We start from the raw sequence: 43757 nt of genomic DNA, 5'->3' as shown, positions 1-43757 counted from the left end.
GAGGGCTGAGGCCGTGCCCGTGGAAAGCGAAGTATTCTGCCGGAGCGAAAGGCAGGGCTTAACATTAATAAATGTAAGCGAGAGTTTCACAATACTGAATTAAAGAAATCAACAGTCTATATAAATTGTGATTATAACAACAACATTTTAGAAAAGGTCCTTATTCTGAAGCGATTCCCATTAATGCTTTTAATTCCTGTTCGTTTTCAATTAAATCCTTTAGCGTATATGCTTCCAGTACTTTAAAAAAGGCGTGTAATGCCTTGTTCAGTACATGCTTTAATGTACAGGCAGGGGTGATGACACAGTGATCTGCCCCCCTATTAAAGCACTCTAATAAATTAAAATCATTTTCAAGCCTGCGTATTAACAATCCGATATTTACCTCTTCAGGAGCTTTCGCTAATCGAATTCCTCCGTTTCTACCTCTTATTGTTTCTAGTAACTCAAGCTTATTTAATTCAAAAACAATCTTCCCTAAATGATTTGGCGAAATATTGTAGACCTCAGAAATTTCCTTGATACTAGCTAATTCCCCATCTTTTTTTAACCCAGTAAAAATTAACACACGTAATGCGTAATCTGTATATTTTTTTAGTTGCATTGGAATTCTCCTCATTAAGCCTTTCACAATATTGTAACATGTGATTGCGTTTTCCCTATTGAAACAGTGTTAATATTATTTATAAGATAAAGATGTATTCAAAATACATGTTTAAAATACTAAAGGAGTGTATTGTTATGTCAACTACAACAGCTACTGGTTTAGACCAAAAAACAAGAGATATTATTAAATCAACTGTTCCTGTATTACAAGAACACGGAACAGCGATTACAACAAGATTCTATCAAACAATGTTTAAAAAACATCCAGAACTAAAAAATATATTTAATCAAACAAACCAAAGAAAAGGCGATCAACCAAAAGCCCTTGCAAATACGGTACTTGCTGCAGCAATGCATATTGATCAATTAGAAAGCATCTTACCAGTTGTGAAGCAAATTGCTGAAAAGCACCGAAGCTTAAATATTAAACCTGAGCACTACCCAATTGTTGGTGAAAATTTATTATTTGCAATTAAAGATGTCTTAGGTGATGCAGCGACAGATGAGATTATTGATGCATGGGCAAAAGCATACGGAGAGATTGCAAATGTATTTATTACAGTAGAGAAAGAAATGTATAAAGAAGTTCAAGATAGTCCTGGTGGATGGGTTGACTACCGTGACTTTAAAGTAGTTAAAAAGGAAAAAGAAAGCGATGTAATTACATCCTTCTATCTAAAACCTGTTGATGAAAAAGTATTCCCTAGCTACAGACCCGGGCAATACATTACGATTAAAGCAGAAATAGATAGTCAAGAATATAATCATCTTCGTCAATACAGTCTATCCCAGGCACCTGGAGAAGAGTACTATCGTATCAGTGTAAAAAGAGAGGACGCTATAGGAGCAGGTCCAGCAGGTGTTGTATCTACCTTCTTACATGAGCAAGTTGAAGAGGGAAGTATTCTTCCTATTAGTGCACCAGGTGGAGACTTTGTATTAGACCAAGAAGATAATCGGCCTCTTATTTTAATCAGTGGTGGTGTTGGTCTAACACCTATGATGAGTATGTTAGAGACAACAATTAAAGTACAGCCAAACCGTGAAGTTATCTATATTCAAGCTGCTAGATCTGGTAAATTCCACGCGATGAAAGATAGAGTAACTGAAATTGTGGAAGGAAATAAACAAGTAAAAAGCTATACCGTATACGACACACCTGCCGAGGGAGAAACATGTGATAAGGAAGGGTATGTTGATTATGAATGGTTAACTAGCATTCTTCCAACAAACGACGCTGCCTTCTATTTCTGTGGACCTAAAGGATTTATGCGTGCCCAATATAAGAACTTAAGAGAATTTGGTGTTGCCGATACAGATATACACTTTGAAATATTTGGCCCAGCAGACGATATTAAATCATAAGAAAAGCGCAGGCTCCTGTTAAGAGAAGTCTAGCTACAGCTTTATCCGCTCGTACTAAACAGTAATAAAAAATCTGAATGATGGGGAAATACACCCTTCATTCAGATTTTTTTATTACCATTAGCGATACAGTGTATTTCTAAAGCTTCCTACCACTTCAAACTTACGATACAGCTGTGACGGGGTAACGTATCGTCTTTTTATTGGATTTGTATCTCTTCCATATAGGTCAAAATTTTGATTATTACCAAAGTAATACGCCTGCCAAATATACTTGGAGCAATAGTTATTTTCAATACTATCTAAATCTCGGTCAAACGTATATTTCTCCACCCTATCAATATGAAGCATTGCCCACTTAGCTGCATTCTTTGCTTTATCAGCATCAGGGAAGCGCAATATTGTTAATTTCTCTAGCGGTTTGTGTCGGCTTAGATAGATCGGCATACTATCAGAATGACCGATATTCCCCCACCTGTTCACATGATAAATTCGGTAATTCATACCTATAATTGCTTCATGTCCAACAAGAAAGGAAGAATAAGCAACTTTATGTGAATATAGCAAATCACCTGGAACTATTTGAATAGATGTATTCGGATAAAGATGTATTGGGTCATCCGTGGTATGCATCATGTCTTCCCCTTTAACGTATTGTTACTATCATAATAAAGAAAAACTCTAGCTATCGCCACTAATTGACGAAAGCTAAAGCTACTAGAATTGACCTCTATGGTTTCTATTTTTATCTATTATTAAAGCGTAGTTAATATAAATGCTTTGCCAGATTCCCTACGTAATCATTTAAAATAGCTTATTCTTCTAGTGTAGAGGTATCCCCTGTTGGTAATCCAAGTTCCCACGATTTTAGGAGCCTACGCATGATTTTACCGCTCCGTGTTTTAGGGATACTATCTTTCACTTCTATTTCCCTCGGTGCTGCATGAGCACTTAAACCTGTTTTAACAAATACACGTATCTCCTCTAACAATTCTGGTGTTTCTGTATACTTATCATTCAATGTAATAAAAGCCTTAATAATCTCACCGCGTTCTGGATGAGGCTTACCAATAACACCAGCTTCAGCTACAGCAGGGTGTTCAATTAACTTACTTTCCACTTCAAACGGGCCAACACGCTCCCCGGATGTATTAATAACATCATCTAGGCGGCCTTGAAACCAAAAGTACCCATCCTCATCCCGGTAAGCACTATCCCCAGAAACATACCAACCATTAATAAAATAGCTTTCATATTTACTAGGATTGTTCCAAATTTGTCGCATCATCGCTGGCCATCCTTCTTTTATCGCCAAATTCCCCATTTGGTTAGGTGGTAATTCGTTGCCTTCATTATCAACAATTGCGGCTTCGATACCTGGAATGGGTTTGCCCATTGAACCAGGTCGTATTTCAAGTGCAGGCAGATTTACAATTAGTTGTGCACCTGTTTCTGTCATCCACCACGTATCATGTATCCGTAAATTAAATGCTGCCAGTCCCCAAGTTATTACCTCAGGATTAAGCGGCTCTCCCACACTCATAAGATGTCTTAGTGCGGTTAAATCATAACTCCTTAGTTTTTCCTCTCCGTGACTTACTAGCATTCTCAAGGCGGTAGGGGCAGTATACCACACAGACACTTGGTATTTTTCCAATGTATGATACCAATCATCAGGTGTAAATCTACCCCCACGAATGACATTTGTAACACCGTGTAACCACGGAGCAAAGATACCGTAACTTGTTCCTGTTACCCATCCTGGATCAGCTGTACACCAATAGACATCATCTTCTTTTAAATCAAGCACCCATTCACCAGTAGCATAATGCTGAATCATTGCATTATGGACATGATATACTCCTTTAGGCTTACCAGTTGACCCAGATGTATAATGAAGAAGCATTCCATCTTCTAAATCCACCCACACCATGTCAAACTGGTCTGACGCACCGTCCACTTCCTCTTTATAATCTATATAATTCCCTTGATCATCCGGTACTTCACCAACAATAATAACCTTCTCTAGATGTGGTAGTTCCTCTTGTGGTACTCTGGCTATTAATTCCTTCGTTGTTATTAGAACCTTTGCTTCACTATCCTGCAAGCGGTCACGCACTGCTTGCTCCATAAATGCTTCAAAAAGCGGACCTGCAACTGCGCCGATCTTTAATATTCCAAAAAATGCCGCATAAAATTCTGGACTTCTTGGCATGAAAAGAAAGACACGATCCCCTTTCTCTATCCCATATTTCTTTAAGACATTCGCAAATTTATTACTTTCTTTACTAAGTTCACTAAAGGTTTTTTTTGCCTCTCGTTCTGGTGCCGAATAGATTAGCGCAATTTTATCCTTTGTTTTAGAGTCCTCAGCATGGCGGTCTAACGCCTCGTACGCCATATTTACTTTTCCAGTATCATTCCAAGTGAAGTGTTTGTTCACATCTTCCCATCTAAATGTCTCACGTGTTCCCTCATAATCCTTCAAATTAAAGTTTCCATTTTTAGAAGCTATCGCTTGCATATCCATTATAATCACCTCTCCCATCATCTGTAATCGATTACAATTCTAATTAGAATAAATAGTTATAATATTAAGTGACTTAAACTTATTTTAGAACATTCTGTGACATTTTTAAAGTCTTTTAACAAAAAAATAAACCTATGCCTCTATACCAACTAGATAACATAGATTTATTATATTCATTTTAAGACTTTAGTACCTTGGCTTCTTTTCGCTTTTCATATTCGGAAATAACATAGGCACATGTTGCATCACCTGATGTATTCAATGATGTCCGAAGCATATCCAATATACGGTCTACACCAATAATAAGTGCAATTCCTTCTACTGGTAATCCAACTGCTTGTAATACCATTGCTAGCATGACTAAGCCTACTCCTGGAACACCTGCAGTTCCAATGCTTGCTAGTGTTGCCGTTAGGATAATTAACAGAATATCACTAACTCCTAACGTTTCAGCATAAATCTGTGCAATGAAAACAGTAGCAACTGCTTGCATGATTGCAGTTCCGTCCATATTTATTGTCGCTCCTAAAGGTTGTACAAAACTACTAATCTCCTTTTTTACCCCTAACTTTTCTTGCGCTATTTTCATAGCAAGTGGTAAAGTAGCATTCGAACTGGAAGTACTAAAGGCTACAGACATTGCTGGAAAGAATTCCTTATAAAATTTTACTGGGCTACCTTTACCTATGAACTTAATCATTAAACTATATGTTATTGCACCATGGAGAATTAGCCCAAGAACGATCGTAACCATATACATAAACATCGAACCGATTGCATTCAAACCCGCACCACCAATAGCACTTGCAATTAATGCAAAGGCACCATATGGGGCAGTTTTCATAATCATATTAATTAGCCACATCAATAAATCATTAGCTTGTTCAAATAAGTTTAATATCCCCTTTGTTTTTTCTCCTAAAGTTGCTAGCCCCATACCAATAAAAACAGCAAAAGCAATAATCTGTAACATATCAGCCGATGCCATTGATTCAATTGGGTTTCTTGGGATAATATTAATAATTGTATCCATGATCGGTGGAGCAGACTGTGATTCATACTCTATATTACCCGTATCAAATACGCCGGCTTGTCCTGGTTGAATAAGGAAACCTAATCCAACACCGATACATAAAGCAATAGCTGTTGTTACAAGGAAAAAGGAAATAGCTTTAATACCAATACTCCCTAATTTTTTAGGATCACCGATACCAGCTGTTCCTAATACAATTGAAACAAACACAATTGGCACAACCAACATCATAATAAGGTTAAGAAAGATTTGTCCGATGGGATTAAGGACATACATATTTATAGTAGAAAAAATATCTGTTGGAGCATAGCTTAAACCAATACCTACAATTACTCCAAGTATTAGTGCAATAATTATTTTTTTTGTTAGACTCATATGTTAATTCCTTTCTCGATGTATATTTAACTTTCTATGATGGCGATTAGATTATTTGTCATTAAGAGATTAAAAATGAAAAAAAGGAAGGCAGTTTTTACGAAAAAATACAGGAGAGTGACCCCGGCAGGATTCGAACCTGCGACACATGGTTTAGGAAACCAATGCTCTATCCCCTGAGCTACGAGGCCATAATTTGGAATAGCATATATTATTATACTAAAAAATAAAAGAAAAATAAAGATTAAACGATTTCCATTGGAAAAACCTTCCTGTAAGTTATACTTTTGGGAAAGTACCAAGTTTATCGCTTCTATGTTAAAATTAGAAAATGTGAATTTAGTTTAAATTGGAGGATGAACCATGACAAGTGTCCCTTTTATTGCGATAGAAGGACCGATTGGAGTAGGAAAAACATCTCTCGCGAAGAAACTTTCTAGTCAATTAGACTTTCAGTTATTAAAGGAAATTGTAGAGGAAAACCCATTTTTAGGCAAGTTCTACGATAATATTGAAGCCTGGAGTTTTCAAACGGAAATGTTCTTTCTATGCAATCGAATAAAGCAATTAGAAGATATAAAAGTAGATTATTTAAACCAAAATAAAGCAGTTATTGCTGATTATCATATATTAAAAAACATGATTTTTGCAAAACGTACATTACAAAGTGACAAATTTGAAAAATATGAGAAGGTATATCATATTCTAACCGCAGATATGCCTACACCAAATATAATGATCTATTTAACTGCAAGTCTAGACACCATACAAAAACGGATTAAAATGAGAAATCGTGATATTGAGAAGAATATTAAGCCTTCATATCTTGCACAGCTTATTACAGACTACGAAGACTATATGAGTGAGTTTGAAATGATGCATCCGAATATACCTGTTATTCGAATAAATGGTGATGAAACAGACTTCGTGCAATATCAAGAGGATTTGCACCAAATCACTACAATTGTTGATAACCATCTAAAAACATTTGCAGGAGAATGAAAAAAGGAGTATTAAAATAAATATGAACCTTAGAGAAAAGTACCAAATCCCTAATGATAGTGTAATTACAATTGCTGGTACGGTCGGCGTTGGAAAGTCTACCATGACAAAAGCACTAGCAAATGCTTTAAAGTTTAAAACCTCATTTGAAAAGGTAGATACGAACCCATATTTAGAGAAATTTTATCGTGACTTTGAACGGTGGAGTTTTCATTTACAAATATATTTCCTTGCAGAGCGTTTTAAAGAGCAGAAAAAAATATTTGAGTATGGTGGTGGCTTTATTCAAGATCGATCAATCTATGAAGATACTGGAATCTTTGCAAAGATGCATTTCGAAAATGGAAATATGTCTAAAACCGATTATGAAACATATACAAATTTATTCGAGTCGATGGTAATGACACCGTATTTCCCACATCCCGACTTACTCATTTACTTAGAAGGTTCACTCGATGACATTTTAAGAAGAGTAAAGGAACGTGGTCGAGAAATGGAGAAAAGTACTCCAATCTCTTATTGGGAAGAAATGCATGCTCGTTATGAAAATTGGATTAATAACTTCAATTCTTGCCCAATCCTTCGTGTAAACATTTCAGACTATGACCTAATGGAAAAGGAAAATTCCGTAGAGCCCATATTAGAAAAAGTTGGACATTTTATTGGGCAAACAAGAAACCATAGATCTAGAATAACAGTAAAATAAAGAGGTGATTCCCTTTTTAAGGGATATCCTCTTTTATTTTGGGCGCATTTAGAAAACAGCGTTATTGTCCATTCCCCAATTCCTCTGAGCGTTCCTTTGCTCCTTTCACACATTCCATTACAATACGCCTGAAATGGTTATTTTCCAATATACTAATTCCAGCTTCTGTCGTACCATTTGGACTGGTAATTTTTTGACGTAACGTCTCTGGATCTTCACCCGATAATCTAAGCATATTTCCAGCACCAATTACCGTCTGTGTAATTAGTTCCCTTGCTACAGAGCTGCTTAAACCAGCCTCTATAGCAGCTTTTTCTAATGCCTCGACCAAATAATAAATATACGCTGGCCCACTTCCTGAGATAGCTGTAATCGCATGCATATCATCTTCTTTAACAATCGTTGTCATACCTATTGTCTGAAATAACTGTTTCGCCTGTATCATATGTTGTTCAATTGCGTATTTCCCTTTTGTCAATGCTGTCGCAGCATACCCAATCGACGCAGAGGTATTTGGCATCGCTCTTATAACAGGAATTGGTAGTCCTATTAAATCTGTAATCTTATCAGTAGATTTCCCCGCAAGAATGGAAATAATCAATTGATTTTCCTTAAAGAGGGCTTTGATCGGTAAGATTGATTTTTCTAGATCATTTGGTTTCATTGCTAATATAATAATATCTGCTTTTGAAATAAGTTCCTCTTTATGACGGCTACAAATTACCTGGTATCTTTCTTGTAGGTAGGAAAGCCTTTCTTCATTTTCTCTATTCGTTACAAATAGTTGATTGTTACTTACTACTTTGCCTTTGATAATACCAGAAATAATTGCCTCTGCAGCTGACCCTGCACCCAAAAATAAAATACTTTTATTAATCAAATCCATCCCCTCCTTCACATAAAAAAACAACCTGTCCTTATAAGTAAGACTAAATGAGTTTTCGCGACACCACCTAATTTATCCCAACACGATAGATTATCTGTGGTTAGTGTTTAGCTAGCTATTCTTAGGTAGGTTCATATATCCGTTGTTTGATGGAATGTTCATCTTTATTTTCGTTTTTGTTAGGTAAGAGTGGATAAAATACTCTCAACTGCATAGTTTTTTTAAAACTATATGCTGTTGCTATATATTTGTCAAGTAGAGGGAAAGCTAAATAGGTCACCCATCATTAATATTTGATATAATCTTTATGTAAGAGAATTAAAGGAAAGGGTCAACTCTAATGAATACAAAACAATTAGAACAACTTAAAGAAATACGAAGTGAATTTACAAGATTTATGCTAACGTATAAGTTCGGAATGGATGAAATGGATACCAAGTTAAAAATACTCAAAGAGGAGTTTCAGCTTATCCATGACTATAATCCAATTGAGCATATCAAATCACGTATAAAGTCACCAGAAAGTATTCTAAATAAATTGCATAGGAAAGAGTTATCCATATCATTTGATTCCATTAGAGAAAATATTAAAGATATAGTTGGAATTCGAATTGTTTGTTCGTATATATCTGATACTTATATGTTAAGTGAAATGATCCAAAAGCAAAAAGACGTTACGCTAATAGAAATGAAGGATTATATAAAAAATCCAAAGCCAAACGGGTATAAGAGTTTACATCTTATCGTATCGGTGCCTGTTTTCATGTCAGATCGTGAAGAGGAAGTTTATGTAGAAATACAAATCCGTACCGTTGCAATGGACTTTTGGGCAAGTTTGGAACACAAGATTTTTTATAAATATAATAAATCCATTCCAGAAAAACTAACAAAGGAATTAACACAAGCTGCAGCAGTTGCAAATGAATTAGATGAAAGAATGGAACAACTCCAAAATGAGGTTAATCATATAAAGAAGGATTCAAATGGTGACGATATAAATTATCTTGAAATCAATGAGGAAAAAATCCACTTACCTAGTAATTTTTTAGACTTATTTATAAAAAGAAATTAGTATATTATAAAACACCGCTACAATTGTAACGGTGTTTTTATATCTCCAATATTTGTGCGCAATGTTTAAATGGAGGAGGTAGAGGGATTCGAACCCCCGCGCGGTTTGACCCGCCTGTCGGTTTTCAAGACCGATCCCTTCAGCCAGACTTGGGTATACCTCCGTAACGACAAGAATTAATATATCATAATGCATTATTCATGTCAACTTTTTTCGACATTTTTTTTACAAAGGAGAGGTTCAGATCACCTCTCCCCTGGTAATGTGAATTATTTGCTGTTTGTATAAACTGCGAGGTAACATCGAACTTAAAAAAATATCTTGCTTGTACTCTCAAGATCAATAAAGAATTATGAATGCCAATACTCAACGGAGCTATCAAGATTGAAATAGAGCAAAATCCTCTTGAAATGAACTTGATAAGCTCTCTCAAGATTAAAATTGAGCAAAATTCTCTTCAAATGAACTTGATAAGCCTTCTCAAGATTGAAATAGAGCAAAATCCTCTTGAAATGAACTTGATAAGCTCTCTCAAGATTAAAATAGAGCAAAATCCTCTTGAAATGAACTTGATAAGTCTTCTCAAGATTGAAATAGAGCAAAATTCTCTTCAAATGAACTTGATAAGCTCTCTCAAGATTAAAATAGAGCAAAACCCTCATGAAATGAACTTGATAAGCCTTCTCAAGATTGAAATAGAGCAAAATTCTCTTCAAATGAACTTGATAAGCTCTATCAAGATTAAAATTGAGCAAAATTCTCTTCAAATGAACTTGATAAGCCTTCTCAAGATTAAAATAGAGCAAAATCCTCTTGAAATGAACTTGATAAGCCTTCTCAAGATTGAAATAGAGCAAAATCCTCTTGAAATGAACTTGATAAGCTCTCTCAAGATTAAAATAGAGCAAAATCCTCTTGAAATGAACTTGATAAGTCTTCTCAAGATTGAAATAGAGCAAAATTCTCTTCAAATGAACTTGATAAGCTCTCTCAAGAAAATTCCCCAAATTATTGTTACCTCACAGTTTATATCAAATGCGAAAATAGCTCAGTTATTTAATTACTTCGATTCCACCCATATAGGCACGTAATATTTCGGGAACGACTACAGAACCATCTGCTTGTTGGTAGTTTTCTAAAATAGCTGTAACCGTTCTTCCTACTGCAAGGCCAGAACCATTTAATGTATGAACATATTCTGGTTTACCATTTGCCTCTCTTCGGAAACGAATACCTGCACGTCTTGCTTGGAAGTCTTCAAAGTTTGAACAAGAAGAAATTTCACGGTATGTGTTTTGATTTGGAATCCACACTTCAATGTCATACTTCTTCGCTGCAGTAAATCCTAAGTCGCCAGTACACATACTCATAACACGGTAAGGCAATCCTAATAATTGCAATACCTTTTCAGCATGCCCTGTTAATGTTTCTAATGTTTCATAAGAATCCTCAGGTTTTGCAAAATGTACAAGCTCTACTTTATTAAATTGATGTTGGCGAATTAATCCTCTCGTATCTCGTCCGGCAGAACCTGCTTCAGAACGAAAGCTACCGCTATATGCAACATATTTTTTCGGGAGATCATTGATGTTTAAAATTTCATCACGATGATAGTTGGTAACAGGTACCTCAGCAGTTGGTATCATAAAATAATCCCATCCATCTATTTTAAAGGCATCCTCTTCAAATTTTGGCAATTGGCCAGTACCAGTCATGCTTGTACGATTTACTAAATATGGTGGTAGCATTTCTACATAACCATGTTCGTCAGCATGAAGATCCATCATAAAGCTTATAAGCGCTCTTTCAAGTCTTGCACCTAACCCTTTATAGAATACAAATCTACTGCCAGTAACCTTTGCTGCACGCTCAAAATCCAAAATATCTAGATTCGTCCCAATATCCCAGTGAGCCTGTGCTTCAAAGTCAAATGTTGGAATATCTCCCCACTTACGAATTTCAACGTTATCGTCTTCATTCTCACCTACTGGAACACTTTCATGTGGAATGTTAGGGATAGAGAACATTACTTGGTCGAGATTTTCCTCAATTTCCTTTAATTCTTTATCTAGTGCTGCAATTTCATCCCCAACTGCACGCATCTCTTTAATAGCAGGTTCGGCATCTTTTTTCTCTCGTTTTAAAACAGAAATCTGTTTCGTTGCTTCATTTCTTTTTGCCTTCAATTTTTCTGTTTGGGCAATCAATTGCCTGCGCTTTTCATCTAGCTCACCAAAGTGATCTAATTCAGATAGATCTTCTCCTCTATGATTTAGTTTTTCCTTCACTTCATCAAAATGATTCCGCAAATATTTCATATCTAACATGAGTAATTCCTCCTTTTTAATATAAAAAACTCCCGTCCCATAAAATAGGGACGAGAGTGTAATTCCCGCGTTGCCACCCTTATTGAAGAGCAAGCTCTTCCGGCTTCTAATTTATTAACGGTAATTAACCGGGTTTACTTACTATAATAACGTTCGGTAAACCAGTTCAAGGATGGATTCACAGCAATCTAACATCGATTCACACCTGCCATCGACTCTCTTTGGGTTAGAGATACTGTTACTATTTCCTATCAATACTTTTAATGTACTGTTATCATAAGCAATTTAATCAAAGGATGCAAGTATTTCTTAACATATTAGCTAAATAGCCCTTTAATCCAGTCAACGGCTGTAGTGAATACATTTGCAAAGAAGTCACCGATTGCTCCAAGTGTTAACATAAACCAATTTGCCTTTTCCACCGTATCTTCAGCAATAAGATCGATGCTATTATTGCTAGGTATGATATAACCATAATCATCTCCACCTTCATAAACAAGTGTAGCTGTGCCAATTATGTCACCTTGTTTAACTGGGGCGATTAACTCTCCATCCTCATTTAGTCTATCTTCATCAATTTGATATTCTAAGTGATATGAATCAGCTTCTTCTGCTAAGATTGGTACGGTTATTCCCTCACTTAGTGAAATGTTAACACTATCCTCTTTTCCTTTTGCGACTGGAAGAGTAGCTTGGTCTTCAAGTTGATAACCCTTTTGGAAAAGCTCCGTTGTTTGAAATTTATTAAAACCATAGTCCATTAATTTGGCTGTTTCTTCAAATCGTAATCCCTTTTCTGCATATTCCCCTGCTTTCATTACGACAGAAATCAATCTTTTACCATTTTGCGTTGCTGTTCCAGTAAATGTATTCTCAGCTAATTCCGTATAACCCGTTTTTAGCCCATCAATTCCTTCATAATAGTATTGCTCTAAATTAACACTGTCATGAGGTAACATCCAGTTTAAATTCTCAGTTACTTCTCCTTCTGCCTCTACAGATAATTGACTGGAAATCTCCAATGCATGTGGATAGTCTTTAATTAAATGATAGGCAAGTAAAGCCATTGATCTTGCAGAGAGTAAATTTACTCCTTCTGGGTCTGTCCCTTCTGGATAATTGTCACCTAAATGGACATTATCCAAGCCGCTTGAATTAACGAATTCAGCTTCTGGTAACCCTAGTTCTTCTGCCTTTTGATTCATTAACTTAACAAACTCACCTTCAGAACCAGCTATAAGTTCAGCTAATGCAATTGTTGTAGCATTATCCGAGATAATTGCCATTCTTTCGTATAATTCCCGAACAGTATACTCTCTATCTTGCCTTAACCCAATACCTGAGAATCCATTATTTGGAGCTGAAATTTCGTAAGCATAATCACTAATTTTGGTCGTCGTCTCCCACGTGATTTGTCCACTATCAATTGCTTCCAATACAAGGTATTCCGTCATAACCTTCGTCATACTTGCTGGAGGTAAGGCTACATCTGCATCTTTTGCATATAAAATTTTTCCTGTTTCAAAATCTACTAATATAGCGGTTTCCGCCTCTAATTCTAAATCAGCAGCTTGAATCATACTTGGTTGTATACTAATTGTCAGTAACATTACTACTATAGCTAAAAGCAATGTCTTCGTAGTTTTTCGCTTCAATCTTTTTACCTCCAAAATTGGTCTCTATCTATATATTATCATTATTTTTTAATTAAGCACCAAATCATTTTAACATAGAAATGGACAAAGTGGAACTTCCGTTAATGTGGAATTTGCTTGTTCACATGAAAATATTCATCAAATACGCAAAAAATAGATGGAGCTGACCCCATCTATCTTTATTGCTTATTGAATAGAATAGTTCGGTGCTTCTTTCGTAATTTGCACGTCATGTGGGTGGCTTTCACGTAGTCCTGCTCCTGTTATTCGTACAAACTGCGCATCTTCACGTAAATGATTGATAGTAAAAGCGCCACAGTAACCCATCCCTGAACGTAATCCTCCAATTAGTTGGTGAATCGTGTCAGAAAGAGAACCTTTATAAGGAACTCGTCCCTCGATACCCTCTGGAACAAGCTTTTTATTGTCTTGCTCAGATTGGAAATAACGATCTTTAGAACCTGCTTTCATAGCCCCAACTGAACCCATTCCACGATATACCTTATATTTACGGCCTTGATAAATCTCCGTTTCTCCAGGGCTTTCCGTTGTTCCTGCAAACATACTACCCAACATAACAGCATGTGCACCAGCCGATAGAGCTTTTACTATATCGCCAGAGTATTTTATGCCGCCATCTGCAATAATCGGCACGCCATATTCTTCTGCGGCAACTGCACAATCATGTATCGCAGTAATTTGGGGTACCCCAACCCCTGCTACAACACGTGTTGTACAAATCGATCCTGGCCCAATACCAACTTTTACTACTGTTGCACCAGCTTCAATTAATGCCCTTGTACCTTCAGCAGTCGCTACATTACCTGCTATAATGTCTAAATTAGGGAATGTATCACGTATCGCTTTTAGTTGTGTAAGTACACCCTTCGAATGGCCATGTGCCGTATCAATTACAACAGCATCAACACCCGCTTCGATTAATTTTTCAATTCGTACTATTGCATCCTTCGTAACTCCGACTGCAGCTGCTACCAATAGTCTTCCTTGTTTATCCTTTGCAGCATTTGGAAATTCAATTACCTTTTCAATATCCTTAATGGTAATTAATCCTTTAAGTGTATTATTGTTGTCTACTAATGGTAACTTTTCAATCTTATATTTCTGCAATAATTTCTCTGCCTCTTCTAAAGTCGTTCCCACTGGTGCAGTAATTAAATTTTCACTTGTCATTACTTCAGAAATCGTTATTGAATAATCCTGGATAAAACGTAAATCACGATTCGTTAATATACCAACCAACTTTTGATCGTCAATTGTATTTACAATTGGTACACCAGAAATTCGGAACTTTGCCATCAAATGTTCCGCATCATACACTTGATGTTCTGGAGTAAGGTAAAAGGGATTTGTAATAACCCCGCTCTCTGAACGCTTTACGCGATCTACCTGTTCAGCCTGCTCTTCAATTGTCATGTTTTTATGAATAACACCAAATCCACCTTGACGAGCCATCGCAATTGCCATTTCTGCTTCTGTCACTGTATCCATACCAGCACTTATAAATGGTGTCTTCAATTTTAAATTAGGTGATAATTCCGAGCTCAACCTGACATCCTTTGGCAATACCTCTGATTCTGCGGGTAGTAATAAAACATCATCAAATGTTAAACCTTCCTTTGCAAACTTATCTTTACGCAATGTTACTCCTCCTTTATTAAATCCAGCTCCAGCACCCAGCAACTAGCGAGACTTCCTTCACCTTCGTACGATAACAGTTCGACATAGTCGAACTTCCTTTAATCTGGTTTTAAGGAAGGCCGACTAAAATCAGGCATAAGCCAACGTCGGCATACCCCATAAAGGGGCATGTTTCCTTTATCTCCTACGTAGGAGTCGCTAAACGGGCGCTTACGCTTTTTAATATGTATGTTATTCGTCAAAAAAGATTAAACTACTAGGTAAATCTATTTTTATATACCATACGCTAACAATCCTTGTTTTTCAATTAAAAATAAAAAAGTTAATAGATTCTGAATTATTGGTGGGGGATATATGAGTAAATCAAATGAATTTTATACCTACTTAATATCGCAACAAACGGCACATAAATATTTATATCATTGTTATAAACAGATGAAGGATATTGATGCTGAAACAAAGAGTTATGAAAATAGTAATAAATTTATGTATTACTTAGATCATGGAATCCGCTTTTATGAAAGTGGGAAATCAACGGATTTATTCGCAAAACCTGTTTTATTTTTTTATGGCATGACACATTTACTTAAGGCTTTTCTTTTAACAAAGCGTCCCGATTATCCGGAATCAACTATCCTTTTATCACATGGAGTAACAGCAAGAAAGCGGAAAAAGAGAAATTATACTTTTTTAGATGATGAAGTAAAAATTCAACAAAATGGACTTTTTCCTTATTTTTCTGAGCATCTCTTTTCAAAAAAGACTTTTCCCTTTGAAAAGATTACCATGGAAGACTTACTTTCTCTTATTCCTGAAATTGACACGATCTTTTCCTTTCATCAAAAGAAGAAGATGGTTCCTGTTGGTTCTAGTGAATCTAGAATGTTACATTTCCCGAGCTATATTCTTGATAGTCATCATCTCACAGGGAACGCTTTCGTGAAAAAAATTGAACCATATCTACCTCCTATAAAGGACCTAGACGAGGACAAATTAAGTCTTCATCTTCAATTAGAGGAATCATTCGTACCTAAAACGGATCCATTCTTCTTACATTTGGAATCCAAAAATATCTACTTTCCAATTAAACGTCAGCACTTTTTAGCCTTATCAGAAATAATGGTTCACTACCTAATTTTATATAATTTAAGTATGGTATGTCGGTATGAAGCAGAGTGGTGGGGGGATTTATTGGTTTCAAAACCTGACATCGACTTCCCATTAATCGTCAAATTTTTAAACATCACTGCAGAGAAAATTCCAATGATGATTCAAAAGGAATTACACCATAAATTAAATGAAGAAATCGGCTAACATGCCGATTTACTTCAATATTAGCTCATTAATATATACATCTTGCTCATTTTGTAATGCAATGATTTCTCCACTACCATCCATTCGTACAATTGGTCGTGTTAATTCACTTGGCTCGATAAATACTATTTCACCAGTCTTGCCATTAGATAGTTTTACCTTTGTACCGATTGAAAAATTGGTTAGGCTACTTATAAACTTTGATACAATTTGTGAATCAAACTTTGTAAATTGGACTTTCTTCATTTCTTCAATCACCTTAAACGGCGATAGCCCTTTCTTGTATACCCTTTCACTCGTCATTGCATGATATGTATCGCTAATCCCTATTATTCGTGCATACGGATGAATTTTTTTCATTGTAATACCGAGTGGATAACCACTACCATCTATACGTTCATGATGCTGCAATACAGCTAATTTTACCGCTTGGGTAATGGTTGGGATATTTTCTATTAATCGATAAGAATATGTAGGATGCTTTCTAACTTCATTTAATTCATACGATGCTAGTGGCCCTGTTTTATAAACTATTTCAGAATTTATTTTGGCCATTCCAACATCACTTAATAGTCCAGCAATCCCAATTTGAAGCCATTCACCCTTTTCATAACCTAACTTTCTACCTAAGTAGGAGGAAAGAATGCTAACTGCAATACTATGACAATAAATATAATCATTTTTCGTCGTATATTGATGCAGTGTATATACCGCTTTATCAATATCATCTGTTCTTTCTAGCAATGGAATAATAAGCTTCCTTAGATTGGCCATATCAATTGGTATACCACTTTTCCATGTAGAAAATAATTGCTTATATCCTTTTACAACCTGATAAAACTGTTCTTCAAATGTTTGCTTTCTTTCTGCTGCTTTTATTTTTTTCAACTGTTCCTTTTTAGCATCTACTTTCTTCGGCTCATAGGTATCACCATTACTAAGATGAGCTGAAACATCTACAGACTCTATTAAGAACCTCTCTAAAAACTCAATATGTATATCATCTAAGACTGTTTTTCTTGTAATGATAGGTTTATTTGATTTGCCCAATACTTCCTTTAATAACACATTTCCTGGTACGAGTTGTGATGGTTTTACTCTCAACTGAAATCCCCCCGAATTTACGAATGAAAGCTTCTTTTTTATAAAAAGGAAGGTGACTACTTATTAAGCGTCACCTAACCTCTTGATTATTCTTCATTATTATTTTCATCTATGATAGGTTCAATTGCTTTACCATCTTCTGCCACTTCTTCTTCTACTTCTTCTTCCTTATCAACCTTAGCAACTGTCGCTACTTGTTCCTCTTCGTGTAAACGAATCAAACGGACACCCATTGTACTACGTCCTGTTTCAGATATATCAGCAACAGGAATACGGATTAATACACCAGCAATTGTGATAAGCATCAGATCTTCTTCTCCACTTACAGCTTTCACAGCAACAACATGTCCAGTTTTTTCATTTAGCTTACAAGTGAATACACCTTTACCACCGCGATTTATTCGGCGATATTCAGCTTCTGGTGTTTGTTTTCCATATCCATAATTGGTAACATGGAGAATTCTTGATCCTTCTTCAATAATTTCCATGGAAACAACAACATCATCACCTCTTAATGAGATACCTTTTACACCTGCAGCAGTTCTTCCCATTGCACGAATTTGCGTTTCTTCAAAACGAATGAGGTAACCGTTTCTAGTTGCAATCATAATATCTTTTGTTCCATCGGTTTCCTTAACTGAAATGAGTTCATCATCTTCTCGAAGACCTAATGCAATTAATCCACCTTTACGGATATTCGCAAATTTCGATAGAGATGTACGCTTCGTTATTCCGTGTTTTGTTGTAAAGAATAAAAATGCATCTTCTTTATATTCATGAACGGAAATAACAGCATTAACCCATTCTCCCTTTTCAACCTGAAGCATATTGATTATCGGAATTCCCTTTGCTGTTCTTGAGAATTCAGGAATCTCATATCCCTTTGCTTTATAGACCTTTCCTTTATTTGTAAAGAAAAGGATCGTATCATGGGTTGAGGTAGATAATAAATGTTCAACGAAATCATCCTCATTCGTACCCATTCCTTGAATTCCACGACCACCGCGTTTTTGTGTGCGATATGTTGATGCAGGCAAACGTTTAATATAGCCTTGATGTGTAAGGGTGATAACAATTTCCTCTTCAGGAATTAAATCTTCATCCTCAAAAAATCCTGCTCCACCAGCTACAATCTCCGTACGACGTTCGTCACCGAATCTTTCTTTAATTTCAGTAAGCTCTTCACGAATAATTTCTAATACTTTCTCTTCATCCGCTAAAATAGCTTTTAATTCGCCAATAAGTTGCATGAGTTCGTTATACTCATTTTCAATTTTCTCACGTTCTAAGCCTGTCAACCTTTGTAATCGCATATCCAAAATAGCTTGTGCTTGTTTTTCAGAAAGGTTAAACTTTTCCATTAACCCATTACGAGCTATATCCGTTGTTTTCGAATTACGAATTAAGGAAATTACCGCATCTAAGTTATCTAAAGCAATGCGTAAACCTTCTAAAATATGTGCACGTGCTTCGGCTTTTCTAAGTTCAAAAGCAGTACGACGTCTAATAACCACTTTTTGATGTTCTAAATAATGCTCTAAACACTCTTTAATTGATAAAACCTTTGGCTGTCCATCAACAAGTGCTAACATATTAACACCGAAAGTAGTTTGTAGGGAGGTGTGCTTGTATAAATTGTTTAAAATGACATTCGCGTTTGCGTCCCGTCTGATCTCCATGACGACACGCATTCCCTCGCGATCTGACTCATCCCGTAAGTCGGTAATTCCCTCAATTCTTTTATCCCGAACAAGTTCTGCTATTTTCTCTACCAATCTAGCCTTATTCACTTGATAAGGTAACTCCGTAACGATAATGGTTGATTTCCCATTTGCGTGTTCTTCAATATTTACCTTCGCTCGAATCGTAATAGAGCCTCTACCTGTTTCAAATGCCTTTCTAATCCCGCTTTTCCCTATAATTATTCCCGCAGTAGGAAAATCGGGCCCATAAATATGTTTTTCCATAAGCTCATTAATTGTAATCTCTGGATCCTTACTCAAAGCTAGAATAGCATCAACTGTCTCACCCAAATTATGTGGAGGTATATTTGTAGCCATTCCAACTGCAATCCCAGAGGTTCCATTTACAAGAAGGTTAGGAAACCTTGCAGGGAAAACAACAGGTTCTCGTTCAGAACCATCATAGTTATCCCTATAGTCAATCGTATCTTTGTTAATATCACGTACTAGTTCCATTGATATTTTTGACATTCTAGCTTCCGTATAACGCATCGCAGCAGCTTGGTCCCCATCAACAGACCCGAAGTTTCCATGACCATCTACAAGCATATAACGATAACTGAAGTCTTGGGCCATACGTACCATTGTTTCATATACCGCTGAATCACCGTGTGGATGGTACTTACCAATAACTTCACCAACAATACGTGCTGATTTTTTATGTGCTTTATCCGAGTGCATCCCTAGATCGTTCATCGCATACAAAATTCTTCGGTGCACTGGTTTCATACCGTCACGTACATCTGGTAAAGCTCTTGATACAATAACACTCATTGAATAGTCAAGAAAAGATGTACGCATTTCATTACTTATATTAACTTCTTGAACATCCTTACGTTTTTCATCCGCCATACTATTTACCTCCAATCAGGAAAGCTGATCTTGCACGCTTTCCTTATCCACCTCTAACAAACCTTTTCACTTTATATTAAATATCTAGGTTTTTAACGTACTGTGCGTTTTCCTCGATATAGTTTCTTCTTGGCTCTACTTTATCTCCCATTAGCATATCAAAGACCTGGTCAGCTTCTACCGCATCATTTAATTCTACTTGCAGCAATGTACGCTCTTCAGGGTTCATCGTTGTTTCCCATAATTGCTCCGCATCCATTTCACCTAGACCTTTGTAACGCTGGATTGCAGGTTTAGGCGTTGGTGCGATCTCAGCTAAAACCTTCTCTAACTCTTTCTCGTTATAAACATATTGTATCGTCTTCCCCTGTTTCACTTGGAATAATGGTGGTTGTGCAATATAAATATAACCATGTTCAATTAATGGACGCATATAACGGAAGAAAAATGTTAATAGTAATGTACGGATATGTGCTCCGTCAACATCTGCATCTGTCATAATGACTACCTTATGATATCGTGCTTTTGATATATCAAACTCTCCACCAATTCCTGTACCAAGTGCAGTAATCATGGACCTGATTTCATCATTAGACAAGATTCGGTCAAGTCTAGCCTTCTCTACATTCAGGATTTTTCCACGTAATGGGAGAATTGCTTGAAAGTGACGATCTCGTCCTGCCTTCGCAGAACCACCTGCAGAGTTACCCTCAACGATATATAATTCACTAATCGATGCATCTTTAGAAGAACAGTCAGCAAGTTTCCCAGGTAAACTGGATACTTCTAAAGCACTCTTTCTTCTTGTGAGCTCTCGTGCCTTCTTTGCAGCTACTCTTGCCCTAGACGCCATTAACCCTTTATCTACAACTGTTCTTGCAACGGATGGATTTTCATATAAGAATTTAGAAAATGATTCCGTAAATACAGAATCTGTAACTGTACGTACTTCACTATTTCCAAGTTTTGTTTTCGTTTGACCTTCAAATTGTGGGTCGGGGTGCTTAATAGATATAATAGCAGTTATACCTTCACGCACGTCATCACCAGTAAGATTCGGATCGCTTTCTTTAAATAGACTGTTTTTACGCGCATAATCATTAATAACACGTGTTAAACCCGTTCGAAAGCCAACTTCATGTGTACCACCTTCATACGTATGAATATTATTCGCAAACGAGTAAATATTACATGCATATCCATCATTATATTGGAGTGATACTTCAACAGAGATTCCCTGGTCCTCACCCTCTGAATAAAAGGCCTCATGTATCGATTCTTTCGTTTTGTTAATGTATTCCACATAGGATTTAATTCCACCTTCATAGTGGAATGTAGCAGATTTGTTCTCATCCTCAGAGCGTTTATCTTCAAGAGAAATACGCAATCCTTTATTTAGGAATGCAAGTTCTCGTACACGTTGTATTAAAGTATCAAAGTTAAACTCAACTGTTTCTACAAATATCTCTGGATCTGGTACGAAGTGAGTAACTGTTCCAGTTATTTCAGTTTCGCCAATAACCTTAATATCCTCTGTTGGTTTACCTTGTTTATATCCTTGGAAATGGACCTTACCATCACGATGGACGTAAACCTCTAAATTGCTAGATAAAGCATTTACAACCGAAGCCCCTACACCATGAAGTCCACCAGAGACCTTATAACCTCCACCGCCGAATTTCCCCCCTGCATGGAGAACTGTCATAATAACCTCAAGGGCTGGACGACCTGTTTTCTTTTGAATATCAACTGGAATTCCGCGACCATTATCTTTTACGGTTATACTATTGTCTTTTTCAATAATAATTTCAATATGATCACAGTAACCTGCTAATGCTTCATCAATACTATTATCAACAATTTCCCAGACGAGATGGTGTAATCCTCGCTCACTCGTTGACCCAATATACATTCCTGGTCTTTTACGTACAGCTTCTAGTCCTTCAAGAACTTGAATTTGATCTGCATCATACGCTTGTTCTGTTGATACTTTTTCTTCCATTGACATCTAACTCACACTCATTTCTATAAAAACTAAAATCTGCATTTTTATTCTCATTTAGCTAAATAATTGCTTTATTATGGAGTAATATCATCAGAATAATCCTCTAAATTACTAATCGTAGAAATCATACTTGCACGTTTCTTTAGTGTTGGAACGGAAACAGTCGTATAATATACTTTATCTTTCGTTATCATAACGGATTTCGCTTGTGACTTTGGCCCAATTACTTTCTTCTCCTTATTCCAGGCAGTCATCATTTCTTCCATAACACTAGATGAAGAGATGATATGATAATCGATTATGGCAATAACATCATTTGAATGAATAACATTTCCGTTTCCAATATGCATAAACATTTATCTAATGTTCCTTCCTCAAGGCAAGTATAAGTTTAACCACCAATACTTCCATTAATGACCCGAAATAGTTCTGCGTTTTTCAATGTTTCATGATGAATTCCATCTACACTTGTAGTCGAAACAAAAGTTTGGACCTTTCCTTGAATTGTATTTAGTAAATGAGATTGTCTATAATCATCCAATTCACTTAGTACGTCATCAAGAAGTAGAATAGGATACTCGCCAATCTCCTTATTAATTAATTCTATTTCTGCAAGTTTTAAAGATAGGGCTGTTGTTCGTTGTTGGCCCTGGGAACCATACGTTTGTACATCCTTCTGATTAACATAGAATAGAAGATCATCTCTATGAGGGCCAATTAGCGTTGAACCACGTTCTATCTCTTTTTCTTGTATTTCACCGAATTTAGTTACATAAATACTATTTATTTTCTCCTTATTGTCCTCTTCTGATACTTCAATTGTAGCACGATAGGTAATTTCTAGTTTTTCCAACTTCCTACTAATGCTATGGTGAATAGGAACTGCCCATTTTTTTAGTAAATCTAAGAAAACAAACCGCTTCTCTAAAATGACCGCAGCATGTTGGCTAAGTTGGGTAGTAAGTACCTCAAGCATTGTTCTATCATTACTTCTCCTACGTTGCATTTCCTTTAGTAGGTGATTTCTTTGCTTTAATATTTTTTGATATTGTGCTAGATGGAATATATAGGTTGGCTGAATTTGTCCAAGCTCCATATCAATAAATCTTCTTCTAATTTGTGGTGGGCCTTTGACGAGCGTTAAATCCTCTGGCGCAAACATGACAACATTTATTGCCCCAATGTAATCACTTAAACGTCTTTGTTCCAGTCGATTCAATTTCGCCTTCTTTCCTTTGGTAGATATGATGATTTCAAGGGGAATCTTTTGATTTTGTTTTTTTACTCTACCTTCTATTTTAGCATATTCTTTGTCCCATTGGATAAGTTCTTTTTCATGAGAAGTACGATGTGATTTGGTAAAGGCTAAAACATATATTGCTTCCATCAAATTCGTTTTACCTTGGGCGTTCTCTCCTATGATGACATTAATTTTATCATCAAAGGTAATGTTTAATTTGCCGTAGTTCCGGTAGTTTCTTAAATCCAATTGTTCAATATGCATGCAAATTAATCCTCTTTTTTCACAATATACGAACCGATATCCTCTATCTCTACTACATCATTCTGATATAGTTTTCTTCCACGACGGTGGTCGACTTCTCCGTTTACAATCACACCTTGTTCCTGAATATATGATTTAACCATTCCACCGGACTCTAAAATATTTAGTAATTTAATAAATTGTCCTAATGTAATATAATCTGTTTTTATTTTAATTTCTTCATGCATCGTATCACCAAGATTCTTTTATTTTATAGTATTTTTTGAACATCCTCTTAAAAACCCTATATACCTATTTTACTAAAGTTTTTCCATTAATGAAAGGAATCACCCTAGAATTTAATAAAAACCGCTTATTTTGCCTTTATTTCATTTAAAACGATAAAAAACCCTTACCATATTGATAAGAGCCTTTTAATATATTTAGTATTGCATTGCTGTCTAACGTAAGCACCCAGCGACTAGTGAGACTTCTCTCACCAATTAATAGGTTCGAACTGGAAGAATTAACTGTAAAATAGAATCATCATCGGCTGGTCGCATAATAAATGGACGCATTGCTCCAGTAAATGAGATCGTCACATCATCGTATTCTATCGCCTTTAATGCATCAATCATATATTTAGAGCTAAAAGATATTTTTAATTCTTCTCCTTCAAACATTTGAACGGAGAGATCCTCCGTAACATTTCCAACTTCAGGTGAATTACTTGTAATTTCAATTAAACCATTTCCCTGTGTTGTTAAACGAACAACATTATTTCTTTCTTCTCTTGCAAGGAGAGAAGCACGATCAATCGTACTTAAAAGTTCCTTTGTTTTTACTTGAATCGTTGTTTTACTTTGTTCAGGAATTAATCTGGATGTTTCCGGATAGTTTCCTTCAAGTAAACGTGATAAGAAGTTAAGATGCTTTGTTCGAAATAAAACCTGGTTGTTCGTTACACTGATTTCTACTGTTTCCTCAGAGTCATCTAAGATTTTATTAAGTTCGTTTAAACTTTTACCTGGAACGATAACATTTTTAAAATTAATATTCGTATTTGAAATTGGAACAGTTCTTGATGCTAATCGATGACTGTCTGTTGCAATTAAACTTAGAACACTATTTTCTAAACTCATATTAACCCCAGTCAGTATTGGTCTGGTTTCCATAGCAGATACAGCAAAAACAGTTTGTTTGATCATATTTTTTAATAGGTCAATGGGCATTTCAAAACTATTGTCGGTTTGAACTTTAGGTAATTGTGGATATTCCTCAGCATCTTGACCATTTAAATTAAATTCAGCTTTTCCAGAACGAATGGTAACTTTTAAATTAGAATCAGCTTCAATCTCTACTGTTTGTTCAGGTAATTTACGAACAATATCAGGGAAATATTTTGCATGTAATACAATACTTCCTACTTCAATTTGCTCAACATTCACGTTGTTATTTTCCTCAGCAGGAATATAAGACTCAATAGAAATATCAGAGTCACTACCTGTTAATGTAATTCCATGCTGTTTTGCTTCTATTTTTATCCCCGTTAAGATTGGAATAACCGTTCTGGATGAAATTGCCTTCATTACATTTTGGACACTAGCGATTAATTGATTACGTTGAATAATAAATTTCATGAAAAAATCCTCCTAATGGAAGTTCTATTTATATATTATTTTTTATAAAAATATAGTAATAACAGTAATAAGGACTGTGATTATGTGGATAAATCGATTTTTCGTATTTAATTTATACTTTTCAACATGTGGATAAGATGTTTATGGTTTGTTCCCCGTATTAACATTATTAACATGTGTATATCTTTAAGCTATAGTGATTTTATTCTTTCTATTAGATCTTCAATGTCTCGATTAAACTCTGGATCAGATTCTAATAAGCGGGATATTTTCTCATGAGCATGGATAACGGTTGTATGGTCCCGGCCTCCAAATTCTTCCCCAATTTTAGGCAGTGAAAAGTCGGTTAATTCACGAGAAAGATACATAGCTATTTGTCTCGGAAATGCAATAGATTTTGTACGTTTCTTTGCAACAAAATCCTCAAGACGGATGCTATAATGCTCTCCTATAATTTCTTGAATCCCCTTGATTGTAATAACCTTTGGTTTGCTACTAGGAATAATGTCCTTTAAGGCATCTGCAGCTAGTGGAGCATCTATATCTTTGTTTACAAGTGAAGAATAGGCCACAACCCGAATCAGTGCACCTTCTAGTTCTCGTATATTCGTATCAATTTGATTGGCAATATAAAGCATGACTTCATTTGGTATATTTAATCCTTCTGCTTTGGCTTTCTTATTTAATATTGCAATCCTTGTTTCTAAGTCAGGTGGTGTAATATCCGTAATTAAACCCCATTCAAATCGGGACCGTAGTCTATCTTCTAATGTTGGAATTTCTTTAGGTGGTCGGTCACTTGAAATGATGATCTGCTTATTTTCCTCATGCAATGTATTGAATGTATGGAAAAATTCCTCCTGGGTTGATTCTTTTCCAGCAATGAATTGAATATCATCTATTAATAGAACGTCAACATTACGGTATTTATTTCTGAAATTTGTTGTTTTATTATCCATAATTGCGTTTATAAATTCATTTGTGAACTTTTCAGATGTAATATAAACGACTTTAGCGTTAGGTTTGTTTTCCAGTACATAATGTCCCACTGCATGCATTAAATGGGTTTTTCCAAGTCCAACTCCACCATAAATAAATAGTGGATTATATGCTTTTGCTGGTGCTTCAGCTACAGCAAGAGAAGCTGCATGTGCAAATCGATTTCCTGCCCCAATAACAAAAGTATCAAAGGTATATTTAGCGTTTAGCATCGTTTTTGGAAATTCATTATTATCCTTTATTACTTTTGGCTTTGGTGCTGTACTAATTTCTTCAACCTCTGGAGCTATATCTGGAATAATAAATTTAGTATTTAGTCTTGAACCAGTGATTTCACCAATAATATCGGAAATTAAATCTGTGTATTGCGTTTCAAGCCAATCCCTAGCAAATTCGTTTGGTGCTGATATAACGAGTGTATTCTTTTCAAGCGCTTCTGCTTTTGTATTTTTTAGCCATGTTTCAAAGCTAGGTTTACTAACTTTTTCTTCGATCTTTTCTAGTGTTGCAATCCACAGCTCATGTATATTTTCCAATTTGGGTTTCACTCCTTTCAAAAAGTAACAGAAAAAGCCTTCTGTAATTCCTAGAGTTAAACAGGAAGGCATTAAGTCTATACATTAATTGCAGGTATATTTTTTTAGAGGAAAGATTTATTAGTAGTTTTTCTTGTGGATAGTCAAAGCTATGATAAAATTTGCTTTTATTGGGTTATAAGTGTTATCCACAATCTTGTTGAAAAAGTTATAAATAGACATGTGAACAACTATCCACAGTTTGTCCACAATCTGTGGAAAAGTATTAAATAGATTCACTTTCCCACAAGTGAAAACATTACTATAATACCAAATAAAAATAGATAAATCAATGGGTTTTGAACACTTATCCACAATTTCTACTGGTTGTATATAAAAAGTATCCACACCACTATATTTTGTGGTTTTCTTGTCGATAACGCATGTGGATAGTAGAATTATGTCGAAAAAAATATAAACAGGATATGTGGATAAGAAATTGAGTGGCATATTTAGAAGGAAAATAATTGTTGTAAGTATTTGGTTGTTTTTAAGGGCTGTTCCTTTTTATTAAATAGAAGTTGTAACGTGAAATAAATGATCCGAGTATTTTTTAGTATGTCTTTAATAATGGAGGATCAATGTTTGGTTATCGAAAAGTAAATTCTCCTTTTTCTATTGCAATTTCCGCTAATGTTTTGTTTAATAGGTATGTTAATGATTTTTGTTTCTAGTGAGGTTGACAAATAACATGAAAATTACTTATAATAACAAAGACTGTCTAACAGATATGTTATAAGTAATTTATTTTAGATATTGATTTTTCCCTTAGGGAGGTGCAAGATACAATGAAAAGAACATTCCAACCAAATAATCGTAAACGTAAAAAAGTACACGGATTCCGTACGCGAATGAGTACTAAAAATGGACGTAAAGTTTTAGCTCGTCGTCGTAAAAAAGGAAGAAAAGTATTATCTGCCTAGGCCACTGAATAGTCAGTGGTCTTTTTCTCATTTATTTTCTGCATTGAAATAGGGAAGAATATTGTTATACATAATAATAAGGACAAGTATGCAAGTTAGTAGTTAGGTGATGAAAATGAAAAAGAGATTTCGTATTAAAAAGAATGAAGAATTTCAGCATGTGTTTAAAAAGGGGAAATCTTTTGCTAATCGCCAGCTTGTAATTTACTATTTATTACAACCTGAACAGGATCATTTTCGTATTGGTCTTTCAGTAGGGAAGAAAATAGGAAACGCTGTAACTAGAAATCGTATCAAGAGGTATCTTCGCCAGGCTTTTCAGGAATTAGAGGGAAGTATTAAATTCCAATGTGATATCGTTATCATCGCAAGAAACCCAACAAAAGATATGGAATACGGGGAAATAAAGAAAAGTCTAACACATCTTTTATATAAAGAGAAACTATTAAAAAAAGAGAAATAATTAGTTTAGGATAGAAACCTGAGAGTATATAGGATAAAATATTTTTAGGTGAAAAATTAAAATTGTAGTTGCTTAAGTTTAAGGAGGAAAAAAGTTGCGTAAGAAGTATGTATTGCTTCTGGCATTAGTTGGATTGGTCGTCTTCCTATCAGGTTGTACAGAGATAGATCAACCAATTACGTCAGATAGTGAAGGAATATGGAATCAAATATTTGTTTATCCGCTTTCATGGGTAATTACGAAAATCGCAGAAATATTTAATAATAGTTATGGACTTTCTATTATTATTGTAACGATTTTTGTACGTCTGATCATTATGCCTTTAAACATAAAGCAAATAAAAAGTTCGAGAGCAATGCAAGAGGTTCAGCCATTGCTTAAAGAAGTTCAACAGAAATACAGTTCTAAAGATGCTAATACACAACAGAAATTACAACAAGAAACAATGAAAATTATGCAAGAACATAATGTGAATCCACTTGCAGGGTGTTTGCCGATTTTTGTACAAATGCCAGTCTTTATTGCGATGTACCACTCAATTGTACGAACAGAGGAAATTGCTAATTATAGCTTCTTATGGTTCGAATTAGGTTCACCGGATTATGTTTTACCGATATTAACAGCTGGATTTACGTTCTTACAACAAAAACTTATGATGTCAACAAATACATCAATGAATTCAAATCCACAAATGGCAATGCAAATGAAGATGATGCTTTACATGATGCCAATTATGATTGGTGTAATGGCCTTCTTCTTCCCAGCAGCATTAGCATTATATTGGGTAACAGGTAATATCTTTATGGTTGTTCAAACGCTTTTAATTAACAAACCAATGATGAGTAATAAAGATAATGGAGGCGTCAAAAAGTGAAGGAAATAACTGCTAGCGGCCAAACGGTTGAACAAGCGGTTAGGTCTGCACTAGGTCAGTTAAACATCACGAAGGACCAAGCCGAAATATCTATTATTGATGAAGGAAAAAAAGGATTGTTAGGTGTTTTTGGTTCAAAGCCAGCGGTGGTAAAGGTCACCATCCTAAAGGATCCAATTAAAGAAGCCGAAAAATTTATTAAAGAAGTAACAGGTAATATGAATGTAAGGCTTGAACTTAATACTGTGGTTGAAGGAAATCATGTAACCTTTGATTTAACTGGAGAAGATATTGCACTTTTAATAGGTAAACGTGGACAAACATTAAATGCATTGCAATATTTGGTTCAACTTGTCATAAACAGAAGTAGCAACCAATACTATACAGTGACACTTGATGCAGAGGGCTATCGTGATCGTAGAAAAGAAACGCTTGAGGCTTTAGCTATTAAGATGGCGAATAAAGCAATAAAAACAAATCGAAAAGTTGTACTAGATCCTATGCCTGCCTTTGAACGTAAGATTATTCATAATGCGTTACAAAGAAAAGGCGAAGTATCAACGTATTCTGATGGAGAAGAACCACATCGGCATATTGTGATTAAACCATAAGTAAACCCTGGATAGATTTCCAGGGTTTTTTTTATGGGTAAAATACGCCAAGTAACACATATTAAAGTTGATTCCTTAAACACTGAAAGGAGAAATGCAACATGGCTAATAAAAGTAGCAAAGGTAAACAATCTATAGCAAATAGAACCTATCAATACTCTGATTACTATACAAATGACCAAACATCTAAAGGTTTGGCTGAAACACATGAACAAGTATCAGATACGTATATGGAAGGTACAGTTGATCAGGAAGTAAATTCGACAAATAACGAACATCATAAGGGAAATATCCCAAGAAATAGCAGTAATTAAAGTAGGCAATATGGCAACAATCTTTTAGAAGAGAGATTAAAGATGTCAAAAATCAATTTAAAAATAATAGTTGCTAAGTAAAGGACTTGCATTCGCAGGTCCTTTTTAGTTTGCGAAGATTAATCCATATCCAATAGATTCCAACGGTATCACTGTTGATAATTTCTTAAAACAAGTTATAATAAAATGTCCACATGTTGATAACTTATTTTGAGAAGAAGCTAAAGAAATCTTTGTGGATAATTTTATTTTTGTGTTAAAGTATGTTATCCTAGTTTGTTAGAGACAAGAATATTAAAATAAAACGGTTATATTGATATAGATACAATTGTTGGAGGTGAAGCAGATGATGGAGACAGATACAATTGCTGCAATATCAACCCCTATTGGTGAAGGAGCAATTGCAATAGTAAGGTTAAGTGGTAAAGAAGCAATATCTATTACATCAGAGGTTTTTAAAGGGAAAGATTTGCAAAATGTTGATTCACATACCATAAATTATGGGAAGATTATCGATCGCCAGACAGATGAAGTAGCGGATGAAGTAATGGTTTCTGTCATGCGTGCACCTAAAACATTTACTCGAGAAGATGTTGTAGAGATAAATTGCCATGGTGGGATGGTTGCTGTAAATCGCGTGTTAGAAATCCTGTTGAGCAGGGGAGCACGACTTGCTGAACCAGGTGAATTTACAAAACGTGCATTTTTAAATGGAAGAATTGATTTATCACAAGCAGAAGCAGTAATGGATTTGATTCGTGCCAAAACAGATAAGGCAATGAATGTTGCCTTAAAACAAATGGATGGTAGATTATCAGCGTTAATCCGCAGTTTGAGACAAAGGTTATTAGAAACGGTTGCCCATGTTGAGGTAAATATTGATTATCCAGAATATGATGATGTAGAAGAAATGTCACATGATATGATGCGGGAGAGTACAAAGGTTGTTCATGCAGAAATTGAAGAACTTTTAACCGTAGCAAAACAAGGGAAAATTCTACGAGAAGGATTATCTACTGCTATTATCGGAAGACCTAACGTTGGGAAATCTTCATTAATGAATACCTTGGTACAGGAAAATAAAGCAATTGTTACGGAAATACCAGGGACAACACGGGATATTATAGAAGAATACGTGAATGTAAGGGGAGTACCATTACGCCTAGTGGATACTGCCGGAATTCGTGAGACAGAAGATATTGTAGAGCGAATTGGTGTAGAACGATCAAGACAAGTATTAAAGGATTCAGATCTAATTCTATTTGTATTGAATTATAATGAAGAACTAACAGAAGAGGATCTTAAACTTTTTGAAGCAGTAAGAGGTCTCGAATATATCGTTATTATTAATAAAATGGATTTAGAACAGAAGCTAGATTTGGCGAAAGTTGACAAGATTTCTGATGGGAAACCAATTGTAACAACTTCTATGCTGAAGGAAGAGGGAGTAGATACACTGGAGAAAGCGATTGCTGATACGTTCTTTTCTGGTGATATTGATACAGGTGATTTAACGTATGTCTCGAATGTAAGACATATTCAGTTATTAAAGAAGGCAAAGCAAGCACTTGAAGATGCGATGGAAGGTATTGAGCTTGGAATGCCATTGGATATTATTCAAATTGATGTCACACGTACGTGGGAATTCTTAGGGGAAATAATAGGGGATACAGCAAGTGATAGTTTAATTGATCAGTTATTCTCACAGTTTTGCCTAGGTAAATAGGAACGACTAACAAAATAATTTGGGAAATTTATTATATAGAAAGGATGAAATAAATGACTTATAATGCCGGTAATTATGATGTAATTGTCGTTGGTGCGGGGCATGCAGGTGTTGAGGCTGCCACTGCTGCAGCGAGAATGGGAGCAAAAACAGTAATGCTTACATTAAACTTAGATATGATTGCCTTTATGCCTTGTAATCCATCAATCGGTGGTCCTGCAAAAGGAATCGTTGTTCGTGAAATTGATGCACTAGGTGGGGTCATGGGGAAGGTTATTGATAAAACATACATTCAAATGCGAATGTTGAATACAGGTAAGGGTCCTGCAGTGCAAGCATTAAGAGCCCAAGCGGATAAAGCTCTTTATAGTAGAGAAATGAAAAATTTAATTGAAAATGAAGAAAATCTAACGATCCGCCAAGGAATGGTTGAAAAATTAATCGTAGAAGATGGCGTATGTAAGGGTGTCATTACAGAGACAAATGCTGCTTACCACGCGGAGGCAGTAGTAATTACTACAGGTACCTATATGCGTAGTAAGGTCTTAATGGGGGATTTAGAGTACGAAAGTGGTCCCAATAACCAGCGTCCATCACTAAAACTATCAGAGCATTTAGAAGAGCTTGGCCTAGAATTAGTAAGGTTTAAAACGGGGACACCTCCAAGAGTAAATAGTCATACAATTGATTACTCCAAGACTGAAATTCAACCAGGTGATGAAAAAACGCAAGGTTTCTCGTATGAAACAACAGCGTTTATAACAGATCAAATTCCTTGCTGGTTAACGTATACGAATGAATTTACGCATAAAGTAATTAATGAAAATTTAGGTTTGTCTGCAATGTATTCTGGTGCAAAACGTGGTACAGGTCCACGCTATTGTCCATCAATTGAAGATAAAATCGTTCGTTTTAATGATAAACCTCGCCATCAAATTTTCCTTGAACCAGAAGGAAGAGATACAGAGGAAGTTTATGTTCAGGGTTTGTCAACCTCGTTACCTGAGTCGATTCAGCATAAGATGATTAAATCAATTCCAGGTCTAGAAAATGCAGAAATTATGCGTCCAGGTTATGCTATTGAGTATGACGCTGTTGTACCTACTCAATTATGGCCAACATTGGAAACCAAAGTAATTTCTAATTTGTTTACAGCTGGCCAAATTAATGGTACTTCCGGTTATGAGGAAGCAGCTGGTCAAGGAATAATGGCTGGTATTAATGCTGCTAGAAAAGTGTTTGGTCAAGATGCTGTTATTCTCGATAGGTCTCAAGGTTATATTGGTGTGTTAATTGATGACTTAGTAACAAAGGGTACGAATGAACCATATCGTCTGTTAACCTCTCGTGCGGAATATCGCTTGCTTTTAAGGCATGATAACGCTGATTTACGTTTAACAGAGTTAGGCTATAACATTGGTTTAATCTCTGAAGAGCGTTACGGGCGTTTTATCATGAAAAAGCAACGTGTAGAAGAGGAAAAGAAACGGTTAAATAAGATTATTATTAAACCGAGTGAAACAATTAATCAATTATTAGAAGAAGCAGATGCGGCTCCTTTAAAAGAAGCAGTTAAAGCGTACGATTTGCTTAAACGCCCTGAGATTAATTATGATCTTATTGAACAAATGATAGAGGTAAATGAAATGCTATCAGATGACGTTAAAGATCAAGTTGGTATTCAAATTAAGTATGAAGGGTATATTAAAAAGGCAAAAGAACAAGTTGAACGCATGTTGAAAATGGAGGACAAAAAGGTACCCGAAGATATTGATTATGATGCGATAAGTGGTTTAGCTACGGAAGCAAGACAAAAACTTAAAAAGGTTCGACCATTATCATTAGGTCAGGCATCAAGAATATCAGGTGTCAACCCTGCAGATATCTCCATTTTACTTGTATATATTGAACATGGGCAAATTGCGAAAGTGGCCAATTAGTTTCTAAACTAATTGGCAGTTTTTTTAAAAGAATAGGCTGTCTTCTAAAAGAATGTTGCTTTTTTCAATTATTGAAACGTAACTACAAGTTAATATATACTGTGGACTAAGTGAAGGATTTTACTAAATCATATCATTCCGGAAAGACACTTTCATTGAGTCATCGTGTCTTTCTTCCACTAATCAATGCTTTCTAATCAAGTAAATAATATAGTTTAGCACTATTATGATTGTTGATTGGAGTAGAGGGAAGTCAACTCCTCGAAAATAAAGGGAAATTTTCTTTGTGTGATGTTATGCTGACGAGGCTGATTCCGTACCTAAGGTGCTCCGTACTGCTCGAAGTGGAATCGGGTACAGCACTTTGCTCAACCGTTTATAGAAATAACAACAAACAATAAGAGAAGCGCTAAAAATTTAAAGTTTAAAGTTAAAATGTTAGGAGATACAGTATCTATGAACCCTGAACAATTTAAAAATGCTTTACTCGAAAAGGGAATTGAATTAGACAATAAGCAATTAGAACAATTTAGCACGTACTATAAGTTACTTGTTCAATGGAATGAAAAAATAAATTTGACAGCAATAACAAATCAAGAAGATGTCTATTTAAAACATTTCTATGATTCGATTACTGCTGCTTTTTATTATGATTTTTCTGAAGAACGAACGATTTGTGATGTAGGGGCAGGGGCTGGTTTTCCAAGTATTCCACTAAAAATCTGTTTTCCAAATGTAAAGGTAACAATTGTCGACTCTCTGCAAAAGCGAATTGGCTTTTTAAACCATTTGGCAAATGAACTAGATTTAGTAAATGTTTCCTTCTATCATGACCGAGCAGAGAACTTCGGTAAGAACAAAGATTTTCGAGAAACATTTGATCTTGTAACCGCAAGAGCTGTGGCACGAATGTCCGTACTTAGTGAGTTATGCCTACCTTTAGCTAAAAAGGATGGTGTTTTTATTGCTATGAAGGGTGCTCAAGCAGGGGACGAATTAGAAAAAGCCAAACAAGGAATAAAGCTATTTGGCGGGGAAGTAGAAGGTATTCATTCTTTTACTTTACCAAAGGAAGAAAGCGAACGGACTATTATCATTATTCATAAAAAGAAAAAATCACCTCTTAAGTATCCTAGAAAAGCGGGCGTGCCAAACAAAACCCCAATTGAATAGCGCGCATCATGGCTTCTTTTTGTATCACAAACGATAAATCTAGTAAATATATTAATACTTTTCTGCGTTTAACTATGGTAAAATATATTTAGGATAAATACACATAATAGATAGGTTGCGCCCTTATAGGGTAGCTTACTTATCGAGAATAGCAATCAATTAATCTGAAACACTCACAAATTGTTTCACGTGAAACAATTTCTTACATAGAAACTATTTATAGAATTTAAAGGTGGTGTCAAATAGTGGTGCATCCTTTTAATCGTATTTTTGGTTTTGGAGATAAGGTTACGTCATCTGAAACAGAAACAGAAGAAGAAGTGCCTTATAACCCGGATGAAGTCGTTCAACTTCCTGTAAAAAGTATTGTTCCCAATCGCTATCAGCCAAGAACAATCTTCAATAATGAAAAAATAAAAGAGTTGGCGCAAACCATTCACACACATGGGATGATCCAACCTATTATTGTAAGGCGAATGGAAGAAGATCACTATGAAATTATTGCAGGGGAACGTCGCTGGAGAGCGGTACAAACGCTTGAATGGGAGAATATTTCTGCTATTATTCGAGAAATGTCAGATACTGAAACGGCATCGGTAGCATTAATAGAAAACCTTCAGCGTGAGGAACTTACTGTGATTGAAGAGGCATATGCCTACTCAAAATTATTAGAAATGCATTCTCTTACACAAGAGGCGCTAGCCCAAAGATTAGGGAAAAATCAATCTACTATTGCAAATAAATTACGTCTGCTGAAGCTTCCAGAAGAAGTGCATGAAGCCTTATTGAACAAATCAATTACGGAACGTCATGCAAGGTCATTAATTAAATTGAAGGATCCGGAGAAGCAAATCCAGATGTTACAATTGATTGTAGAACATGATTTAAATGTCAAACAGACAGAAGAAAGAATCGAAAAAGTACTTGAGCCGAAAGAGAACAAAAAGAAACGTGCAAAATTTAAAGGAATCAATAAAGATATACGTATTGCGATGAATACGATACGTCAGTCGCTCAGTATGGTAACAAAAACAGGTGTTGATGTAGAATCCGATGAGAAGGAATATGATGATTACTACCAAATTACCGTTAAAATACCAAAAAAGAAATGATACGATCACATACATTGAGTACCCATCTTAAGCGTAAGATGGGTATTTTTTAAAGGTAAATAGCAATCTATTCCTTTCATATGACAAATAGATAAAATATGCTAAATATATAGTAGTTTTATTGAAAAAAATGATAGAATAGAATGTATATAGTTTTAGGAAGGTGTCAACATGGGAAAAATAATGTCCATCGCAAACCAAAAAGGTGGCGTCGGGAAAACAACATCATCAGTGAATTTAAGTGCCTGTCTTGCATATATGGGGAATAAGGTACTGGTTGTAGATACTGACCCACAAGGTAATGCAACGAGTGGAGTTGGGGTAAATAAAGCTGATGTTAGCAAATGCGTATACAATGTTTTAGTTGATGACCTACCAGCTGAGGAAGTAGTAATATCAACAAATGTAAATAATTTGGATATTATTCCTGCTACTATTCAATTAGCTGGAGCAGAAATTGAACTTGTTCCAATTATTTCTAGAGAGATTCGTTTAAAAAAGGCTTTAGAAAGCCTAAAGGATTCTTATGATTATATTGTTATTGATTGTCCTCCTTCATTAGGGTTATTAACGTTAAATGCATTAACTGCCTCAGACGCAGTGATTATACCAGTTCAATGTGAATATTATGCCCTTGAAGGATTAAGTCAATTACTCAATACTGTCAGGCTTGTGCAAAAGCATTTGAATAAGAACTTAATGATTGAAGGTGTGTTACTGACAATGCTTGATGCACGGACGAATTTAGGTATTCAAGTAATTGAAGAAGTTAAAAAATATTTTCAAGATAAAGTCTATCAAACAATTATTCCAAGAAATGTAAGACTCGGGGAAGCGCCAAGTCATGGTCAACCAATCATAACATATGATCCAAGATCAAAAGGAGCAGAGGTTTATCTTGAATTAGCGAAGGAAGTGATGGCTAGTGGCGAGAGGGTTGGGTAAAGGTATTAATGCCTTTTTTCCAGAAATAGAAAAAGAAGACAAAGATTCTATCCAAGAAATTGCTATCACACAATGTAGACCAAATCCATACCAACCTAGGAAGACGTTTCATGCGGATGCCATAGAAGAGTTGAAGGAATCTATCTTACAATATGGTATTCTTCAACCACTTATTGCTCGGAAAAGTATTAAAGGGTATGAAATCGTCGTTGGTGAGAGACGTTTTCGAGCAGCTAAAGAGGCTGGTCTTAAAAAGATTCCAGTCATTGTTAAAGAGTTATCTGATGAAAAGATGATGGAACTGGCATTGTTGGAAAATCTACAACGTGAAGATTTGACTCCAATTGAAGAAGCGCAAGCATATGCAAATTTAATGCATGAACTTAGGGTAACACAAGAGGAATTATCTAGTCGTTTAGGAAAGAGTCGATCACATATTGCTAATATGGTCCGGTTACTATCCTTACCAGATTATATCATTGCATCTATTAATAATGGTGAGTTATCCATGGGCCATGGCCGAACATTACTCGGTTTAAAAGATAAAGAAAAGTTAAGGCCATTAGTTAATAAAATTAGGAAAGAAAAGCTAAATGTAAGACAGGTAGAAAAATTAATTCATATTTTAAATCAAAAACCAGAAAACAAGAAAGAAAAGCCGAAAAAAGATATGTTTCTCAGTGATAGGGAATCCATACTTAGGGACCGCTTAGGAACGGCAGTTACGATACAACGTGGGAAACGTAAAGGGAAAATCGAAATTGAATTTTACACGGATGATGATTTAGAACGAATTATAGAGATGCTGGAAGAATAACGTGTAGAGACTGACATCTAAGTGTTGTCAGTCTTTTTTTGTGTATTATATCTAATTAATAGTTGATGTAAAGTGTTGATCTCTTTAATTCAGAATAGTCTTGAATACACCGTTCCGGAAAGACACTTCGCTTTCCACGGGCGGCTGGTGAGCCTCCTCCGTGCTGTCGCACTACGCAGTCTCACCTAGGCCTATCCTCCCGTAGGAGTCTACGTGTCTTTCCTCCACTGAGTTTAAGTTACTAACCATTATCTCCTTCGATACGTAAAGTCAAAAAGCATCGTACTACTTCACTAGTCTGGGTGAGTGCAGGGCGGTGACTCCTGCGGGAATAGCACGTGTCCGAAGACCCCGGAAGAAGCGTTCTGTGCTTCTGAGGAGGCTGAGGCCGTGCCCGCGGAAAGCATCCGCCCGGAGCGATCCCAGACGGCGAGATGTGCTCCGATTTAAGATAATCTGAATTAAGTTAGTTTGGAGTTTATACATATTATGACTCAGCATACATCAATTAAATGGATAAAAGATGAAAAGGAACCATATGAATCACATACTATTTCTTGCATTGAATTTCTAGTTGGTAAATAGTAGGATAAAATGAATAACAAAATGTTCCACGTGAAACATGTTGTTTAATCGCTAATATACATAGATGGAGATGGGGAAATGGTTTTATTCGGTACACTGGTTAATGGGGGACTTATTGTAATTGGGAGTATGCTTGGTTTATTTTTTACGAGAATCCCAGAAAGATATAAAGAAACAGTCATGCAAGGAATTGGTTTAGTCGTGATCTTAATCGGTTTACAAATGGCCATTTCAACAGACCAAGTTATTATTGTGTTACTAAGTTTACTTTCAGGGGCAATTATTGGTGAGGTCCTTCGTATTGAGGATGTATTAAATCACTTTGGGACATGGATAGGGAGTAAGTTTGCGACAACAAGTGATGATGTTAGTATTTCACAAGGTTTTGTAACAGCAACCTTAGTGTTTTGTATTGGTGCCATGGCAATTATAGGCGCTCTAGATAGTGGTATTCGTGGGGACCATGGTGTACTAATAACAAAAGGTATATTGGATGGATTTACTAGTTTAGTATTAACAACAACACTTGGTATGGGTGTCATGCTATCGGTCATACCAGTCATCGTTTACCAAGGATCCATTGCTTTATTTGCTACATATATTGATAAGTGGATCCCAGAAGCATTATTAAATGGTTTAATTACGGAATTGACTGCTGTAGGAGGACTACTCATTGTTGCCATTGGCTTGAATATGCTCAAGCTAACGCAAATACGGATAGGGAATCTATTACCATCTATCTTCACCGTTATTTTAATCTATTATATCTACCAGCTTATTTAATAGATTGGATTGCTAATGGTAGAATGAAGTTTAGATAGTGGGGTTAAAGATATGCAAAAAGTAATGAAAATAATATATGAGGGAATCATGCTTCTCTTGGTTATGATGGCCATTACGTCAATTTTTACAGAAAGTACCGTTAACAGTAGTATCAATTGGATCGTTTGGGCTGTGTTTACCATTGACTTCATTGTTCGCATTATTTTAGCTGAGAATAAATGGTCATTTATGAAGCGAAATCCATTTCTGGTCATAGCCATCATTCCATTTGATCAGTTCTTCCAAGTGGCAAGAATTGTAAGGGTAATTTATCTATTTCGCATAAAAACAATTACAAAATATTATGTTTCTCCATTTATCGATCGATTATCTTATCGTTCATTATCAATGGTTATAACAGTTATAAATATGTTGTTGATCATAGAATCATTTGTGCTTCTGAAAATAGAAAACTCCATTATTCATTTTACGGATGCATTATATGTTTCATATGGGCATTTATTATTTTTTGGCCGCGAAATATTTGTTATTGAAAATAATATGTCCATATGGTTACTTACTATTACTTCTATTGTAGGAATCATTGTTCAAGGATTAGCATTGCAATGGATTTTTACGAAGATAGAAGGATTATATAAAAGCGTTAAAAATAATAAGTTAAAAGAAAAAAAGGAAATCAACCAAGAAAAAGGTAGTTAGTTGAGGAAACTAGCTACCTTTTTCTTGATGTTTAGATAGAATGCCTTTCTTCAATACCTTTTGTTACGACTGCTGGGATGGAGTAATTATATTTTAATCTCCTGTCAATGTGGTCTAATAGGGAGGCAATTTGTTTCGCCATATCCATCACTACGGAAAGCCTCGTATTTTGTAAAACGGAATACTCCATAAATCCTCCGATATTGACGACGGCAGTGATGTGTATATCTCCAACTTCTGGTAAGGCTTTATTAAGCGCTGCACCTGGCTTTAGTGGGCCTTTTGCTGCAATTAAATGACCGATTGAGCTGTTCTTTCCTAAACATGCATCAATTGCAATAATATAAGGGTTTCGATGAGTGCTCTCAATTTTATTAATGCTTTCCTCCAAATTAGTAGCATGAACAGGCTCATGCAATGTTCCATATACGCTCAGGTGTCTTGGTTTTAATTCTTCGAGTAATGAACCAGTCAGTGGCCCAAGTGCATCCCCTGTTGAGCGATCTGTACCTATACATATGACAACATATTCACGAGGAAGTTCTGGAAGCCATGAAATGATTTTATCGCTCATTGTCTTATATAAGGATGGGTCGTTATGTACCATACGAAAGTTTTCATTAAAATTTCCAAATCGGCTTTTTAGATTCATAGCTTATCCTCCAAAATCATATTGGTATAGTATACGGTTTTTTTTATCTTTATATACATTGATTCTTAAAATATTGGAGGAAATATAATGTGGAGTGCGGGTATGAAATGGATGTTTTTAATCGTTGGTACAACAATTGGTGCAGGATATGCGTCTGGCAGGGAGTTATGGCAGTTTTTTGGGCATGAAAGTGGACTAGCTATTCTCTTATTTACAATCTTTTTTTCTATCTGCTGTACAGTCATTATGGAAATTAGTTATAAGAAGAAATCAACACATTATTTACCAGTATTAAGGGAGATTGTCGGAGAGAAGCTTGTGAAATTCTACGATGTAATGATATTTTTCTATTTGTTTTCAACAACAGTTGTGATGATTGCTGGTAGTGGAGCTACAGGACAAGCATTTAATTACTCCAAATGGTGGGGAATAGCCGTTATCGTTGTCGCTTTAGTTGTATTATTTATGAAAAATATTGATGGACTGCTTGCAATCAATCAATTAATTTTGCCATTATTGATTGGAGGACTTCTTTTTATTCTTATATTATTTACTTATGATCAAGATTTACATTTGTTTTCACATATGTCAGAACAGCGTAATTGGACAGCTGCATTTCCGTTTACTGCTTTAAACATCTTGCCGTTAATAGCTGTCTTAGGAGCGATCGGTGATAAAGTAACATCAAAAAAGGAAATACTTATTGCATCGATAGGTAGTGGACTAATATTAGGGATTGTATCTTTTATTTACAATAATAGTTTAATTCAAATTGCTGATGAAATTTTATTATATGAAATTCCGCTATTTGCGATATTAAAGCACTATCCATTTGAAATACTTATATTTATGTCAGTTATGTTATGGTTTGCTATCTTTACAACAGCTGCATCAGGTATCTTAGGGATTGTTACAAGAATTAGCGAGTTTACAAATAAACCGTTTGTTTGGATTGTTATCGTAGTATTGATTACGATGATTCCGTTAACAACCATTGGTTTCTCAACACTAATAAGTTTTATTTATCCGATTTATGGTATCTTAAATCTATATGTATTAACTAGACTATTGCTTTTTCCATTATGGAAGAAAAGTTAATAATTTTAACGTTGTAGAAAATATAAAAAGTACAAGCACAGCGATCGAAATTTAGGTATAATAATAGCAAAAAAAGGAGATTGCCAAATGGTAGAGAAAGAGTTTGGATTAAATGATGTTGTTCAAATGAAAAAGCAACATCCCTGTGGAGAAAATCGTTGGAAAATAATTCGAATGGGGATGGATATTCGGATTAAATGCCTTGGTTGTAATCATAGTGTTATGCTCCCAAGACGTGAATTTGTAAAAAAAATAAAAAAAGTAGTGGAAAAGGCTGGAGAGTAGGAAGTTTCTTAAAAATAGACGAAACTTCATAGGAAATGCTAAAATAGTAGTAATAAAGTATCTGAAAAAGTAAAAATGATAGAGTGAAATTTGGAAAATAGGTATCTATTTAGTACCTATTTTTGTTTTTTATGTATTTGTCTTTTCTTTTACTAGTACCTATAATGAGAGTAATGAACGCGTTCTAATGTAAGAACCCCTTAAGGAGTGGAAAGTAAATGGCGCTAACAGCAGGAATCGTCGGACTACCGAACGTAGGGAAGTCTACGCTTTTTAATGCAATAACACAGGCAGGAGCAGAAGCAGCAAATTATCCTTTTGCTACAATTGATCCGAATGTTGGGATTGTTGAAGTTCCAGACGAACGTTTAAATAAATTAACTGAATTAGTACAACCAAAAAAGACTGTACCAACCACATTTGAGTTTACGGATATTGCTGGTATTGTTAAAGGTGCAAGTAAAGGAGAAGGACTAGGGAATCAGTTCTTATCTCACATTCGTCAGGTTGATGCGATTTGCCAAGTTGTACGTTGCTTTGTAGATGAGAATATTACACATGTTGCAGGTATTGTAGATCCAATTGACGATATTGAAGTCATTAACTTAGAGCTTATTTTGGCTGATCTAGAAACAGTAAATAAACGTTATCAGCGTGTAGAAAAACTTGCAAGGCAGAAAGATAAAGAGGCGGTTGCAGAGTTTAATGTGCTTGAGAAATTAAAAGCAGGTCTTGAAGAAGAAAAACCTGCTCGTGCCATTGAATTTAGTGATGATCAATTGAAGATAGTTAAAGGTCTACATTTATTAACTAGCAAGCCAACGTTATATGTTGCAAACGTAGCTGAAGATGAAGTACAGGATAGTGATACGAACGAGAATGTACAAAAGGTTAGAGAATATGCAGCAAAAGAAGGCGCGGAAGTTATCGTTATTTGTGCTAAAATAGAAGAAGAAATTTCTGAATTAGATGCAGAAGAAAAGGTAATGTTTTTAGAGGAATTAGGTATCAATGAATCAGGTCTTGATAAGCTTATAAAGGCCTCTTATAGCCTACTAGGGCTTGCAACGTATTTCACAGCGGGTGTACAAGAAGTACGTGCATGGACGTTCCGAAAAGGGATTAAAGCGCCTCAAGCAGCAGGAATTATTCATACCGATTTTGAAAGAGGATTTATCCGAGCTGAAACAGTATCTTACGATGATTTGCTTGAAGCTGGAACGATGGCACATGCACGGGAAAAAGGTAAGGTTCGATTGGAAGGGAAAGAGTACATCGTAAAAGATGGCGATATCATACACTTCCGATTTAATGTGTAAGGTTATATGGTGTATAACAAATTAGGATCTCTCGAATGCTTGTTTTTTTATAAAAGATTTGGTATAATTCATCATTGTGAGTAATTAAATTAAATTGCTCCTTGCTCTTATTCGTAGAAGTTCTATCTTCAGAGATAAGGGCCGCTAAGACCAAAAGGAGGTGTAACGGATGAGAAAATACGAAATTATGTACATCATCCGCCCAGATATCGAGGAAGAAGCACAAACAGCTTTAGTTGAGCGCTTCAACAAGATTCTAACTGATAATGGAGCGGAGATTGAAAAAGTTGATGAAAAAGGCAAAAAACGCCTAGCATATGAAATCAATGACTATCGTGATGGATATTATATTCTTATTAACTTCAGCGGTGATGAAAAGTCAGTAAATGAATTTGATCGCTTAGCTAAGTTTAGTGATGATATTATTCGTCATATAGCAATTCGAGTAGATGAAAAATAATAAGGAGTGGTTCTGATGTTAAATCGTGTCGTATTAGTAGGCAGATTA

41 protein-coding genes, 2 tRNA genes and 1 other annotated feature (1 of these 44 only partly in view) are annotated in these 43757 nt (G+C 35.5%); of the genes, 24 read left to right on the top strand and 19 right to left on the bottom strand.

Annotation, left to right across the window (positions count from 1 at the left end; all coding sequences use genetic code 11):
* Positions 1-160: 160 nt before the first annotated feature.
* Entirely contained in the window at positions 161-604 is a 444-nt protein-coding gene (locus D8M05_RS11030; protein WP_121131742.1) for an Rrf2 family transcriptional regulator, read from the bottom strand.
* Positions 605-741: 137 nt separating this feature from the next.
* Between D8M05_RS11030 and hmpA the strand changes: the two genes are divergently transcribed.
* Positions 742-1971 (top strand): NO-inducible flavohemoprotein, encoded by a 1230-nt coding sequence (hmpA, locus tag D8M05_RS11025; RefSeq protein ID WP_121131740.1) that lies wholly within the window; start codon positions 742-744, stop codon positions 1969-1971.
* 120 nt (positions 1972-2091) lie between these two features.
* Here the strand turns inward: hmpA and D8M05_RS11020 are convergent, their stop codons facing one another.
* The 4 genes from D8M05_RS11020 to D8M05_RS11005 form a co-directional block, all read right to left on the bottom strand.
* Positions 2092-2607, bottom strand: a complete 516-nt coding sequence (locus tag D8M05_RS11020) for a hypothetical protein (protein ID WP_183072772.1) — start codon at positions 2605-2607, stop codon at positions 2092-2094.
* Positions 2608-2785: 178 nt separating this feature from the next.
* Positions 2786-4501 (bottom strand): acetate--CoA ligase, encoded by a 1716-nt coding sequence (gene acsA, locus D8M05_RS11015; RefSeq protein ID WP_121131737.1) that lies wholly within the window; start codon positions 4499-4501, stop codon positions 2786-2788.
* A gap of 178 nt (positions 4502-4679) precedes the next feature.
* Entirely contained in the window at positions 4680-5909 is a 1230-nt protein-coding gene (locus D8M05_RS11010; RefSeq protein ID WP_121131735.1) for a dicarboxylate/amino acid:cation symporter, read from the bottom strand.
* 118 nt (positions 5910-6027) lie between these two features.
* Positions 6028-6100 (bottom strand) — tRNA-Arg (locus tag D8M05_RS11005).
* A gap of 172 nt (positions 6101-6272) precedes the next feature.
* On the opposite strand from D8M05_RS11005, the gene D8M05_RS11000 reads away from it, so the two are divergent.
* The gene (locus tag D8M05_RS11000; RefSeq protein ID WP_121131733.1) at positions 6273-6911 is read left to right on the top strand and encodes a deoxynucleoside kinase; all 639 of its coding nucleotides are present in this window, start codon (positions 6273-6275) and stop codon (positions 6909-6911) included.
* A 22-nt stretch (positions 6912-6933) separates the two neighbouring features.
* Positions 6934-7617 (top strand): deoxynucleoside kinase, encoded by a 684-nt coding sequence (locus D8M05_RS10995; protein WP_121131731.1) that lies wholly within the window; start codon positions 6934-6936, stop codon positions 7615-7617.
* A 61-nt stretch (positions 7618-7678) separates the two neighbouring features.
* On the opposite strand, the gene proC is transcribed toward D8M05_RS10995, so the two are convergent.
* Complete coding sequence (proC, locus tag D8M05_RS10990) at positions 7679-8494, bottom strand: pyrroline-5-carboxylate reductase (protein WP_379543333.1); 816 nt, start codon at positions 8492-8494, stop codon at positions 7679-7681.
* 349 nt (positions 8495-8843) lie between these two features.
* Here proC and D8M05_RS10985 point away from each other — a divergent pair, with 349 nt between their 5' ends.
* Complete coding sequence (locus D8M05_RS10985; protein ID WP_121131727.1) at positions 8844-9575, top strand: GTP pyrophosphokinase; 732 nt, start codon at positions 8844-8846, stop codon at positions 9573-9575.
* Positions 9576-9645: 70 nt separating this feature from the next.
* On the opposite strand, the gene D8M05_RS10980 is transcribed toward D8M05_RS10985, so the two are convergent.
* Positions 9646-9738: transfer RNA gene (locus D8M05_RS10980), tRNA-Ser, on the bottom strand.
* Positions 9739-9931: 193 nt separating this feature from the next.
* On the opposite strand from D8M05_RS10980, the gene D8M05_RS10975 reads away from it, so the two are divergent.
* Positions 9932-10666: a hypothetical protein gene (locus tag D8M05_RS10975; RefSeq protein ID WP_121131725.1), complete on the top strand. Its 735-nt coding sequence runs from the start codon at positions 9932-9934 to the stop codon at positions 10664-10666.
* On the opposite strand, the gene serS is transcribed toward D8M05_RS10975, so the two are convergent.
* The 3 genes from serS to guaB form a co-directional block, all read right to left on the bottom strand.
* The gene (gene serS, locus D8M05_RS10970) at positions 10628-11902 is read right to left on the bottom strand and encodes a serine--tRNA ligase (RefSeq protein WP_121131723.1); all 1275 of its coding nucleotides are present in this window, start codon (positions 11900-11902) and stop codon (positions 10628-10630) included. The two genes, D8M05_RS10975 and serS, sit on opposite strands and share 39 nt — an antisense overlap.
* 43 nt (positions 11903-11945) lie before the next feature.
* Positions 11946-12166: a binding site (T-box leader), on the bottom strand.
* Positions 12167-12219: 53 nt separating this feature from the next.
* Positions 12220-13557: a serine hydrolase gene (locus tag D8M05_RS10965; RefSeq protein ID WP_121131721.1), complete on the bottom strand. Its 1338-nt coding sequence runs from the start codon at positions 13555-13557 to the stop codon at positions 12220-12222.
* 186 nt (positions 13558-13743) lie between these two features.
* The gene (gene guaB / locus D8M05_RS10960) at positions 13744-15216 is read right to left on the bottom strand and encodes an IMP dehydrogenase (protein WP_121131747.1); all 1473 of its coding nucleotides are present in this window, start codon (positions 15214-15216) and stop codon (positions 13744-13746) included.
* A gap of 354 nt (positions 15217-15570) precedes the next feature.
* Here guaB and D8M05_RS10955 point away from each other — a divergent pair, with 354 nt between their 5' ends.
* Positions 15571-16530, top strand: coding sequence for a YaaC family protein (locus D8M05_RS10955; protein ID WP_121131719.1), 960 nt, complete (start codon positions 15571-15573; stop codon positions 16528-16530).
* A 9-nt stretch (positions 16531-16539) separates the two neighbouring features.
* Here the strand turns inward: D8M05_RS10955 and D8M05_RS10950 are convergent, their stop codons facing one another.
* The 8 genes from D8M05_RS10950 to dnaA form a co-directional block, all read right to left on the bottom strand.
* Entirely contained in the window at positions 16540-17634 is a 1095-nt protein-coding gene (locus D8M05_RS10950) for an HD-GYP domain-containing protein (protein ID WP_121131717.1), read from the bottom strand.
* A gap of 86 nt (positions 17635-17720) precedes the next feature.
* The gene (gyrA, locus tag D8M05_RS10945) at positions 17721-20228 is read right to left on the bottom strand and encodes a DNA gyrase subunit A (protein ID WP_121131715.1); all 2508 of its coding nucleotides are present in this window, start codon (positions 20226-20228) and stop codon (positions 17721-17723) included.
* A 76-nt stretch (positions 20229-20304) separates the two neighbouring features.
* On the bottom strand, positions 20305-22236 hold the full coding sequence (gyrB, locus tag D8M05_RS10940; RefSeq protein WP_121131713.1) for a DNA topoisomerase (ATP-hydrolyzing) subunit B: 1932 nt from the start codon (positions 22234-22236) through the stop codon (positions 20305-20307).
* A 71-nt stretch (positions 22237-22307) separates the two neighbouring features.
* A complete protein-coding gene (gene remB, locus D8M05_RS10935; protein WP_121131711.1) occupies positions 22308-22589 on the bottom strand; it encodes an extracellular matrix regulator RemB in 282 nt (93 codons plus the stop codon).
* Between the two features lie 35 nt (positions 22590-22624).
* A complete protein-coding gene (gene recF / locus D8M05_RS10930) occupies positions 22625-23737 on the bottom strand; it encodes a DNA replication/repair protein RecF (protein ID WP_121131709.1) in 1113 nt (370 codons plus the stop codon).
* Positions 23738-23742: 5 nt separating this feature from the next.
* Positions 23743-23964, bottom strand: a complete 222-nt coding sequence (yaaA, locus tag D8M05_RS10925; protein ID WP_121131707.1) for a S4 domain-containing protein YaaA — start codon at positions 23962-23964, stop codon at positions 23743-23745.
* A gap of 255 nt (positions 23965-24219) precedes the next feature.
* Positions 24220-25356 (bottom strand): DNA polymerase III subunit beta, encoded by a 1137-nt coding sequence (gene dnaN, locus D8M05_RS10920; protein ID WP_121131705.1) that lies wholly within the window; start codon positions 25354-25356, stop codon positions 24220-24222.
* 191 nt (positions 25357-25547) lie between these two features.
* Entirely contained in the window at positions 25548-26891 is a 1344-nt protein-coding gene (gene dnaA, locus D8M05_RS10915; RefSeq protein WP_121131703.1) for a chromosomal replication initiator protein DnaA, read from the bottom strand.
* 827 nt (positions 26892-27718) lie between these two features.
* Between dnaA and rpmH the strand changes: the two genes are divergently transcribed.
* The 13 genes from rpmH (at position 27719) to D8M05_RS10850 (ending at position 39895) form a co-directional block, all read left to right on the top strand.
* Positions 27719-27853 carry a 50S ribosomal protein L34 gene (rpmH, locus tag D8M05_RS10910; RefSeq protein WP_058309197.1) on the top strand — a complete coding sequence of 45 codons (135 nt, stop codon included), beginning with the start codon at positions 27719-27721 and terminating at the stop codon, positions 27851-27853.
* 115 nt (positions 27854-27968) lie between these two features.
* Complete coding sequence (gene rnpA / locus D8M05_RS10905; RefSeq protein ID WP_121131701.1) at positions 27969-28316, top strand: ribonuclease P protein component; 348 nt, start codon at positions 27969-27971, stop codon at positions 28314-28316.
* A gap of 94 nt (positions 28317-28410) precedes the next feature.
* Positions 28411-29190, top strand: coding sequence for a membrane protein insertase YidC (gene yidC / locus D8M05_RS10900; RefSeq protein WP_121131700.1), 780 nt, complete (start codon positions 28411-28413; stop codon positions 29188-29190).
* The gene (gene jag, locus D8M05_RS10895) at positions 29187-29801 is read left to right on the top strand and encodes an RNA-binding cell elongation regulator Jag/EloR (RefSeq protein WP_121131698.1); all 615 of its coding nucleotides are present in this window, start codon (positions 29187-29189) and stop codon (positions 29799-29801) included. The genes yidC and jag overlap by 4 nt, the downstream gene beginning before the upstream one ends.
* A gap of 101 nt (positions 29802-29902) precedes the next feature.
* Positions 29903-30115: a YozQ family protein gene (locus tag D8M05_RS10890; RefSeq protein ID WP_121131696.1), complete on the top strand. Its 213-nt coding sequence runs from the start codon at positions 29903-29905 to the stop codon at positions 30113-30115.
* A 349-nt stretch (positions 30116-30464) separates the two neighbouring features.
* Positions 30465-31841, top strand: a complete 1377-nt coding sequence (mnmE, locus tag D8M05_RS10885; RefSeq protein WP_121131745.1) for a tRNA uridine-5-carboxymethylaminomethyl(34) synthesis GTPase MnmE — start codon at positions 30465-30467, stop codon at positions 31839-31841.
* Positions 31842-31894: 53 nt separating this feature from the next.
* Positions 31895-33781 carry a tRNA uridine-5-carboxymethylaminomethyl(34) synthesis enzyme MnmG gene (gene mnmG / locus D8M05_RS10880; protein WP_121131694.1) on the top strand — a complete coding sequence of 629 codons (1887 nt, stop codon included), beginning with the start codon at positions 31895-31897 and terminating at the stop codon, positions 33779-33781.
* 456 nt (positions 33782-34237) lie between these two features.
* On the top strand, positions 34238-34954 hold the full coding sequence (rsmG, locus tag D8M05_RS10875) for a 16S rRNA (guanine(527)-N(7))-methyltransferase RsmG (RefSeq protein WP_121131692.1): 717 nt from the start codon (positions 34238-34240) through the stop codon (positions 34952-34954).
* 245 nt (positions 34955-35199) lie between these two features.
* On the top strand, positions 35200-36066 hold the full coding sequence (gene noc / locus D8M05_RS10870; protein ID WP_121131690.1) for a nucleoid occlusion protein: 867 nt from the start codon (positions 35200-35202) through the stop codon (positions 36064-36066).
* A 171-nt stretch (positions 36067-36237) separates the two neighbouring features.
* Positions 36238-37011 carry a ParA family protein gene (locus D8M05_RS10865; protein ID WP_121131688.1) on the top strand — a complete coding sequence of 258 codons (774 nt, stop codon included), beginning with the start codon at positions 36238-36240 and terminating at the stop codon, positions 37009-37011.
* On the top strand, positions 36992-37828 hold the full coding sequence (locus D8M05_RS10860) for a ParB/RepB/Spo0J family partition protein (protein WP_121131686.1): 837 nt from the start codon (positions 36992-36994) through the stop codon (positions 37826-37828). Before D8M05_RS10865 ends, D8M05_RS10860 begins: the two co-directional genes overlap by 20 nt.
* A 663-nt stretch (positions 37829-38491) precedes the next feature.
* On the top strand, positions 38492-39196 hold the full coding sequence (locus tag D8M05_RS10855) for a DUF554 domain-containing protein (protein WP_121131684.1): 705 nt from the start codon (positions 38492-38494) through the stop codon (positions 39194-39196).
* Positions 39197-39247: 51 nt separating this feature from the next.
* On the top strand, positions 39248-39895 hold the full coding sequence (locus tag D8M05_RS10850) for a transporter (protein ID WP_121131682.1): 648 nt from the start codon (positions 39248-39250) through the stop codon (positions 39893-39895).
* Between the two features lie 31 nt (positions 39896-39926).
* On the opposite strand, the gene yyaC is transcribed toward D8M05_RS10850, so the two are convergent.
* Positions 39927-40547: a spore protease YyaC gene (gene yyaC / locus D8M05_RS10845; protein ID WP_121131680.1), complete on the bottom strand. Its 621-nt coding sequence runs from the start codon at positions 40545-40547 to the stop codon at positions 39927-39929.
* An 87-nt stretch (positions 40548-40634) separates the two neighbouring features.
* Between yyaC and D8M05_RS10840 the strand changes: the two genes are divergently transcribed.
* The 5 genes from D8M05_RS10840 to ssb form a co-directional block, all read left to right on the top strand.
* Entirely contained in the window at positions 40635-41645 is a 1011-nt protein-coding gene (locus D8M05_RS10840) for a YkvI family membrane protein (protein ID WP_121131678.1), read from the top strand.
* An 87-nt stretch (positions 41646-41732) separates the two neighbouring features.
* The gene (locus D8M05_RS10835) at positions 41733-41930 is read left to right on the top strand and encodes a DUF951 domain-containing protein (RefSeq protein WP_121131676.1); all 198 of its coding nucleotides are present in this window, start codon (positions 41733-41735) and stop codon (positions 41928-41930) included.
* A 218-nt stretch (positions 41931-42148) separates the two neighbouring features.
* Positions 42149-43249: a redox-regulated ATPase YchF gene (ychF, locus tag D8M05_RS10830; protein ID WP_121131674.1), complete on the top strand. Its 1101-nt coding sequence runs from the start codon at positions 42149-42151 to the stop codon at positions 43247-43249.
* Between the two features lie 169 nt (positions 43250-43418).
* Complete coding sequence (gene rpsF, locus D8M05_RS10825; protein WP_121131672.1) at positions 43419-43709, top strand: 30S ribosomal protein S6; 291 nt, start codon at positions 43419-43421, stop codon at positions 43707-43709.
* A 15-nt stretch (positions 43710-43724) separates the two neighbouring features.
* A protein-coding gene (ssb, locus tag D8M05_RS10820; RefSeq protein WP_121131670.1) for a single-stranded DNA-binding protein crosses the window boundary here: on the top strand, positions 43725-43757 show its 5' end (the start). The gene runs 483 nt beyond the window's last position; 33 of the gene's 516 nt are visible here — the first part of the coding sequence; it begins with the start codon at positions 43725-43727; its stop codon lies beyond the right edge, outside the window.

The sequence above is a fragment of the Oceanobacillus bengalensis genome (assembly GCF_003628445.1).
GTDB lineage: Bacteria > Bacillota > Bacilli > Bacillales > Amphibacillaceae > Oceanobacillus > Oceanobacillus bengalensis.
Note: the sequence above shows the minus strand (reverse complement) of the source record. Positions and strands in the feature narration are given on the sequence as shown.

Excerpts from the sequence above, each read along its gene's own strand:
- D8M05_RS11030 (WP_121131742.1), bottom strand. The coding sequence starts at position 604 with ATGCAACTAAAAAAATATACAGATTACGCATTACGTGTGTTAATTTTT.
- hmpA (WP_121131740.1), top strand. The coding sequence starts at position 742 with ATGTCAACTACAACAGCTACTGGTTTAGACCAAAAAACAAGAGATATT.
- D8M05_RS11020 (WP_183072772.1), bottom strand. The coding sequence starts at position 2,607 with ATGATGCATACCACGGATGACCCAATACATCTTTATCCGAATACATCT.
- acsA (WP_121131737.1), bottom strand. The coding sequence starts at position 4,501 with ATGGATATGCAAGCGATAGCTTCTAAAAATGGAAACTTTAATTTGAAG.
- D8M05_RS11010 (WP_121131735.1), bottom strand. The coding sequence starts at position 5,909 with ATGAGTCTAACAAAAAAAATAATTATTGCACTAATACTTGGAGTAATT.
- D8M05_RS11000 (WP_121131733.1), top strand. The coding sequence starts at position 6,273 with ATGACAAGTGTCCCTTTTATTGCGATAGAAGGACCGATTGGAGTAGGA.
- D8M05_RS10995 (WP_121131731.1), top strand. The coding sequence starts at position 6,934 with ATGAACCTTAGAGAAAAGTACCAAATCCCTAATGATAGTGTAATTACA.
- D8M05_RS10985 (WP_121131727.1), top strand. The coding sequence starts at position 8,844 with ATGAATACAAAACAATTAGAACAACTTAAAGAAATACGAAGTGAATTT.
- D8M05_RS10975 (WP_121131725.1), top strand. The coding sequence starts at position 9,932 with ATGCCAATACTCAACGGAGCTATCAAGATTGAAATAGAGCAAAATCCT.
- serS (WP_121131723.1), bottom strand. The coding sequence starts at position 11,902 with ATGTTAGATATGAAATATTTGCGGAATCATTTTGATGAAGTGAAGGAA.
- D8M05_RS10955 (WP_121131719.1), top strand. The coding sequence starts at position 15,571 with ATGAGTAAATCAAATGAATTTTATACCTACTTAATATCGCAACAAACG.
- gyrA (WP_121131715.1), bottom strand. The coding sequence starts at position 20,228 with ATGGCGGATGAAAAACGTAAGGATGTTCAAGAAGTTAATATAAGTAAT.
- gyrB (WP_121131713.1), bottom strand. The coding sequence starts at position 22,236 with ATGTCAATGGAAGAAAAAGTATCAACAGAACAAGCGTATGATGCAGAT.
- remB (WP_121131711.1), bottom strand. The coding sequence starts at position 22,589 with ATGTTTATGCATATTGGAAACGGAAATGTTATTCATTCAAATGATGTT.
- recF (WP_121131709.1), bottom strand. The coding sequence starts at position 23,737 with ATGCATATTGAACAATTGGATTTAAGAAACTACCGGAACTACGGCAAA.
- yaaA (WP_121131707.1), bottom strand. The coding sequence starts at position 23,964 with ATGCATGAAGAAATTAAAATAAAAACAGATTATATTACATTAGGACAA.
- dnaN (WP_121131705.1), bottom strand. The coding sequence starts at position 25,356 with ATGAAATTTATTATTCAACGTAATCAATTAATCGCTAGTGTCCAAAAT.
- rpmH (WP_058309197.1), top strand. The coding sequence starts at position 27,719 with ATGAAAAGAACATTCCAACCAAATAATCGTAAACGTAAAAAAGTACAC.
- rnpA (WP_121131701.1), top strand. The coding sequence starts at position 27,969 with ATGAAAAAGAGATTTCGTATTAAAAAGAATGAAGAATTTCAGCATGTG.
- D8M05_RS10890 (WP_121131696.1), top strand. The coding sequence starts at position 29,903 with ATGGCTAATAAAAGTAGCAAAGGTAAACAATCTATAGCAAATAGAACC.
- mnmE (WP_121131745.1), top strand. The coding sequence starts at position 30,465 with ATGGAGACAGATACAATTGCTGCAATATCAACCCCTATTGGTGAAGGA.
- mnmG (WP_121131694.1), top strand. The coding sequence starts at position 31,895 with ATGACTTATAATGCCGGTAATTATGATGTAATTGTCGTTGGTGCGGGG.
- rsmG (WP_121131692.1), top strand. The coding sequence starts at position 34,238 with ATGAACCCTGAACAATTTAAAAATGCTTTACTCGAAAAGGGAATTGAA.
- D8M05_RS10865 (WP_121131688.1), top strand. The coding sequence starts at position 36,238 with ATGGGAAAAATAATGTCCATCGCAAACCAAAAAGGTGGCGTCGGGAAA.
- D8M05_RS10855 (WP_121131684.1), top strand. The coding sequence starts at position 38,492 with ATGGTTTTATTCGGTACACTGGTTAATGGGGGACTTATTGTAATTGGG.
- D8M05_RS10850 (WP_121131682.1), top strand. The coding sequence starts at position 39,248 with ATGCAAAAAGTAATGAAAATAATATATGAGGGAATCATGCTTCTCTTG.
- yyaC (WP_121131680.1), bottom strand. The coding sequence starts at position 40,547 with ATGAATCTAAAAAGCCGATTTGGAAATTTTAATGAAAACTTTCGTATG.
- D8M05_RS10840 (WP_121131678.1), top strand. The coding sequence starts at position 40,635 with ATGTGGAGTGCGGGTATGAAATGGATGTTTTTAATCGTTGGTACAACA.
- D8M05_RS10835 (WP_121131676.1), top strand. The coding sequence starts at position 41,733 with ATGGTAGAGAAAGAGTTTGGATTAAATGATGTTGTTCAAATGAAAAAG.
- ychF (WP_121131674.1), top strand. The coding sequence starts at position 42,149 with ATGGCGCTAACAGCAGGAATCGTCGGACTACCGAACGTAGGGAAGTCT.
- rpsF (WP_121131672.1), top strand. The coding sequence starts at position 43,419 with ATGAGAAAATACGAAATTATGTACATCATCCGCCCAGATATCGAGGAA.